Source organism: Cytobacillus mangrovibacter (genome assembly GCF_042865275.1).
GTDB classification, from domain to species: Bacteria; Bacillota; Bacilli; order Bacillales; family Cytobacillaceae; genus Cytobacillus; species Cytobacillus mangrovibacter.
Window position 1 is genome coordinate 115344 of record NZ_JBIACJ010000004.1, and the last position, 57671, is coordinate 173014.

The following is a 57671-nucleotide window of genomic DNA, read 5'->3' on the forward strand; positions in this document are numbered from 1 at the left end:
CAAAAGGGGACCATGCTGAAGCAGGGAAAATTGTTAGTGAAGTTAAAATACTAGTGGACAAGTTGATATTCAAGCCAACTGAGCAAAAAATGATGCATTTCGTTAACAAGGAAAGTATGGCCTTGGAAAATCGCTCCCCTTCACAGCAAATGCTATCGCAATTTGGAGACACCGCACGCGGCTTTGCTAACCAGGAGCCATCAGCAAGGCAGATGTTCGAAATGGTTCGTTCCCTTGGACTTAACCATGACAGTGATGTAGCTAACTCACTTGTCTTCCAGAAAAACGAACAATCGCTGCAAGAACAGCAGCAACAGCAAAATTTAAAAGCGGCACTTTTGAAATTAACACAAGGTGAGGAAACAAATTCGAAAGTGGTCCAGCAGGCAGAACAAGCTCTAACAAACCTCACTGGCCAACAATTATTAAGCAAATCTGATGCAAATGGTACGCTGCAAAGCATGTTTTTCAACCTTCCTATGATGCTTGGCGAAAAGCCTGAAAACCTTCAAGTCTTTATCAATTCGAAAAATGAAGGGCAGCAGGTCGATTGGGAAAACTGTAATCTATACTTTTTATTAGAAACAAAAAAATTAGGCGATGTTGGAATTCTGCTTAATACAACTGACCGAAATTTATCGATTACGATCAAAAATGATCTCCCAGGCTTTAAAGAAAGGATGGAGCCATTAGCATCATTTACGAAAGAAAAGCTTAAAGAAGTCGGATATAACGTAGGCAGCATTCAGTTTACGAGAATGAGTTCAGGTACTGGAAAGTCCACTCTGCAAGAAGAGTCAGAAACACAAACAAGTAGAGTAAAGAAATCTAGACCAGTCTTCACTGAGAAGGGAATGGACTTCAAAATATGATGGTTACCAACAATTACTACAATCAAAAAAGACGCAAAGAAATCAACGGCCCTTCAGCCGCTGTTATTAAATACGATGAAGAAACTGGAAAATCACCAACCATTGTCGCACAAGGAAAAGGCCAGTTAGCCCAACAAATCATCGAACTTGCTCAAAAAAATAATGTCCATATGCAAGAAGACTCCTCACTTGTTGCAAACTTATTAGATATGGACTTAGGAGACAATATTCCTCCTCAGCTTTACTCTGTTATGGCAGAGATTCTTGTGTTGATTGAGGAAATGGAAAGGAACTACTAAAAAACTATTTACAAAACTATTAAAAGTTAGGAAAGTTCAACCGATAAAAGGAACAGTAGAGAATTTTGGAGGTGCGCACACTGTGTCCGACTTCTTAACAAAAGAAATGATTTATCAAAAGTCATCACAAGAAATTACGGCATTATTATATGAATCTTGTATAACTAGTTTGGAAGAAGCAATCGAGTATATTAATGGCAAGGACTTCATTATCGCTAATCAAAAATTGCAAAAGGCAAATGATATTTTACATAGGCTTGGAGCGGGACTGAACTATGAGGCAGGCATCGTTTCTGACCAGCTGGATGCAATCTATAACTATTCAGCGGATAAGCTGTTCGAAGCAAATCTCACAAAGGATCCTTCGATAATAAAAGAAGTGATTGCTATTCTTGAAGACATATCGAAAGCATGGAATGAAGCATTGAAAAAACCAAAGCAGCCAATAAATGCAAATAGACAAAAAGCAATGGCATACGAGAAAAACGTTTTAATTGATCAATAGGTGAAAAAGGGGATATAGAGAATGAAAATCAACCATAATATTCAAGCATTGAATGCATACCGTAACCTATACCAAAACCAATTTAACACATCAAAAAACTTAGAAAAACTATCATCAGGTCTTCGCATAAATCGTGCAGCAGATGATGCGGCAGGTCTAGCTATTTCTGAAAAAATGCGTTCACAGATCCGTGGCTTAAAGCAAGCAGAACGTAATTCTTTAGACGGTGTTTCTTTAATGCAAACAGCAGAAGGAGCAATGACAGAAGTTCATTCTATGCTACAAAGAATGCGTGAATTAGCAATTCAAGCAGCTAATGACACAAATACTACATCTGACCGCCAAGCGATTCAATTAGAAATTGACCAATTAACGAAAGAGATTGACAGCATCGCTGCAAAAACAGAATTCAACACAAGAAAGCTGTTAGACGGTTCAAGTGCAGCTGATACACAATACATCGTTGGCGAAATGGAAAAAACGAATATTAAACAGGTACCAAGAGTAGTTGATGCATCACTCGCAACTGGTCGTTATGAAATTGGTGTTATCAACAATCCTGAACTAACTTATAAATTAAATCAGCCTGGAGCAGGTGTGAGCTCAGCTTCTGTTATTGCGATTGAGGAAAGTACATTTATAAATGATGGAGCTGGAATCGGAACATCTCCAAAGGTAATTGATTCTTCAATAAAAGATGGATCATATGAAATTATTGTGAACAATGATACTGCACTGAGTACAAGGGAAATTATAGTTGAAGGTATGGATCCTGACACTGGTATTTGGGGACAAATTGATAGTATTACATACGATCCTAGTGTATGGTCACCTTCTAAATTAGATGTTGGAGGGTTTGAGATAGATCTATCAACGATTTCAAGTACTAATGGTTCTCATCAGAGCACATTCAATGTTAAAACCAACGATCTCGCCCTCGGTGAATACACAATCGTTGCTTCCGACTACCAAGTAGATAAAGATGGAAACAAGAGTGCAACAATCGAAGTATTCGATCCAAATGGCTTCTCAATTGGCAAAAAAGCTGCAGTCATTGGTAAAGATAGACCGGATGCGATCGAAACAATTGGCACAGCTGACGGCAAACAAGTAAAAATTGATACGAGCTTAATTACACAAGCGGGTACAGCAAAGGTGCAAATTGAGAATAAATTAACGATTGCTGTTTCAAAAGTACAGACAGATGAAAATGGGGACCCAATTCCTGGTTCTCAATCAACACCAATCACTTTCCAAAAGGAATTAACAACAAATAACGGAATCTTACAGCATGGTGGAATTGAATTAACATTTGGAGCAAATGCTCGAAAAGGTGAATCACAGTTTGATCTTACAAATAAAGCACTAAGCTTCCAAATCGGTGCGAATACGGATCAAAGCCTCTTTATCGACGTTCCAGAGCTTAGCACAGTTAAGTTGGGCATCGATGGACTAAGTGTACTGACACATCAAGATGCAAATGATGCGATCTTCCGAATTGAACAAGCTGTAACCAAAATTTCAGCTACTCGTTCAAAACTTGGAGCAACACAAAACCGTCTAGAGCATACGATTAGCAACTTGCAAACAACTCATGAAAACCTAACATCTTCTGAATCACGTATTAGAGATGCAGATATGGCGCTAGAAATGACTGAGTTCACAAAGAATAATATTCTAAACCAATCAGCTCAAGCGATGCTTGCTCAAGCAAACCAATTGCCACAAGGGATTTTACAATTACTTCAACGTTAATCTAATATAGAGAGGCGTGCCCGATACGTACGGTGCACCCTCTCTTTTCTGTATCAAGTATGTTAAAATAACAATAATATTTGATGGAATACGATGAGAAAGGTGGGAAAAGCATGGATGTTCAGAAGGTTGGGAAAACGGGTCTTGAAGGAATCAAGAGTAAACAGAGTGTGCCAACAGAAAGCATTTCTTTCCAAGAGGTAATGGCAAAAGGGCGTACAAATGTCGTCTACGAAAGACTAACAAAAATGGTCTCAGAAATTGAAGACCAAGGGAAAGTGCTTGCAGAAAAGCGAACAGTTGACCATCTTCGTAAATACAAAAAAATGGTGAAGGAATTCATGGAAGAAGCTGTTCAGCACGGACTCCAGCTTGAAGAGCAGCGGGGCTTTAATCGCCGTGGCCGAACGAAAATCTATAAAATTGTCAAAGAAGTAGACAGCAAACTCATTGATTTAACGAATACAGTCCTCGATAAAGAGAAGAATAGCTTAGATATCCTAAACAAAATAGGCGAAATAAAAGGATTGCTCATCAATATCTACACGTAACGTACCGCTTTTTTGATAAAGGGGTACTTTTTTTGCATTCTTTCTAAAAAAATTCACAATCATGCCGATATAAGAAATAGAAAATATAATCGGAATAGGCGAGGTAGGCAATAATAGGAAATAACGATGAAAGAGGTGAGGATCGTGAAAATCAACAATATTAGACCAATGAACATGAATCCATATAACAAGCAAATTGATAAATTAGATAAAATGCAGGCACCAAAGCGTAAAGACCAGCTTGAAATCTCAACAGAGGCTATGCAATTGCAGCAGGGCGGAAATCAAATAGAAATTGAAAGACAGCAAAAGGTGAATGAACTAAAAAGCAAGGTGGAATCCGGCGAATATAAAGTAAATCCAGAAGAAGTTGCACGAAAGATCTATTCATTCTGGAATAATGAATAATCGAGGTGGACGTTTTGTCAGTGGAAAACATCATTACATCTTTAGAAAACCTACTGTCTCTGCATATTGAACTGATCGATAAGTCCCGTTCAAAAACGGAGGTTATTAAAAGCGGGGATGTAGAGGCTTTGAAAATGATCACTAGTGAGGAACGGAATTTCATAAAGTCAATCAATCATGAACAAAAGGATTTATTAAACCATACGATCCTATTCCTCGCTGCTAATGAGCAAACAATGGAAAACCCAACTCTAAGGGATTGTTTAGCCTATATGGAGAAAGAGGATCGTGAGAAGCTAACGAATCTGCAAACACTGCTCACCAAACAAGTGGTAGCTTTAAAGAAACAGAATGACTTGAATCAGCAGCTATTAGAACAGTCATTGGCATTTGTACAAATGTCGCTAGATTTATTAAAACCTGATATGGATACATTTAATTATGAGCGGCCAGATCAGCAGCGTTCTTATGAGCAAGAGGGCCGCTCCATTTTTGATTCAAATGCATAACGGAGGTTGTGAACAATGCGTTCAACTTTTCAGGGCTTAGAGATTGCCCGTCGAGGGATAAATACACAGCAGGCTGCTTTATATACGACTGGGCATAATATTGCCAATGCAAATACACCAGGCTATACAAGACAAAGAGTGAACTTTTTACAAACTGAGGCATTCCCTTCAGTTGGTTTCAATCGACCACAGATTCCTGGACAAATGGGTACAGGTGTTCAAGTTGGTGATGTTCAAAGAATAAGAGATTCATTTGTTGATATGCAGTTTCGTAACGAAACTAGTAAGCTAGGATACTGGCAGGCGAAAGCGGAACAGACATCACAAATGGAGAATATTATGAATGAGCCTTCAGATACTGGACTAGCTAGTACACTTGATCAATTCTGGAATTCATTACAGGATCTCGCCGTTCAGCCACAAAATAACGGGGCAAGACGTGTGGTGCGTCAGCGCGGAATCTCTGTTGCAGATACATTTAATTATATGCACAATGCGATGAAAGCCATCCAAAAGGATTATAGAAATGAAATTAATGTGACTGAACAAAGAATGAATTCACTGCTCCGTCAAATTAATCAAGTAAATAAACAAATTGGCTCGATTGAACCACATGGATACTTGCCAAATGATTTATATGATCAGAGAGATCGTCTCGTCGATGAATTATCATCAATGGTTAATGTGAAAATTGAACCGAAGCATAGTGGAGGTGTGGCTTCTGCTAATGCGGAAGGCCTCTACGATATTTACTTGGCGACACCACAGGGGGAAATCCTGCGTGATTCAGGAAACAGACCAATTAAGCTGATTGATTCATCGTCAGGGACAGCAACGGGAATCCATATTCAATATGATAATCGTGTGGAACAGGATAGTCCTGTTGCAGAGATAAAGTTCTTTGAGTTGAAAGACAATGAACCAGGGTTTAAAGGTTTATCACAAATTGATGCAGATAATAGTCAATCCTCTGTGTATAAATTAAGCTCATTTTCTCAGTTGAACACAAATGGGAATTTAAAAGGATTAATTGAAGGTTATGGTTATAAAAGCAATGTGAATGGTGTGGAATCTGTAGAAGGATTATATAATAACATGCTTGCAGATTTAGATGTCATGGCCTTTACATATGCTAATCAATTTAATATCGTGCATCAATCAGGCTGGAGTCCGAATGAAATCCGAAATGGTGCAGATGTCCAACAAGATTTCTTTTCATTTGGTGTACTCCAGCTTTCGGCAGATAACCCAAAAGGAGCTGCTGCCAATATTCGAGTATCCCAGGCTATTTTGGATGATGTTGATAATATCGCTGCAGCAGCTGAAGGAAATGTGTTATCAGGGGTAATGGTTCGTAAACCGACTGTAAATAGTGGAACGATTGGTAATCCCATCATCTCAGGAATATATGATAAAACTGTCGCGGAAGCAGCTGTACCTGGTTTCAATAACGCAGAAAAGGTAAACATTTCATTGAAGTATGAATCGGGTGCATGGTCGTATAAACTGACAGCTGCAGATTCAAACGGAACGCCGCTCAATCCTGAATTATCCCATACTGGACAAATCGATTCAACAGAAAAAAGCATCAGTATTTTTGGTGTAAATATCGACCTCTCTAGTATGAGTGCACAACAGAATGGAGACGAGTGGTCATTCGAATTTAATGCTGACGGTGTGAAATCTGCGGATGAAGCATTTATCGGAAATGGATCCAATGCTTTAAAGCTTGCTGAAGTAAAGGATGCGATCCTTAATTATGGAGGTAGCCTGACAAATGTCCAAACCTTTTACCAAGGGATGATTGGAACATTAGGAGATATTGCTTCAGAAGCAAACCGCATGGTGGAAGTATCTGCCACGCTCAGCGAGTCAGTTGACAAAAATCGAATGTCCATTAGTAGTGTATCTCTCGATGAAGAGATGACAGATATGATTAAATTTCAGCATGCATACAATGCAGCAGCAAGAAATATTACGATGATTGATGAGATGCTTGATAAGATTATTAATGGTATGGGTGTAGTAGGAAGATAAGGTAGGTGAGCGATGATGCGCGTTACACAAGGGATGTTAATTAATAACAATATGAAGTATTTGAGTCAAAACTATAATCGGTTAACGAGTTTGAATGACCAATTGATGTCAGGGAAGAAGATCTCTAAACCATCTGATGACCCTGTTATTGCTATGAAGGGCATGCATTACCGAAGTCAAGTAACAGAAATTGCCCAATTTAAGCGAAACTTAAATGAAGGCTTTAACTGGATGGATAGTGCAGATTCAACCCTTAATGAAGCGGGACAAGTCCTTCAGCGAATTCGTGAACTAACTGTTCAAGGGTCTAATGACAGCTATGACGCAACAGCCCGCGGCAATATTGCGAAGGAAATTGAACGTTTACAAGAGCATCTCGTTGCATTAGGAAATGCAAAAGTCGGTGATAATTTCATTTTTAATGGAACAGACTCAGATAAGAAACCGATTAACGAAAATCAATTAAATGTTGATTTTGGTAAATTTGTTGGTGAAGCCGATAAGCAAGGATATGTTATCAGTTACCAAGGCCAAACATTTAAATATACTTCTGATAATACGTTCGTATCAGCAAGTGGTGAAAAAATGATCGTTGACCCAGACACTCAACGTGTAACGTATCAATACAAAGAAGCGATTGAGCATCGTGACGGGGAAATGACAGATGTTGAAAAGACGCTTTCTGCAGAGAAACTAGTCATTTCGAAAGAAAGTGCTGTCTCCAAGAACACCGAAGATGTTGCCATCGAAGTTATGAAGGGAATTAAAATCCCAATCAATATTCAGCCACAAGGAGCGTTCTCCGTTGAATTATTTAGTGGCCTAGAATCATTGAAAAAAATGTTGAATGACCCTTCGACTGAAGGAAAAGACGTGAATAAAACCCTCGATCACCTTGATCGAATGATGAATGACGTTGTTTCAACGAGAGCTGAACTTGGTGCGAGGACCAATCGAGCGGAAATGGTACAAAACCGCCTTCTTGAGCAGGAAGTCATCGCCAAGAAAACCGTTTCGGAAAATGAAGATGTTGATTTTGAACAAGTCATCATAGACTTGAGCATCCAAGAAAATCTTCATAAAGCGTCTTTGGCTGTCGGTGCAAGACTAATCCAGCCAACATTGATGGATTATTTGAGGTAGATTAGGAAAGCCCTGTGAATTGAACTCACAGGGTTTTTTAGATAGAAGATGTGCTCCATCGCATTAGGAAATAAGGATGCAGGATGTTACAATACTGAAAAAAAGGACATGATGAAATGAAAATACAAACAAAATACCATGGTGAAATGTCATTTACCCCTGAAGACATTTTCTATTTTGAAAAAGGCATTCCCGGCTTTCCAGAAGAAACACAATTTATTTTAATCCCATTGTCAGAGGACAATTTATTTCAGGTTCTACAATCAATCAGCAATCAAGCTATTGCGTTTATCGTAACAGATCCGTTCTTTTTCAAGAAAGACTATGATTTTACACTTGAGGATGCAATGGTCGAAAGTCTTCAGCTCGAAAAAGAAACAGATGTCCAAGTGCTGGTAATCCTAACACCAAAAGATCCATTCAGCCAATCAACAGCCAATCTTCAAGCACCTGTCATCATTAATCAGAAAAACCGTAAAGCAAGGCAAGTAATCCTGAATAACACAAACTATCAAACAAAGCATCCTCTCTTTGCAGAGGAACCAATCGCTGCAAAGGAGTGATCAGCCATGCTCGTACTATCCCGAAAAAAAGGCGAAACCATCAAAATCGGCGATGACATCGAAATCACCATCGTTGCCCTAGCCAACGACCAAGTCAAAATCGGTATCCAAGCACCGAGAAATATCGAAATCCTTCGTAAAGAACTATACGAAGAAACCCAACACGAAAACAAAGCAGCCACCGCTTCCGTAGCCAATTTACTATCAAACATAAAAAATCTGTCGAACTTCAAAAAATAATTTCGAAAAACAGTAAACACTCCTGAATTTCCTCCGATATTACTAATGTAAGAGGGAACCAAGGCGGCCGACTTGCTTCCCTCCGAAAAATCAGATGGTTCACAAGGACGTGAACCCGACATTCAAGGAGGAAATTTAAAATGAGAATTAATCATAATATTGCGGCGTTGAATACTTATCGTCAGTTGAATACTGCATCGACTGCACAATCAAAATCTATGGAGAAATTAGCTTCCGGTCTTCGAATTAACAAAGCTGGGGATGATGCAGCGGGTCTAGCAATCTCTGAAAAAATGCGTGGGCAGATTCGTGGATTAGAGATGGGTTCAAAAAATGCTCAAGATGGCATTTCTTTAATTCAAACGGCTGAAGGTGCATTAAATGAGACTCATGATATTCTTCAACGTATGCGTGAACTAGCTGTTCAATCATCAAATGATACAAATACTAACGATGATAGAACTGAAATTCAAAAAGAAGTTACACAGCTTGCTGAGGAAATAACACGTATTGCAAAGAACACAGAATTCAATACACAAGGCTTATTAGATGGGTCTTTTACAGGTAAATTCCATATTGGTTCTAATGCTGGACAAAGCCTTGAAATCTCAATTGATGCTATGGATGCCTCTACGTTATTAGTAGGTACTGGTGGTACGACTACATATACGGGAGGTACACCAAGCGCTGTTACTGGAACAGCTTCTAACGTTAGTATTTCTGCAACAGGCACTTACGCTGGAGCAGATGCTACAGGTGTGACGGTAAATACTGCTAATTTAACAGTAACCCCAAGTACAGTTTACGGTTCTACTGATTCAAATGTATCTAGTGCAACTGGCTTTACAGGGAATGTAAGTAACATTGAATTAACATGGACTGACAGTTATGAAGTTACATCTGCACCAAGCACTGGTACAATTTCCAATATTTCTGGATTTACTGGAAGCCTAGCAGATATGACTATTAGCTACACTGAAGCAGGTGGAGCTGCAGGAATTGATGACGCCGCAGACATATCAATAGATGTAAATGGTGGAGGAGCAGGAGCGTGGTCTGCGACTGCATTTAATGGTACTAAAGTAACTATTTCAGATGGAACGCAATCATTTGATATTGATATGGCTGGAATTACATCTGGTAATGATACAGGAGCTTTCTCAATTGGGAAAAGTGGAGATATTTCAATTGGAGAAATTGGAATAGATGTAAATAGTGGAGGAGCAGGAGCATGGGCTGCAACTGCGGTTAATGGTAGTGTTGTAACCATTTCAGATGGAACGCAATCATTTGATTACGATATGAGTGGAGAAGCCGATGGAGTAGCAACTAGTCAATTCAGTATTACTGGTACAGCTGGAAATACTTATGGTGGAACAATTGACATTGGTGGAACAACATTTTCTGTAGCTGGAAATGGCGCTGCGACTGCAACAACTGGCACGTATGCTGGTCTAACTGTTGATGTAACAGGAGCTGCGGCTAATCAAACAGGAACTTTTGATATCTCCGGAAGAACAGCAGGAGCTACAGCACCTGTTGCGGGTATCGACGTATCATCTCAAGCTGCAGCTGATTCAGCGATAACTGTTATTAATGATGCTATTAAGACTGTTTCAGGTCAACGTTCTGCATTAGGTGCTTACCAAAACCGTTTAGAGCATACTATAAACAACTTGAACACATCTTCTGAAAACTTAACAGCTGCGGAATCACGTGTACGTGACGTAGATATGGCGAAAGAAATGATGGCACAAACTAAGAACTCTATTCTTTCTCAAGCAGCACAAGCAATGTTGGCTCAAGCGAACCAACAACCGCAAGGAGTTTTACAACTTCTTCGTTAATTTTAGATTATTTGGAAGGGACTCTAGTTTTGCTAGGGTCTCTTTTCTACTTTTAATTGAAAGGAGGCGAACTAATGAATCCTAATCAGTTAATTCAAGAAGGAAATATATTTAGGGAAACTGATAAGACTTCAGTGCGAGAAGAATATGTGGCTTGGGCAACTAAGGTTGCTCTTTATTTGGAAGAAAAATATCCGCAAACTAGTATTGCGGAAAAGACAAAGCTAATTAGCCAACATCTTTTCATGGCTTACAGGGTTGACTCTAATTACTTAGAATTAATGGGAATATTAAAAGGAATTTGTGAATATGAGCAATAACGGGAAACACGGGACGTTTTTCTTGTTTCATAAGTAATAGTGGGCAAGTCATAAGCCATCAACACCTGTCACCAAAAGCATAAATTTGAGTATCGTGCAATCTATGAAATACGGGTAGATGAAACAACTAGAATAACAAGCATATATCATAATATTGAACATACATGTACATGATGTTCGTCAAAATAGGGCTTCTCTCTTCGGAGGGAAGTCCTTTTCTATTTTGGAGGAGGAATCGTAATCATGAAAAATCAATCTGCAAAACGTGTGAACATTGTTAGCCTAAAGCTGGTAAAGGAATCGAGTATGCTTTACAAGAATCGCTGTGTTCGTAGTCCTGAAGATGGCTACCAATTGTTGAAGCAATTCCTTGGTGATGTTGACAGGGAATACTTTGTTGTTGTTTGCTTGGACACAAAAAATCAGCCAACAGCAATCAATATTTGTCACATAGGAAGCCTAAACGCAAGCATAGTACATCCAAGAGAATGCTTCAAGCCTGCCATTTTGAGTAATGCTGCTTCAATTCTAGTTGGGCACAATCATCCCAGCGGGAAAAGCATTGAAAGCAGGGAAGATGTGGAAGTCACCAAAAGATTAGTAGAAGCAGGCAAAATCATTGGTATTGATGTCATTGACCATATTGTGCTGGGTGATGGGGAATACGTTTCGCTTAAAGAAAAGGGATACATTTGAAAGGAGAGAGGAAGATGATGTATTTAGACTGTTTTGTTGGAACAATGAAAAGTACATTCGGTATTGATGTAAAAAAAGATGATATAGGTTATGAAGCCTATGATTTCTTTCATGAAGAAGTAGATGATTTACTCATTCCAGCGGAACACTTAGAAAAGCTACCTGACCCATTGCTCATAGAAGCACTTTCGTATGTGGATGATGTAGGGTATGAGTGGATTGCTTGTTATGTACTGGACAAGAAAACGAAAAAGAAACTTTATGAAGTTTGGATAAGGAACGGGGAACAAATTTCCTGTGAGATGTATGTCGATTAGCTAAACCTCAAAGCGAGATTCACGACATTTCTTTCTGCAATCTTACGGCAAAACTAAAAGGAATAGAATCATGATTTGTAGGACGTATGAGCGGCAAAGAACTGCAATGATTTTCGTATGAAAAAACTACCGCCATTATTATATAACTGTCGTGAGCTGGCTAGGAAAGGAATAGGGAAATGAATACAAGAAAAACGTAAAAGGCTATTGGTGTATAACTGCATACATCAATAGCCTTTTTTCATTATTGGAGGTGAAACAATCTTGGAGATAGCTGAGTTTAGTCAATGGCTCTTTACAGAGGGCAAAGCAGACAAAACAATCGAGTCCTATGTGAACGATGTCAAAGGATTCCAATCATATTTGCATGAGAAATTGAATGATGTTCCAATCCTATCCCGCTTCTCATTTGTGAGATACAAGGAACATCTGATGAAGGAGGGCTATGCTGTTTCAACGATTAACAAAAAGATTAATAGCCTAAAGGTTTACAACGATTTTCTAAGAACCAAAGGAGTCATAGGCGAATCATTCGTTCAGTTGAAACGAGATAGAATTAAAATCGCTGCTGGAAGTGAGGACGATGTAGAAGCTCTTTCGGAGGAACAGGTGGAACAATTGCTATTTTACGTTGAAAACAGAAGCAAAGTTAGCACTCGTAACAAGCTGATTGTGTATTTACTGCTCTATACGGGTGTAAGGGTTAGCGAATTAGTTGGAATCAAGATAGGAGACATTGACTTCCTGACGAATCAATTGACGGTGATTGGAAAAGGCGGAAAGAGACGTGAAATCGGCCTTAGACAGGATGTGCTTCAATTAGTAAGGGAGTATGTGAAGGAAGAGCGTTCTGGGTCTAATTTCAGCCATAGCGACTATTTGTTAGTGAGCCAACGGGCAGAAAAAATGCATCGTGATGCAGTGAGGGATTGGTTAGCAAAGGTTTCAAAAGAACTAGGATTCAAATTACATCCGCATTTGTTTCGTCATACGTTCTGTACAAGGCTTTTGAAAAAAGGTGTAGACCTTACAACTGTAAGCAAGCTGGCAGGACATTCCACTGTGAATATGACAGCAAGGTTTTACATCCAAACGACTAAGCAAGAGAAGATGGATGCGGTCAATCTATTATAAGGGCGGTGGGAAAATGTTTGAAAGGGACAAACCAAGATATGCAACGCAAAAAATAGCATCAAACGTAAGTGATGAAATACAGATACTTCTTTGGAGAATAATGGACAGCCGAAGGAACAATCAGGAACTATTGGACTACTTACAAGTGTTTCATCTTCAAAGAAGCGGTGACATGCAAAGGATTACAAACAAGCAGGAACAGCCACCAATGGAAATGGTTGTACGATTAGAACTGGAAGCAAGTCAACCTATTGATATAACTATTTGGATTATGGATGCTGGTTCCCATTGTATCATGCTGTTTCCAAGTGACTACTGATTGGAGGGGAAAGGGATGGATACTAAGCATATTCTTATCATCAAAAAAGTGGTATGTGCTATTTTAGTGATCGCTTTAGAAGAATTGTCCAAGAAGAATAGATGGTAAATTGCGAAGCAATTTGTTTCTATAATGAACAAGAATCCATTGCAGGTTCTTGTTTTTTTTGAAACCCTCTTGACCTCCTAATGAAGAGTCAGAAGTGAAAGTAGGGACGCTTTGATGCTACTGACGCTACGATAGGTTCTTTAGTGGTTGCCTAGTGCTTTGAATTATTTTTGAATATAAAATGTGTCTAAATTGTGACATGCGGTATCGGTTAGTCACTAAGCCTAAACGTTTGAAAGATAAATTGATAGCTAGAAAAAAGAAAAAAAGTAAAAAATCATGATTTGGAATTTGAAAATTTCAAACGGGGAGACTTAACGACTAAGTATAAACGTCTGGAAAAATATTTTTTTGAAGTGGCTTGAAGTCTTGATAAATAAGGATTTTGTCGATTTGTGTTATTTTTTTGGATGTTTTAGTATGTCTCTTGTAAGAAAGATAACTAAAACTTATTTCAAAAAATAAATCTCAATAGGAGGGATATTAAGTGAATAAAAGTCAATCATTATTAATTCGAAAATCAGACAGAAACAAGTATTACTTATCAGAAGGGATGCATAATGGAAGAATTTTTTCGGTAGAAGTTAAAGAGTTTGATAGTATCTATCACGATTCGGGAAAACGGAATGCTCTTAATATCAAAGTAGAATTTATTAAACCGAATGGTGAATTTGTCTATTTGTATTACGCTCCAACCATCACATGGTCTGAAAAAGGAAAATTTATGAAAATGCTTCATGACTTAGATGTTGTTCCAGCGGAAGGTGTTGAGCTAGACGTTAATGCACTAATAGGTATGAAGGTAACAGCTACGATTGAAAATGTGGAACGTGACGATGTTGTTTATAGCAATATTGTAAGAATCCAAAAGAGAGGTAATGGTACTCAAGCTAAGGTATCGAATGATGAAGAAAGTGAGATGCTGAAGCAACTGTTTAATGTTGATGATATTGACTTTGGTGACATGTAATACCCTAACGAAGCAACAGTACCGACTATAGCGGCGATGGTTGCTATAGTCCTTACTGACGCTATACGAGACAAAATAAAAAGGAGTCTAACGAAAAATGACACATACAGAAGCAAAAACAACAGAAGAAATGATTATTGAATCTCTTTCTATTTTAAAACGTGAAGTCGATGTAACAGAATTACGTATCCTGAAAACAACAAAAGGTACAGTTAGTGGCTACTTTAACGATTCCCAACGATTTGCTGAAGATGCTGAGGAATACGATGGAAATGTTCCAGCGATTTATTTTACGCTAAATCCAGTGAAGCCCGACTTATTTTCAAGAGCGGCAAATCGTAGTGTACAAAGGGCTAAACAGACAACAACTGATGCGGACATTGAATGCAGACGTTGGTTTCCTATTGATTTTGACCCCGAACGTCCAAAGGGTATTTCATCAACAGATGAAGAACACCAAGCTGCCCATGCAATGGCAAAAGAAGTACAACATTTTTTGGCAGAAAAAGGCTGGAGCGAACCTGTTGTAGCAGATAGCGGCAACGGTGCTCATCTATTATATCCTATTGACCTTCCAAACGATGATGAGAGTACCATGGTTATCAAATCCGCATTAGAAGCATTAGATTTTCTGTTTAGTAATGAAACAGTCAATGTCGATAAGGGTGTCTACAATGCCGCTCGAATTTGGAAGCTCTATGGCACGATGGCTTGTAAAGGTGACCATACAGATGAACGACCACATCGGTTATCTCAAATACTGTCTTATCCAAAAGAACAGAAAGTGGTATCAATAGAACAATTACAGGCTTTAGCTTCCATGTGTCCATCCATTGCTCACAAAGGAAAATCAACTTCTAAAAAGAGCAATACAGAAGTAGGGTTCAATCTCGAAGAATTTATTGAAAAACATGGGTTGGATGTTGCTTTTTCCGCTCCATGGCAAAAGACAGCAACAAAGTATGTGCTATCAACTTGTCCTTGGAATGAAAGTCATACGAATAGAAGTGCGGTTATTATCCAGTTTGAAAATGGGGCTATTGCGGCTAAATGCCATCATAATAGCTGTTCAGAAGAAAATTGGCAAACCCTACGGAAGAAGTTTGAACCTAATTGGAACCCATCACCAAATGAAGAAGAATCAAAAAAGGAATCACAAGCAGATATTTTGATTCGGGAAAGTGATGAAGCTGAATTTTTCCAAAATGATTTGGGAGAAGCCTTTGCAGCGGTAACCATTAAGGGTCATAGGGAAGTATTAAAAGTGAAGAGTAAGAAATTCAAAATGTGGCTAACGAAGCAATATTATGATGCTACGAAAAAAGCTCCAACGAGTGATGCAATGAATCAAGCACTTGGTGTCATAGAAATGAAAGCTGCTTTTGAAGGAGATGACCATCATTTACATTTACGAGTAGCTGAAAAAAATGGTGCTTTTTATTATGACCTAGCAAATGAGGATTGGAGTGTTGTAAAAGTAGAGAATGGAACTTGTCATGTATTGCATGAACCCCCAATTCTCTTTACTCGCAATAAGAATATGAAAGCACAAGTATTGCCTGATTTTACAGGTGATTTTAGAAGAAATTTAAAAAAAATACTAAATCATGTACGAATAAAAAATGAAGATGACCAAATTCTTTATCTCATCTATCTCGTGACATGCCTTATTCCGAGTATTCCTCATGCTGTACTTGTATTCAGTGGGGAAAAAGGAGCGTCCAAGTCCACCTCTATGAGATTAACACGACAAGTCGTTGACCCAGCCGTACAAGATTTGTTAACGATGCCTAATAGTTTACAAGATTTGGCGATATCTTTAGCTAATAACTATATGCCATCTTTTGATAACTTGGATGGTCTGTCAGCTGAAAAAAGCGACCTTTTATGTATTACCTCTACAGGTGGTGCATTTAGTAAGAGAACATTATTCACAGACGATGATGAAACACTACTTGAACTTCGGCGTTGTGTTGTATTGACAGGTATCAATGTAGTGGTTACAAGGGCTGATTTGATAGACCGTTCCATCATTATTGAATTAGACCGTATTCCAGAAAATGAACGGAAGGAAGAACGAGAAGTGTGGGAAGCATTTGAAAAGGATAGAGCTTGTATTGTAGGTGGAGCACTGCAGGCTCTGGCAGATGCTATGAAAATTTTCCCTAATGTAAAATTAGACAAGCTTCCTAGAATGGCAGATTTTACTCACTGGGGCTATGCGATAGCGGAAGCCTTAGGTATTGGAGGAGAACGATTTTTACAAGCCTATCGTAAAAATCGTAATCAATCCAATGAAGAAGCCATTTCTTCACATCCTGTAGCAGCTACAATTGTTGCTCTTATGAGAAATAATCAAACTTGGTCAGGTTCCATTTCAAGTTTGTTAAGTGAACTAGAACGTATAGCCGAACATGAAAAAATTAATACCAAAGTCAAAAACTTCCCGAAAGCGGCTCACATATTAAGCAGAAGGCTAAAAGAAGTGAAGTCCAATTTAGAAGATGTAGGGATTACATTTGAAATCCGACACGCAGGGGATTTCAAAAAGATTTCTATTCAAAAGTCTGGTAGCAATGTTGTCCCAATTCGTCCTCAACAAGGGAAGTTGAAGCTTACAGGAACTGATTCAAATGGAATCACAGATATTGAACTTTCAGAAGGTTACGATGAATTTGATTGGTAATCATCTACTTGTACTAACAGTAGCGTCAGTAACGGAAATAGGGTTGCTACTGACGCTATGTGAGGCTACTTTTACCCGAATCAAAACAAGAATCCAAAATTATATTATTACCTTGATTAATCAGAAAGGGGATATTGATATGTTATTCATGGAATCGGTTGAACAGTTTGGAAAATATCAAGCAAACATTGAACGGAGTCCAGTTACTATTAAAGCCTATCATGAGGATTTGATGCTTTTGAACCGTTATCTTGAAGTGAAGTACAACAGTCCAGTTTATCTTGAGGATATTATACAAGAAGATGTGGAGGAGTATCTATATTATCTAAAAGAGGTCAAAGGTTACCAACCGATTAGTAGGAAACGTGTGTTAGGAAGCATGCGGTCATTCTTTGGCTATGCCTACAAAAGCGAATGGTGCGACAAGAATGTTACAGCAAGACTAGAGCCAATCAAATGCCAACAAAAAGAGCGGCAGTATCTTTCTGAAAAAGAGGTCAATCAGTTTGTGGATGCTATACAACACAAATTGATTCGTTTAGTGGCACAAACTCTTTATTATACTGGAATGCGTATTTCGGAATGTCTACACCTTCAAGTGGATGATGTCGATTTAGAAGGAAATCTAATTCACATTAGGCATGGAAAGGGAAACAAAGACCGCTTTGTTCCAATCAACTCAAAATTAAAGGAGTTGCTTGTGGATTATACAGAGAATTGGAGAGTGAACTCAGACTATTTCTTTGCCACAAGAAATACAGGTACACTTTCAAAAACTAGGGTAGCAAAGGTATTTAGGGATACGAATCAAGCATTAGGATGGAAAAAGAATGTAACTGCACACATTCTTCGTCATTCTTTTGCTTCTAAGCTTGTTCAAAACGATGTTCACTTAGTTAAGATTTCAAAGTTGCTTGGTCATAGCAGTTTAAAAACAACGAGTATTTATGTTCATAGCAACATGGATGATTTGAAAGATGCAGTTAACACGCTGTAAAGGAGGGATAACTAATGGCTAATGCAGAAGTATTACAACCGATTTATGAAGATAAGGTTAAAAAGATACTGCAATTATTAGGTGATGGTTTTTCTAGGGAAGAAGTAGCTGAACAGTTTCAGTATGCAACCTACCGCTCAATGGATAGCTATATGAGTCGTAAGAATTTTGTTTGGGACAAGAAAAAAGGAACGTATATACCAGCAGATGCTAGAAAAGCGTCAATTGAAACAATAGTGAATTTTCCATCCGATAGAGTTCGAAGAATTGTAATGGAATTGAATAAAGAAGGAGCGGATTTAAAGGAGGTTGCATTGAAGGTAGGATTCCAAAGTCATTTAGAAATGGCTTCTTATATGAAATCAAAAGGGTTTGAATGGTCACAGGAAGCAAGGAATTATCTCTCTGCTTCCTCAACAATGCCTAGTGATGAGGAGGGTATTTCTACTGGCAGTAATGACGCTTCATTAGAGGATTCTCATTCTATTGGCTTTGGAGGTGTTGAACAATTCCTGCCTTTACTTGAATGGTTAGCAATGAACAAGGAAGGCTTACAAAGCCTTTTAGGAGCGACAGTAGCGTCAGGACAAATCCCACGCTTTACATTATCAGGTACGTTCGTTACAAAATCCGTTCACATGACGAACACATTAGACTTAATGGTTCGAGATTTTAGCAAGGAAAAGAACATCAATCAGCGAGAGATTTTTGAGGTAGCATTGATTGAGTTCTTCCAGAAGTATGGTTATGAGCGAGAAGTTGAGACACTATTACAGCAAAATGCCTAGCCAATGGATTACAAATGGAGGAAATGAAGAACAGTTCTAATGGTTTCCTAATGAACTGCTGTTTTTCATTCTTCCATTTTTTTATGATTTCCTAATGTTTTGGAACTGGTTCTTTCCATTAAATATGGTTTTCCTAATGATGTACCTTCACTTTCTGTAATTTCCTTGAGTCACATAGGTTTCTTGAATAGGGAGATTTTTGATTTTGGAGGTTGCTTTTCGTCAGTTGAACAGTGCGGCAGGTGCACAATCAAAATCTATGGAGAAATTATCTTCTGGGCTTCGTATTAACAAAGCTGGAGATGATGCAGCAGGTCTAGCAATCTCTGAGAAAATGCGTGCACAGGTTCGTGGTTTGGACCAGGCTTCTAAAAATGCACAAGATGGTATTTCTTTAGTACAAACTGCTGAAGGTGCCTTAAACGAAACACAAAATATTCTTCAACGTATGCGTGAATTAGCTGTACAAGCTGCTAACGACACTAACAATAGTGATGACCGTAATGCAATTCAATCTGAAATTAAACAGTTAACTTCAGAAGTCAACCGTATCGGTAATACGACACAATTTAACACTAAGAATTTATTAGATGGTTCTGTTTCTGTTTCAGATAAATATAGTGCATTTGCACAAGGTTCAAATCAATTATCAGCAACAGTTGAAATCATTGCTACTGATAAAAAAGCTGAGGTTTTAACAGCAACTTTACCAGCTTCTTTATCATTTACTGCGGACACTAATGCAAATGTAACTGCAAAAAGTGCTACTGCAGCTGATTTATCTAATGGTTTAGCAGGAACTATTACAATGTCTCAGGATATAGAGACTGGGTTTAACGAATTGGTTCTTAAAGTTGATGGAACAACTTATCAATTAAGCGGTGCTAATGCACTAGCTGATACAACATCAGGGACAACAACAGGTACTGCTTTGATAAGTGATATCAATGCCAAATTATCTGCTGCTGGAGCAAATGCAACAGCTGAAATAAAAGATGGTAAAATCTCAATTAAATCAAATAATGCTGGTTCTGATGGTTCTGTAGAGATTATAGGTGGTGGAGCTGCTACAGCATTGTTTGGAGCTGACTGGAGTACTACAGCTGAAAAAGTAGCTGGCCTTGATGACAATCGAACACTAACATTTGATGTTGGTGGAGTATCGAAGTCAATTACGTTATCAGCTGGAACGAAAAGTATTGATGATCTAGTAACTGAGTTAAATACTGCACTCGATACACAAGTAGGTGGGGCGGGTGTATCTATAACAAAAGAAGGTAATAGATTAAAAGTTGTAAATGAAAATGCCGGATCTACTGGAACATTCAGTAACTTTGGTGGTACAGCTGCACAGGCTTTAGGTTTTACAAATGCAACAATTACTAATGGTAAAGATACGAATAATACTATGCGTTTTGTTGTAGAAGGTAATAATGTTGATGTAACACTTGGTGCAGGTACTTATAGTAAAGATCAAATTGCAAGTTTAATTGAATCCGAAATTAACACTCAATATTCTGGAAAAGATGTTAATGTAGAATTAACTAGTGGTAATGCACTTAAAATTAGTAGTGGAGAAGAAGGAACTGCTGGATCAGTGACTATAGATACTTCAGGTCAGTATGCTGCAGGTGCTTCAGCTTTAGGATTTGATGGTACAGATGTTACAGATGCAGGTAGCAATGGCAATTCTGATGACTTAAAAATGCAAATTGGTGCAAATAATGCACAAACAATGAGTATTTCAATTAGCGATATGAGAGCAAAATCACTAGGAATTTCTGGTTCTGCAGATGCAGCACAAGGTGTAGTAGCTAATTCAAAATTCGCAGGAGCTAATAATGTTACTAACGGTACTAATAATAGTAATGTGGAAGCTTCACTTGATGTATCATCTGTTGAAACTGCAACTGCTGCAATTGAGGTACTAGATAAAGCCATTAACAAAGTTTCTGAAGAACGTTCTAAATTAGGTTCTTATACAAATCGCTTAGACCATACAATTAACAACTTAGGTACATCTTCTGAAAACCTAACTGCTGCGGAATCTCGTATTCGTGACGTAGACATGGCGAAAGAAATGATGAACCAAACTAAGAATTCTATTCTTTCGCAAGCAGCACAAGCAATGTTGGCTCAAGCGAACCAGCAACCACAAGGAGTATTACAACTTCTTCGTTAATTTGATAAATTTATTAAAAGCCCTTGGCATTTTGCCAAGGGTTTTAGTATAGGAGGGGTGAAATGGAGTTCAATGATTCATTAATTAAAAAATACTTAAGTAGAGACTTGGAAAAAGAAATAGAAGAAGAAAATCAAATGAAAGAATTATTCCAAATCGTTATGCTTGATTTAGGCTTCCCTCCCTCAGATACATTGTTTCCAAAAGAAATGAAGTACATTTTAGATTTGTACTCTTCATACAATGGAAATAATAACGAGTTACTGAAAGAGGAAATTACTAACTTTTTAATAGGCTGCTACAATGAAAAAGAACTAAATATTCTGTTGCAATACTGGGAGAAACAAATCATTTGTCAAAACAGAATTCACATTTTACGTGAAGCAATACAAGGACACATCATGGGGTTATATAATCTAACAGTTCCGACTATGCTAAGTCAAATTGAAGGCATAATAGCTGAAGGATATAATCACGTGGGACATATGACAGTAAAGATTCAAAAGCAATATATTTCGGATTTATTAAGTTGTACAGATACTGGCTCTTTTGATAGCACAATAAATGAGTATTTCCTTAATACAATTTTAGTGGGTTTTGAACATGGTAAAGAAATTAAATCAGATTTAAGTAGACATGCAATTTTACATGGTGCTGATACAAGTTTTGGAACCCAAATTAATTCCTTAAAATGTATATTGGTATTTGATTATCTTCTTTATAATCTCAAAGAGGTGTAAATTAAGTCACGGTCACAGCGACGCCTCGAATAATCTTGTTTCACAGAGTTGTTCCGCAAATTGTAATTAGAAAAGTAGATAGTGTCCCGAAATTCCTCCTAATCACAGCCAGTGGCCGTGGCTTCTCTTTTCTTCCTATTAATTATAATTATTATACAGAACGTATGTTTCTGTTTAGGCGTAGTTGGTGTATAATCTATATAAAGGATGTGATAAACTAATGGTAATGAACGTGGTTTACGAAAAGCCACCTGAATATTTTGCTGTTGATTATGATGGTCTATGGAAGAAGCTGATTTTTGAGTTATTTGAAGAGTTTGTCTTGTTTTTTGCTTCTGATTTGTATGAGGTGGTTGATTTTACGAAGGAACCCGAATTTTTGCAGCAAGAGCTATTTCAGGAAATTATTGATGAAAAGAAAGGCAAACTAGTTGCCGATCAAATTGTGAAGGTTTTTCTAAAGAGCGGTGAGGAAAAGTGGTTGCTAATTCATGTAGAAGTACAGGGAAATCACGATATGGATTTTGCCAAAAGAATGTTTCGTTATTATTATCGCATATTTGATAAATATGACCACGATATTGTCGCTATTGCTTTATTGACCGATGACTCTAAACACTCTCATCCTAACATGTATAAACATTCGTCTTTCGGAACAACGTTAACTTATGAATTCAATCAATATCAATTTGCTACTCAAAATGAGGAAGAGCTTATTCGTTCTAGCAATCCATTCGCTATAGCCGTATTAGCAGCGAATTATGCCAATGTAACAAAAAATGATAATGAAAAACGCCTGCGCTTTAAACGAAGATTAATTAAGTTAATTTTACAAAGGATTGACTTTTCCCCAGAAGAACACCGCATATATGTATCTGCACTAATTTACTTTATAGACTACCTATTGCAAATTCCAAATGAATTAACACAAAAGTTACGAAACGAAATAAATCTCACAAAGGAGGAGATAGAAATGATGTATCTAGATCGGAAAAACCTGCCTCCAACGTTCGGTGAATTAATGAGGCAGGAGAGAAATGAAGGAAGAGAAAAAGGTAGACAAGAAGGGAAAAGTGAAGGGATAAGAGAGGCTAGGAAGAGTATGGCACTAAAGTTAATTCAAGAGGAGTTTACCGATTATCAAATTGCAAAGCTGACTGAATTGTCATTAGCCGAAATAAAAAAACTACGGATGAATTAATTACCTCAATTTCACGGATTAGTAAGCTGTTTGGAGGGGGGAAGAGAGATGAACAAAGACGAACTAGATCACAAAAAGTTCCTTGAAGAACAGCTTGAATGGTGTAAGAAACAAGACCGAATTTTTGGGGGAATTGACATGAAACTTTCTGAAATGAAAAAGATAGCGGAGTATGCCCTTCAACATGAACTTACTTCAGCAGAAATTGAAGATCTGAATGTGCAATTAAGCGAATTGAAAAATGAAGTAGATTCCTTAGAAAAGCAGTTGCATTCTAGTGTTGTTCATTAATAAGTGGCAAGGCGCTAATTGTAATAAGAGAATTTGATAGGAGGTTTTCAATATGGACGTTGCTCTTATGTCGATGGCATTAAGCCAAGGCCAAGTTCAGCAGCAAGCATCGATTTCAGTAATGAAAAAGGCAATGGATCAAGCAGAAGGAAATGTTGAGTTTATTAATAAGATGATGGGAGAAGCAAACCTGCAAGCTCTTCAGCACGCTGCACAGCCGCATCTTGGAGGGAATATTGACCTAAAAGGATAGAAAAGCAGATGAGTAGCCATTATGGTTACTCTTTTTCTTTTGTATTCTGATATTAACCATTTAGTTCCGCTAAATAATCTATAGTTTGTACCGATATAACCAATAAGAGATTTGTTTGAGGAGGCAATGCAATGATTGAGAATGTAGCAAGTCATCGTTTTTCTTCACAACAACAGACAGAACTTCAAAAGTTAATAAGAGGAGATCAAGTTAATGAGGTAATGAAGCAACCGCTTGATTCTCCATCAGAACAGCAAAAGCCAATTAATCCAAAAGAAATTGAGAATATTGTCAATGGGATAAATGAGTTTCTTCAACCGTCACATACATCATTAAAGTTCGAATTTCATGATGAACTGAAAGAATATTATGTGGCAGTTGTTGATGATCAGACAAAAGAAGTTGTGAAAGAAATTCCACCGAAGAAGCTATTAGACTTCTATGCAGCCATGACTGAATTTGTGGGTTTAATGATAGATAAAAAGATATAAAGAGGTGTAATGCATGCGTATTGGTGGGTTAGCAAGTGGAATGGATATTGATACGATTGTTAAAGACTTAATGAAGGCAGAACGGATGCCATTAGATAAGCTGAAACAGAACAAACAAGTGCTGGAATGGCAACGTGATGATTATCGGTCAATCAATACATTGCTATTAAACTTTCGTTCAGAATTAACGAATATGCGTTTATCGTCTACGTATCGTGTGAGGACAACAACGTCGACTGATGATGCAAAGATAACGGCAACAGCAACAAGTGCAGCTGGGCAGGGTACATATAGTATATCGAAAGTAACTCAGCTTGCGACGGCAGCTTCAAAAGTGAATGCTGGAAAAATATCGGGTGATAAAAAAATTGATGCTGGTAAGAGTTTATTTGATAGTAAAGAGGGGTTTGCCTCTACTGAATTCGGCTGGAAAATAGGTAGCGTTGAAAGCCAGACGATTAATGTTAAGGAAGCAGGGAAAAAAGCAAAGGTAAGTCTAAATGAAGGGGCTGAAATTAAACTTTCTGAAATTACAGCTGATCCACCTGTACCTATATCTGAAATTATTAGTATTAAGGTGAATGGAAAATCATATGAAGTCATTCCAAGTACTACAGCATTTGACTCATCGAAGACAAATCAAGTACAGGTTGATTCGGACGGAAATCTTAATTTTCAAGAATCAATTCCAGCAAACAGCACAATTAAAGCAGAATATATTGCTGATAAAAAACTAGAAACGTTTAAGTTTTCAGAAGACCAAGCTGGTTTTCAACTAATGAAGGGTTCAATAACAGAAGTCTCTATTGAAGTTAATGGAAAAACGTATACAAACATTACTAAAGATGGAAAGAGTTCCCTAACTCTATATGACGGAGAAAAGGAGATCGGTTCAATTGAACTTGCAACAGGAAAAGTAACGTTTAATAATCCTAAAGAGTTAAATATCCAGAAAGATACTGAAGTAACCGTAAAATATCAGCAGAACTACTTCACATTCGGTTTACAAACGGATACATCAAAAGGAAAAATAAATGAAACTTTCTTTGTCCAAGGTTCAGAATCATTGAACCAAGTCATTACGAAAGTCAATAGTTCTAGTGCTGGTGTCACAATGTTTTACGATTCATTTTCGGATCAAGTGACATTAACTCGTTCAGAACAAGGGAATTTTGGGAATGGTGATCAGATTGTCACGACTGGAGACTTTTTGAATAGTGTACTAAGGTTTGATAACCCTAAAGCAGTAGATAGCGGCCAAAACGCCAAGTTCACAATAAATGGTCTGGAGACAGAACGAAACTCCAACACCTTTACAATGAACGGTGTTACTTTTACCTTAAAACAAACATTTAATTCTGGAGCTGTCGACATATCCATTAATAATGACTCTGCTAAAGTATTCGACAATATTAAAGGATTTGTTGAGAAATACAATACATTAATTGGCGAGATGAATAAGAAGCTATCGGAAGATCGCTATCGTGCCTATACTCCATTAACGGATGAGCAACGTGAGAGCTTATCTGATAAGCAGCAGGAACAGTGGGAAGAGAAAGCCAAGAGCGGTTTATTAAAGAGAGACCCGATTTTATCACAGGCCCTATCAAGTATGAGGATGAACTTCTATGCCCCTGTCCAAAATGATGGAATTAATCCACTGTATAAACAATTAGCGAGTATTGGGATCACGACAACATCCAACTATTTAGATGGCGGAAGGCTGGAGATTAACGAGGCAGAATTGAAAAAGGCGATTGAGGCAGATCCAGATGCAGTAGAGAAGCTGTTCAATGCAACAGGTACGACGGAAAGTCAAAAAGGGATTGCCCAGCGGCTAACGGATTCTGTTAATGGAGTGATGGATAAGCTGAAAGAAAAAGCAGGGAATGCGTTTTCTACAAACCAGCAGTTTGCGCTTGGCAGAAATTTGGATAATGTGAATAGTCGAATTGATCGATTTGAAGATCGTTTGAAGCAAGTTGAGGATCGCTATTGGCGTCAGTTCACTGCAATGGAAAAAGCCATTCAAAGAGCGAATCAGCAGTCAGCGCAACTGATGCAGCAATTTAGTAGTGGTTCTTGATTTATCTAGCAATTAAGGAGTGTTTATCCATGTCAATGAATAACCCTTATCAATCATATCAGCAAAATGCCGTGAATACGGCCTCAGTGGGTGATCTTACACTCATGCTTTATAACGGATGTATTAAATTTATTCATTTGGCGAAGAAAGCAATAAACGACGGCAATGTCGAAGTGAAAAATGTTAATATCCAAAAGGCACAAAATATTATCAAGGAATTAATGGTCACCTTAAATATGGATATTGAGGTTTCGAAAAATTTAATGTCTCTTTACGACTATATCAATCGCCGCTTAATCGAAGCGAATGTAAAGAATGATGCAGCTATTTTAGAAGAGGTTGAGAATTTTGTTTTAGACTTTCGGGACACTTGGAAGCAAGTCATTCAAATTAACCGTCAAAAGCAATATGCAGAAAGTGGGCAGGCTTAATGTCTGCTCTTCTCAACTATTATCAGAAAACCAAGCAGTTAATTGAGACCTTTTCGAATATGAAAGATGATGAATGGGAGCTGAAAATGGAACAGAGTGAAGCGGTTTTTTTAGAAAGAGACAAGCTTCTTCAACAAATAGCCCCTCCCTTTTCAGATGAAGACCAAGTGCTTTTCGAAAAGATTCAACAGCTTGAGAAAGCATTAGAATCGCATATGAAAAATGAAAAGCTATCGATTCATAAAAATATCAAACGTTTAACAGAAACAAAAGAAAGCTCGAATAAGTATAACAATCCGTATGAGCATATGAATACAGATGGTATGTTCTATGATAAGAGAAATTAGGCAGCTTATTGATAAAAAAGCAGGTAAAGGAAAATCATTCATTTTCTTTACCTGTTTTTTCATGTTTTTAGGAGAGTTTGGGCTAATGTGTGTTTTCTAAGCAAAACTATACTTCTCCACATCTTCTTCTACCTCATTCACAAAACCTTCTATCCTCAACGACGACTCCCTTCGCAAATCAACGAACCCATTCCGCATTCTCACCAATGGCTGATAAGGCTCATTCTCATGAATAAACACGATTTGCGCTTGCTCCCCATTACTTAATACAACTTTTTGAAATAGATTTTGCTGCATCATGTATTTAACAAAGGGGATAACGATTGCTGGGTTTAATCGATTATTATGCGCCTCTTCTATAAGGCTATAAATGGTGGTGAAGTTTGCTTTATTCTCATCATGTTGATGGTTCATATATATTGTGTTGAAATGGTCAGCTGTTGAAATAATTTGAACAAAGAAGGGGATGCTTCCCTCTTTTCGTTGGTTTGGGTAGCCACTTCCATTAATACGCTCGTGATGTAGAAGAGCAGCTAGCGGGATGAGCCGATTTAATCCTGGGATTGTTTTCAATTGCTTGTATCCTATTTCAGTATGCTTCTGTACTTGTTGGCGTTCATCGGGGGTGAGTGTCCCTTTTTTTTCGGTAAGGCTCTTGTTAATTCCTAGCATTCCGATTTCGTGAAATAGCCCCATGTTGGCAAGCAATAAGCAATCGCTTTTCTTATATCCTAGTAGTTTCCCGATGATTGCGGAGAGAATTCCAACATTGATGCTATGCTGGTATAATTGTTCTTCCTTTTTTCCTACGGTATGAATAACCTTTAATATGGAAAAGTCGCAAAGGGACAATTCAATAAGCGAATGATAGCGCTTGCATATTTCAGGTAAATTTATTTCATTTTTTTTATAAAAGCTTTGGAAGCTGTCTTTTATGTAGGAGTGAATGGATTGATAAGGCTTTGCACTCGGAAGATGTTTATCAACATCTTCATTAAGATCAACGGATACGGTTGTGCCAAAACGATATTTTTGTAGCAGAAGAATATGAATCTCCTTTAGTAAAGTTCCTTTTTTTAATAACAAGATGCCCTCTTCAGAGAATATATCCTCTCTGAGTGCACTTCCTACCAAGTCAAATGATATTTGTGCGTGCTCCATGTCGGATCCCCCTAACACAATATTCTAAATTTATCTATATTTGTCCTAAATTTAGCACTTTACTAGTTGGAAATATACTAAAATTATCCTCTAATGGAAAAAGGGGTAAAACGTCCTGTTCACTTGGTCCTATTGTTTTATTGACATTTTTAACAAAGGTGGTATATTAGCCACTGGATGGAATTTTTACAAAAGTTTTAATACTATTCTTTAAAGGTGATGGAATGAATTTTTCTGGAGACGATTGGCGTGTGAAAGGTAATGCTGTTTTGACGAGGTATGATTATCATAAAAATGTGTTGAAGCGTGAAGTGAATACAATTAAGACGATCACCATTCCAACTCAAGGCTATTCAATTAATCATACCGATTTAGCGGAGTGGTTTATTGAAGAGTTTTCCCCTAAGGAGCTTGAGCAGCTTCTTAATGACATCAAGCTTGTGAAAAAAAGAACAAATAATATAAAGCCATTCCTTGCAACAATTGCGGTTGGAATGTTAAGTAAGGCCGAGTGACTATAGAATACAAATTAAAACAGTGAAATGATATGAGGGAGGAGAGAACAAGACACTCCTCAATGAATATTTGCAACTCGATCCCCCTCATTAATGTGTTTTACCATTCTATTTATTATTCCTTATCAAACACTAACAATCGTTTAAAAACAGGCTCAAGATCAATTTTTATACAGTCAAACAACTCAGACTGGAGCGTGTCTGTTTTTCCATATGTTTTAGCCAATATATATTGACCGTCTTTATGAATAAATTGATCCACATAAAGATGGGTTGGATCAACAATCCAGTATTCTTTTACACCGTATCGTTCGTAAACAGCCTTTTTTCGTATTTTGTCATTGTCGCTTGTGGAAGGGGACAGAATTTCAACGATGATATCAGGAGCACCAATAATTTTTTTCTCAGTAACAATATGCAGATTTTCATTTGAAATATAAACAATATCGGGCTGAAACTCATTTTTATCATCAAATTTCACATCAATGGGCGAAGTCAGTACGAGGCCGTCTGGTGCACAAGTATCTTCTATGCATTTACATAAATAAGTGACTAATTGCTGATGCCTCACTGATGGGGCTGCCAACATTTCATAGCGAACATCCTCAATCAGCTCATAACGTTCCTCTTTCAAGTTATAAATGTCCTGCTTTTCAGCTATTTTTCCTTTTTTAGTCGACATTTTCTTCCCTCTTTTCCTTTGTTTGTTGTCTAGTTTCGATTTTTTCAGAAATGGATTTTACCTGAGGAAATCTAGAAGTTTAAATTTAGAAGTGTTTTCTAATTTCGGAATCATTCACCGCCTTGCCTACTTCAAATATAGCAATAAGATTATGCCCTGTCACTTAAAACATATAAGCCTCATCCTCGGTGTGTTAACTATACTACTCTTCACATATCCGCATTGCAAAATGATATTCACCCACTTGATTAATTGGAAATTTTGGTTGCTCTAAATACCAATAATTTATACTTATTGAAGTAAAAAAGAGAACCTTGTATACTTAACATTAGATAAAATAGGGAGGTGACAAAATGGAACAAGAGACAATGCTAAAGGAGATTCTCAATGCGTTAAAGGTTCATTCAGAGTCTATGGATCAAAAGTTTAAAAAAGTAGATGAAAGATTAGATCGCATAGAAAGTCGATTAGATCGAATGGAAAATCGAATGGATCAATTGGAAAATCGAATGGATCAAATGGATACACGATTAGATCGAATTGAGAAGAAAATGGATGGTTTTCGAATTGAATTAACAGAGGCACAGGAAACGGTAGAATTTGTTGCTGTGAAAACGATTCAGCATGAAAAAAAGATACGTGAACTGCATCAGCAATAATAAGATACCCCTCAAGTTACCCGCTTCTCCAACACACTGAATTCCTTTATTTACAGTAAAAGATCAACAAATTACAGGCTCACTCCACATCTAAATTAAAATGTCCTTCTCATTTCCCCTATTCGATGGATTAAGGAATATTTTCCTTTTGGTAAAATATTAGAAAGAACTATGTGTGTATAGTCTTTCTTAAGAATCCTTCATCATTCCGACAAATTTCTCAAACTTTTTTCATGTACTAGCAGGAGATTTATGGGGTAAAATAGAAATGTAATACATAGCCTTTTTTAAAAGGGCTGAGCAGCTTTTTAATGAGAGGTTAAAGATAGCTAATCATTAAGGGGCATGCAGTGTTTGTATAATGAAAAGGAGGAGTTCGCTTATGAATTTTAACATTCGTGGTGAAAACATTGAGGTAACTCCAGCAATTAGAGAATACGTAGAGAAGAAAATTGCTAAATTGGAGCGGTATTTTACAGAATCTCCAGATGCAACTGTTCATGTGAATCTAAAAACGTATCAAGACAAAACCTCTAAAGTAGAAGTGACAATTCCGATGCCGAATTTAGTACTCCGTGCGGAGGAAGTTCATGATGATATGTATGCCGCAATTGATTTAATTACAGATAAATTAGAACGACAAATTCGCAAGCACAAAACGAAGGTAAACCGTAAATTCCGTGAAAAAGGTAATTTACCAGAAATGTTTGTGACTCTAGATGAATCTGAAAGAACACCTATTGAAGATGATCATGATCTTGAATTAGTTCGTCAAAAGAGCTTTGATCTGAAGCCGATGGACAGTGAAGAAGCAATCCTTCAGATGAATATGCTGGGACATAACTTCTATGTGTTCACAAATGCTGATACAAGTCTAACAAATGTTGTTTACAAGCGAAAAGATGGCCGTTACGGTCTGATTGAAGCGCAATAATATGAAAATGGAAATCCCGCTGCTAAAAGTGAAGCAGCGGGATTTTTTATGTTATTATATACGTTTCATTGAATCAGATTGGGAAATATGATAGGAAGCAGTTTTATTTTTTGATATAAGTGTTAAAACTAATAAATAAACAGTGAGAAGCAAGAATGATAGAATTAGATAAACAAAACGGAAGAGGAGAATGGGGATGACGACTGTAAAAGTAAGCCGGAATGAGCCATGTCCATGCGGAAGCGGTAAAAAATATAAAAAATGCTGCGGGAGTAAGGATACGGTTTCTATTACTGATGTGATTGATAAGGAAATATTGGAGCTTCAAAAGGAAGCACGGATGTTTGCTAATCAGCGCTATGAATTTGAGATGCGAAACGATTTTGAAGATTTACTTGATGTGCTGGAAGATGTAGATGATGATGACGAGGATTTCTATGAATTTATGCACCCATTTTGGTTTCTCGTATTTGAGCCGTTGGAGGATGGAGAAACCATTATGCAGAAGTTTATTGAACAGAAGCTTCGTAAGATTTCACGTACAAGAGTGAAAAATATTCTGGAATCATGGAAGAAAGGTTATGCTGTTGCAGGTGTGGTGAAGGCGGATCATGGAAGCAGTCTAATTATTGAAGATACGTTAACTGGAAGAATATATCCCGTTGTGCTGTTTGAACATTCGCGAGGTTATGAGGAAGGTGTGTTTGCTTTTGCGATCTTGCATCGCTATGAGGATAAATTTACTGTTTTTCCTAGCCTCTTTGAACTTTCGATTGAGCATACGGCTGATTATGAAGCTTTTATTCAAAATGAGTTTATGCATTCGGGATACGACAGTCCTGAGGAGTTTCTTGAGGATAACTTCCTAGAATTGATGAATGAGACTCCTGATGCTGCATTATCGCTTGATCTCCAAGGTTTCGAATGGCCAAGCAATGGGGCAAAGATGGTGGCTGATCTTTTTGAAAAGGATATGAAAGCTGCTGGAGAGATTGGCTGGATTATCAATATGGGCGTCATGCTCTGGATGGAATATTGCAAGCAGACAAATAAGAAGATTCAAAAGCCTGAAAACTATGTTTCTGCACTTCGCTATCTTGTTTCCTCGCTGGCTCCGACGAAAGAACAGTTAACACAGAAGCGGTTAGGCGAGATTTATGGCTTAACGGCGAGCCGAGTGTCCAGCTATTATAGTGAAATTTATGATGTGGTAGAGGATCTAATTGGGGATTTTCTGGAACCAGAGCCGAAGCCGAATCAAATGAAAGGCAGTCCTGCACTTGAGGCAGAGCTACAAGCGGTATTAAAGGAAATAGAGGAAAATCAATTTAACAGTATGGATGAAATAAATGAATTCCTGCAGTCTAAATTAGATGGTCCTGCTAAACCGAGAAAGAAGCAAGTACAAAGTATAGAGGACCGAGCACAAGAGCTAATCTATGCAGCTTTTGAATCGAATGGGAAAGAGAGATACAGGCTTGCACAGGAAGCCTTGGAATTAAATCCTGCTCACGCAGATGGATATAATATACTAGCTGAACGGGCAGATTCTCTGAAATTAGCTATCCAGCTTTATGAAAAGGGCATGCGCCTTGGTCGTGATGGGCTTGGTGCAGCATTTTTTCAGGAAAACAAAGGGCATTTCTGGGGGATACTTGAAACAAGGCCATTTATGCGTGCAGCAATGAATTATGCGGTTGCTTTAAAAGGGCTTGGTGAAACAGCAGCTGCAATTACTCAGTATGAAGAGCTGCTTGAATTAAATCCGGGGGACAATCAGGGTGCCCGCTATATGCTGTTTACAGCTTATTGTGAGGATGGACAGGTTCAAAAAGCGGAGGAACTTCTTGAGAGTTATCCTGAAGAAAGCGCATGGGGTACTTACAATCAAGTGTTGGCCGAAGTCTTATCGAATGGGCTAACCAGTAAGGCTGATCAACTGATTCGTGAAGCGAAAAAGGCAAATAAATATGTAATTGATCTATTAACAGGCAAAAAGAAACTTCCGGCTAATATTCCCGACTACTACAGCTTCGGTGATAAAAATGAAGCCGACATATATGTTAGTGAGCATCAACATCTCTGGAAAAAGGTACCAAATTTGAATGAATGGCTTAGTAATTAATCGGAGAGCATGCTGTGCTCTTCGTTTTTATTATGCAAAAATGCTGAGTGGCCCGTAAAATGAAGAAAGTGGCCTGTAAATGAGCCGAAGTGGCCCGTAAATTATTGAAGGTAGCCGATAAAATGAGAATCTGGCCCGTAACTGAAAGATTTAACCGATTTGTTGAAAAAACTCATCATTTAAGCAGGATTATCTCTATGTAAAAACGAATAGTTTGCTAAACTTTAAAAGGGAGAGATAAAATTGATAGTAAATGAACGTACAATTCCTATCAAGATTCAAAAAAGTGAAGTACTTTTAAGAAGAATTCCAGAAAATCATTGGAAAAGAGCAGAAATTGTATCAGATCTGGCCAAACGTTGGGCTGGCTTCAGAGGGGAACAAGCTGTAGATTTTCCTTTAAGTAAACTTCCTGAAAAAGACTATCTAATTTTCCATGGCATACGCCTCTCAAACGGTAAATATTCCTTCCAAATCGATACTTTAATCCTCACCGCCTTTTTCGCACTTATTCTTGAAGTGAAAAACTACGCTGGTACACTTTATTTCGATCCAATACTTGATCAGCTCATTCAAACGAATCCAAACGGGGAGGTAAAGGGATATGCCAACCCAATTGAACAAGCTCGCCAACAACAGATTGAGCTGGAAAAATGGCTGAAAAAACGCAATATCTTCATCCCGATTGAATTCCTAATTATTATCAGCAAGCCCTCGACTATCATCCAAACAGCCCCTGGATACATGAAAATGCTGCAAAAGGTCCTTCATGTTCAATTTCTCCTAAGTAGAATTGAAAAAATAAGCTCGTCCTATAAAAAAGAAATCATCTCATCAAAGGAACTTAAGAAAGTTTGCCGAGCACTTTTAAAAGAGCATACACCAGAAACCTTTGATCCACTGCAATTTTATAAAATCCTAAGTAATGAAATTCTCACGGGTGCCCTATGCGACAAGTGCCAATCTACTTTGCCTCTAGAAAGGCACTACGGAACTTGGTTCTGCCCCAAATGTCAAACAAAAGATAAAAATGCACATATACGTGCGATAAATGATTACTTTCTTCTAAACAATGATCCCTCTATCTCCAATCAGCAATTTCGAGAGTTTCTTCATCTTTCCTCAGCAAGTATTGCGAAAAAATTACTAATTTCAATGAATTTACCATTTAAAGGACATTATAAGGATCGAGTCTATCTGCCACACAACCTTAACCAAGGTAAAACCTAAAACCGCCCCCACACCCCCATAAGTTGTCACCCCCTAGTGAAAGTGGTAATATTAATAGGTATAAATCGATCTTACATGGGAGGATTCTACTAGAAAAAGGCGAATCTTTTCTTAAATAAATACTTATCCATCCTCTCATATCCAATATAAAGGAGCGTTTTAAATGCTTGGGATTTTAAATAAGGTGTTTGATCAAAATAAACGCGAACTAAAACGTCTCACGAGAATAGCTGAACAAGTTGAAGCACTTGCTTCTGATACGGAAAAGTTAACCGATGATGAACTTCGCGGCAAAACAGAGGAGTTTAAAGCACGCTATCAAAAAGGCGAAACGTTAGATGATTTGCTTGTTGAAGCATTTGCCGTTGTTAGAGAAGGGGCAAAACGTGTTCTTGGATTGTATCCATATCCTGTTCAGTTAATGGGGGGAGCTTCCCTTCACGAAGGTAATATTTCCGAAATGAAAACCGGTGAAGGTAAAACACTTACAGCAACGATGCCTGTTTATTTAAATGCATTGTCAGGCAAAGGCGTCCATGTTGTTACAGTCAATGAATACCTTGCTAGCCGTGATGCGAACGAAATGGGAGAGCTGTATGAATTTCTAGGTCTGACTGTCGGCTTGAACTTAAACGGCCTTTCAAAGGAAGAAAAGCAGGCAGCCTATGCAGCTGATATTACGTATAGCACAAACAATGAATTAGGCTTTGATTATCTGCGCGATAATATGGTTCTTTATAAAGAGCAAAAAGTACAGCGTCCGCTATTCTATGCGGTCATTGATGAAGTTGACTCCATTTTAATTGATGAAGCACGTACACCGCTCATTATCTCTGGTACAGCGCAAAAGTCAACGGCACTTTATATTCAGGCTAATGCCTTTGTTCGTACGTTGAAAAAAGAAGAAGATTACACATATGATGAAAAAACAAAAGGGGTTCAGCTGACAGAAGAAGGAATGACAAAAGCTGAGCGTGCCTTTGGCATTGAGAACCTTTTTGACATCACACATGTCACACTGAATCATCATATTACTCAAGCTCTAAAGGCTCATTCAAGCATGCATCTTGATGTGGATTACGTCGTTCAAGAAGGCGAAATTGTGATCGTTGACCAATTTACGGGCCGTTTAATGAAGGGCCGCCGTTATAGTGACGGTCTGCACCAAGCAATTGAAGCAAAAGAAGGCCTTGATATTCAAAATGAAAGCATGACGCTTGCAACCATCACATTCCAGAACTACTTCCGTATGTATGAAAAGCTGGCTGGGATGACAGGTACAGCGAAAACTGAGGAAGAAGAATTCCGCAATATTTACAATATGTATGTCGTTGTGATTCCGACGAACCGTCCAATTGCCCGTGATGATCGTGCAGACTTAATTTATTCATCTACGGATGGGAAATTCCGTGCCGTTGTTGAGGATATTGCCGAGCGTCATAAAAATGGGCAGCCGGTTCTTGTTGGTACGGTTGCGATTGAAACGTCAGAAATCATTTCTAAATATCTAACCAAAAAAGGCGTGCAGCACAATGTCCTGAACGCAAAGAACCATGGACGTGAAGCAGAGATTATCCTGGATGCTGGTAAAAAGGGCAGTGTTACGATTGCGACAAACATGGCCGGTCGTGGTACGGATATCAAGCTTGGTGAAGGGGTCAAAGAATTAGGCGGACTAGCTGTCATTGGTACGGAACGACATGAGAGCAGACGGATCGATAATCAGCTGCGTGGACGTTCTGGTCGTCAAGGGGATCCAGGGATTACCCAATTCTATCTTTCAATGGAAGATGAATTAATGCGCCGTTTCGGTTCAGATAATATGAAATCGATGATGGAGCGTCTTGGTATGGACGATACTCAGCCGATTCAGAGTAAAATGGTCTCAAAAGCCGTTGAATCTGCCCAGAAACGAGTTGAGGGCAATAACTTTGATGCGCGTAAACAGCTTCTTTCCTATGACGATGTTCTACGCCAGCAGCGTGAAATTCTCTATGGACAGCGTAATGAGGTTTTAGAATCAGAAAACCTTCGTGAAATTGTTGAGAAAATGCTCATGACTTCGATTGAACGTAATGTATATGCTTTTGCACCAGCAAATGGGGATGAGGAAGATTGGAATCTCCCTGGCCTGATCGATTATGTGAACGGAAACCTTTTACACGAGGGAGATATCACTGTGGATATGCTCAAGGGTAAGGATACTGATGAAATCGTTGAAGCCATTTTTGCTAAGGTAAAAGAACGCTACGATGAAAAAGAAGAGTATCTGCAGCCTGAGCAAATGCGTGAATTTGAAAAGGTAATCGTTCTTCGTGCGGTTGATATGAAATGGATTGACCATATCGATGCAATGGATCAGCTTCGTCAAGGCATCCATCTTCGTGCATATGGCCAGATTAACCCACTTCAAGAGTATCAGCAGGAAGGCTTCGCAATGTTTGAAAATATGATTGCGGCAGTCGAAGAAGATGTTGCGAAATACATCATGAAGGCAGAAATCCGCAATAATCTTGAACGTCAAGAAGTTGCAAAAGGACAAGCGGTCAATCCAAAGGAAGACGGGGAAAAGGTCAAGAAAAAACCTGTCACTAAGCAGCTTGACGTTGGTCGCAACGATCCGTGTATTTGCGGAAGCGGCAAAAAGTATAAAAACTGCTGTGGGATTTGATTTCTAAGTGATATTTCCAAAAGAATGCCGGCAAGCCGTATTAGACAGCTTGCCGGAGTTCTTTTTTCTTTTCATATGTGATTTTATTGAATAGAGCAGTATAATAATCATACGGCAAAAACATAACACAAAATAATCTAAGAGGTGACAGAATGGAATTAGCAGATATTCGCAATGAACTAGAAAAGATGGCCAAAAGATTAGAAGACTTTAGGGGGTCTCTTTGACTTAGAGAACAAAGAGGCACGGATCGCTGAACTTGATGATACTATGCTTCAGCCAGGCTTTTGGGATGACCAGCAGCAAGCACAAGTTGTTATTGGTGAGCTTAATGGACTGAAAGACCAAGTTCATGAATTATATGATTTAAATGAAACGTTTGAAAACCTTGAATTAACGTATGAGCTTGTGAAGGAAGAAGAGGATCAAGAGCTTCAAGCCGAACTTGAGAGCGAATTAAAGGATCTGGCTAAGCGTCTAAACGACTTTGAACTTCAGCTTCTATTAAGTGAGCCTTATGATAAAAATAATGCGATTCTTGAGCTTCATCCGGGTGCGGGCGGAACGGAATCACAGGACTGGGGTTCCTTGCTTCTTCGTATGTATACACGCTGGGCAGAGAAAAAAGGCTTCAAAGTAGAAACACTTGATTATCTTCCAGGGGACGAAGCGGGAATAAAAAGTGTCACGCTCGGAATAAAGGGACATAATGCATATGGCTATTTGAAAGCGGAAAAAGGTGTACACCGCCTTGTGCGAATTTCTCCATTTGATTCTTCAGGCCGCCGTCATACTTCATTCGTGTCATGTGATGTCATGCCTGAATTTAATGACGAGATCGCCATCGATATTCGAACAGAAGATCTGAAAGTAGATACGTATCGTGCGAGTGGTGCAGGTGGGCAGCATATTAATACAACAGATTCTGCTGTCAGGATCACCCATACTCCAACAGGGGTTGTTGTAACTTGCCAAACAGAGCGTTCCCAAATCAAGAACCGTGATCGTGCAATGAAAATGCTCCAAGCAAAGCTTTATCAACGGAAAATTGAAGAGCAGGAGCAGCAATTAGCAGAAATCCGCGGCGAACAAAAGGAAATCGGCTGGGGCAGTCAAATTCGTTCTTACGTTTTCCATCCTTATTCCATGGTGAAGGATCACCGGACAAATACAGAAAGTGGAAACACGCAAGCTGTGATGGACGGGGAGATTGATCTATTTATTGATGCATACCTTCGTTCGAAGTTGAGCGAGTAGTGGAAGACGATTTTATTTAACAAAGCCTTTGCCCGTTTTAGATGGGGCAAAGGCTTTTTAAAATTGGAATAATTGGAATTTGTCTAAAGATGTGGTGGAGTATTATCTAGACGAGGATTCTTTTCTTTAGTTGGTTGATTTCAGTATCGTGAACTCCGCTTTTTTCACTGAGGTGTTTAATATCAATTTTCGTCCCTGTTAACTCATTTGATATTACACGGAAGGTTTCCTCATGCTGGTCTAACTTTGATTCAATCTGCTTAAAATGGCTTCTAAACTCTGTAGCATTATTATTAACTGTTTCTTCAAGCCTATGAAGACCCTCTTCCACATTGCCAAGTCGCTCTTTAACATTGCTTAACTCAGTTTCCACATTGCCAAGTCGCCCTTTAACATTGCCTAACTCAGTTTCCACATTTCCTAACCGACCTTCAATACTATCTAACCTTGAATCAATTGCATCAAAACGCTTCGAATGTCCTTGTACTTGCTCCAAAATTTCATACAGAATCTTTTCCATTCTCCTCACCTCCTTTTTCGACATTATACCACAGAAAGATATTCCTCATTCTAGAATTCATCTATTTGTAAATAGTTCATGGCAAAATTCCACAACCTACAGATATATTATATGAATCGAAACTTTTACCCCTTTAACACAGCACATGATTGGCATTTACACATGAAAAACTCCGTGATATACTCACTGTCGGTATCTGTCGAAAAAATATTCGAAACATTATAGAAACACATAAATGACTAGTAAAAGGTTATGGATAAATATCCAGCATAAAGGAGAAGGGCTATGCAAAAGAAGAAACGGAATGCTGCGGGTCAGACAAAGACTGGAATAGTGAAGGAGTATATCTATGTTCTGATTGGTGCGGCGATTGTGGCAATTACTTTTAATGTGTTTTTGCTCCCTAACCGGATTGCCTCCGGTGGAGTAAGCGGAATTAGTACGATTTTGGATGCGGTTGTAGGCTGGGAGCCTGCGTATGTGCAATGGGCTTTTAATATTCCGCTCTTTATTGCAGGCGTTGTTTTGCTTGGTAAGCATTTTGGGGCAAAAACGCTCGCGGGCACGATTTTTTTGCCACTTGTCGTATTTATCACAAAGGATCTTGAACCATGGACCAATGATCCGTTGCTTGCCTCGTTATTTGGTGGGATTGGAGTAGGGCTTGGCCTAGGAGTCGTTTTCAGAGGAAATGCTTCAACTGGTGGGACAGATCTTGCAGCACAGATTATTAATAAGTACACAGGCTTGTCTTTAGGTACTTGTGTGGCAATCATAGATGGGCTAATTGTTCTCTCTGCAGCAATTGTGTTTGATATCGAAAAAGGGCTTTACGCTTTGCTTGCATTGTATGTTACAAGCAAAACGATTGATCTTGTTCAGGTTGGATTGGGTCGAACGAAAATGACGATGATCATTACGGAAAAACAAAGTGAAGTTCGTGAAGGAATTTTGAATAAAATTGATAGAGGTGTGACAAAACTAACAGCATACGGTGGTTATACTGATAATGAGCGCCCAGTTCTCATGTGTGTCGTTGATCAAACGGAGTTCACAAAATTGAAACAATTGGTCAAAAGCATTGATCCGACTGCATTTATCATTGTTACCGATGCATCTGAGGTACTTGGAGAGGGTTTCAATCGCGTTTAATATTGGTATAATATAGCTGTAGTATGTAATATTACCAGAGGGGGATTTTTAAGTGAAAAAGAAGCTTCTAGCATTACTTTTAGGATCTTCTCTTGTACTAGCTCTAGCTGCTTGTGGCGGCGGAGATGATGCAAAAGAGACGGATTCAGGTACAACAGGCGGAGAAACAACAGCAAGTGCTGGCGATGCCGAAAAGTTATTCAACCAAAAGTGTTCAAGCTGCCACGGCGGTAATCTTGAAGGAGGCGTAGGCCCAGCACTTGATAAAGCTGGTGCGACTCATTCTAAAGAAGATATCGAAACAATCATTGCTAATGGACAAGGTGCAATGCCTGCAGGCCTACTTAGTGGTGACGAAGCATCACAAGTTGCTGAATGGTTAGCAGCTAAAAAATAATAAATTACAAAGTATATACTACATGAAACGTTCTGTTTAGGCAGAGCGTTTTTTTTTGTAAAGGCAGATGCTCATGAATGCTATTTTTAGACAACTTTCCCCATTGAAAAGAAACTGTAATATTTTTTCAGGGTATTTTGACGAATGTTGATGGTATAATGGAAAATGGATAAAAGAAAAAGCACGATATTCAAAGGAATTTGCTAACTTTTATATATTTTTGTCTGGAAATTGTCGGTTTATGGCGAAATAAATACTTTTGAATGATAGATAATGCTAATTCGTGGGATGAGGCTACGAATTTAATATATATAAACACAATAGATATTGGGTGATAGAAATGATAGAAATGCAGGACGTATATAAGAAGTATCCAAATGGTGTCGTTGCTGCGAATGGAATCGATGTGCGGATCAAACCTGGAGAGTTTGTGTACGTTGTAGGTCCGAGTGGTGCTGGAAAGTCGACATTTATTAAAATGATGTATCGAGAAGAAAAGCCTTCAAGTGGGACAATCCTTATCAATGGAGTGAATCTTGCTAAATTAAAATCAAGCAAGGTGCCTCTGCTTAGACGTAATATCGGAGTTGTCTTTCAGGACTTCAAGCTGCTTCCAACATTAACAGTCTATGAGAATGTGGCCTTTGCACTTGAGGTAACAGAAGAACAGCCGAAATATATTAAAAAGCAGGTAATGGAAACACTGGATCTTGTTAATTTGAAACATAAAGCACGGATGCTGCCAACGGAGCTATCTGGAGGAGAGCAGCAGCGTGTTTCTATTGCCAGATCCATCGTGAATGCGCCGAAAGTTGTTATTGCAGATGAACCAACAGGAAACCTTGATCCTGATACATCTTGGGAAATCATGAACATCTTTGATGAAATTAATACTAGAGGTACAACTGTTGTTATGGCAACGCATAATAAAGATATCGTTAATAAAATTAAGCACCGCGTCATCGCAATTGAAGGTGGCAAAATAGTCCGTGACGAGCAAAGGGGTGATTATGGCTATGAAAGCTAGAACCTTACGCCGTCATTTTAAGGAAAGTTTAAAAAGTCTTGCAAGAAATGGCTGGATGACCTTTGCTTCAGCCAGTGCCGTTACTGTGACACTTATTTTAGTGGGTGTATTTTTCGTCATTATGATGAATCTCAATAAAGTGGCAACCACTATTGAACAGGAAGTTGAAATCCGTGTTCATATTGATGTTGCTGCGAATGAGCAGGATCAGAAGGTCCTGGAACAAAAGATTAAAAGCCTTCCTGAGGTCAAAACGGTCCGCTATTCACCAAAGGATGAGGAGCTTGATAACCTCATTGACAGTTTTGGCGAAGAAGGGGAAGCCTATAAATTATTTGAGCAGGATAATCCTTTAAATGATGTATTAGTCGTAAAAACGAAAGATCCAGAAGATGTAATGAAGGTAGCTGAAAAGCTTGAAAAGATGGAGTATGCTGCCAAAGTTAAATACGGTCAGGGAGAAGTGGAAAAGCTGTTCTCCTTTATTAATGGCGCCAGGAATGTGGGGCTAGTCTTGATCGTAGGTCTATTGTTTACGGCTATGTTCTTAATCTCAAATACAATTAAAATAACGATTGTTTCCAGAAGAAGAGAAATTGAAATTATGAGATTAGTAGGCGCAACGAATGGATTTATCAGATGGCCATTCTTCCTTGAAGGTCTATGGCTTGGGATCCTTGGAGCAGTCCTCCCAATTGTGCTAATTGCTGTGTCTTATCACTATGTATATGACTTCATAGCACCGAGGCTTCAAGGCAACTTTATGGAGATTCTAGCATTTAATCCATTTGTCTACCAAGTCTCCGGCTTGCTACTCCTCATGGGTGCATTAATTGGAATTTGGGGAAGTATGATGTCTGTACGTAAATTTCTTAAAGTATAAATCTGTAAGAGACTGTCCCATAAGTCGACTTTTAGACTAGGGGACAGTCTCTTTTCTATGTGAAAAATAAATGGCCGGTCTGATTGTGAGCAGATAAAAAGTAGAATGCTCGATAAATTTCTCTTTCACTATCATATGTACGTAAAAATAAGCTACTCAAGCTTACCCCAACTAAAAATCCCTCATAACTCGTCCATTTTTATCATATAGTGAATTAGCATCCCTAAAAAGGTTAATTAAATCAAGTGTAGAACTATAAAAAGATGAATAGCACGTAGGAAAGGGAGATGGGGATGAGAAGAAAATGGGTTGCGCTGTTAATGACAGGATCTCTCCTGACTGGAGCGGGCGGGACATATGCGGGTATGCAATGGGTCAATACAAATGCCCCTAAAGTAAGCATCGAAAACCAACCTGCCTACACAGAAGATGAAACGCCGATTTCGCCAAGCAGCGAAGATTTGGAAAAGGTAGAAAAGGCTTATCGTTTAATATTAAATAGCTATGTCAAAAAGGTTGGAGAAGAACAGCTTGTAGAGGGGGCTATTCAAGGCATGCTTTCTACTCTTTCAGATCCATATTCCGTTTATATGAATAAGGAAACGGCTCAACAATTCAATGAAGCATTGGAGTCCTCTTTCGAAGGGATCGGTGCTGAAGTGAGCATGGAGGATGGAAAGATCATCATTGTTTCTCCGTTTAAAGACTCTCCAGCTGAAAAGGCAGGCTTAAAATCTAGGGATCAAATTACTAAGATTGATGGTGAAACGGTTGAAGGACTAGACTTGGTTGAAGCCACATTAAAAATAAGAGGAGAGAAGGGCACAAAGGTACAATTAGAAATTGCTCGTCAAGGAATGACTAAACCTCTTACTGTTGATGTGAAACGGGATGAAATCCCCCAAATTACTGTAAATTCTGATTTGAAAAGACAAGATGGGAAAGCGATTGGCTATCTTGAAATTACCTCTTTTTCAGAAGATACTGCTGATGAATTCGAAGAAAATCTAAAAGCTTTAGAGAAAAAAGGAATAGAAGGATTAGTAATTGATGTTCGTGGAAACCCAGGAGGATATCTTGACGCCGTTCAAGATATTTTAAAGGGGCTTGTGACTAACGAAAAACCATTTGTTCAAATTGAAAAACGAGATGGAAAAAAGAAAAGACTATTCTCTAGTCTAACAGAGACAAAAAAATACCCAATCGCTGTACTTGTCGATAAAGGCAGCGCTTCTGCATCAGAAATTTTGGCAGGTGCGTTAAAGGAAGCGGAAGGGTATACGCTTATCGGGGAAACCACTTTTGGAAAAGGAACGGTTCAACAGCCTGTTCCAATGGGTGATGGAAGCAATATTAAGCTGACGTTATTTAAATGGCTGACTCCAGACGGGAATTGGATTCATGATAAAGGGATTGAGCCGACACTTGAAGTAAAGCAGCCTGCGATTTTCAACACACATCCACTGCAATTGAAAGAGGCTCTAGAGAAGGATATGAATAATGAACAGGTAAAAAATGCGCAGGAGATGCTTGAGGGTCTTGGATATTCACCAGGCCGGAAAGACGGTTATTTCAGTGATTTAACGATGATCGCTGTAAGGGCCTTCCAGCAGCAAAATGATTTAGAGGCAAGCGGGATCATCGACCAAACGACAGCCTCTGCATTAGAGCAAGCAGTTCGAGAAGAATTGAAAAAGGAAGAAAATGATATTCAACTGCAAACCGCATTAAGGTTTTTAGCACGCTAACCCAACTATAACTGCATTATCAGTAGCAAGGAGAGCCTATTCTCCTTGCTATTTTGAGTGTAAAAAATAAATGGTCGGTCTGATTCATTGAACAAGCCTTTATGTACGAAGTAAAACCCGTGCAGTTGAAATGAGGCAGACCGACATTTACATATTTGGTTGTGAGCAGTTGCTCATGAATACTTTTAATTTCAAAAATATTGCAATAGGTTTTGTGTGGACATTTTGGTAGAATAAGAGTAATAGATAATCGAAATGGCACATTCTTTCTTACAGGAAATTATAATAGAGGTTGGTGGATAGGGTGGTTCAAGACTGGCTAATTGAATTATTAAAAGGAACGGGAAAATTATTTCTTCACCCTGTTTTTTATTATCTCTTCTTTATTGCTGCACTCTTGGGGGTTTCCCGTGTAAAAAGGGAACGAAGTGATTTTCATGTTCGAGCAGCGAATGCTTATTTTGAACTGCGGCAGCTTTTTCCACTTGGTTTATTGATTGGGCTTGGATTGTCCTTGGTTTCTATTGCAGCAGGGCTTGTTATTCCAATAGAAACCATTCTATTTACTGCTGTGTTAACCATTTTATTCAGTTTCACAACAAAGATACGCTGGATGGCTCCGGTGTATACATTAGGCTTTGCCTTTTTTGCGACCATTTTTGCAATGGAACAAAAATGGCCATTGCCAACATTCCTAAAAACAACTCACGAAATGGATACATCTATTTTTCCATCCATTGCCGTTCTGCTTGCGCTTCTGCTAATTGGGGAAGGGATACTTATTTTCAGAAACAGCTGGCAGGGCAGTTCTCCTAAGCTGATTAAGAGTAAGCGGGGACAAAGCGTTGGTGTACACGAAGTGAAGCGGCTTTGGATGGTGCCGATATTTCTAGTTATTCCAGGTGAGGCTTTGCAAAGCCCGTTTGAGTGGTGGCCTGTATTCTCAGTTGCGGGGCATACCTATTCAATTATTCTCGTTCCCTTTGCTATCGGCTTTTACCAGCAAATCCAAGGAAATCTACCAATAGAAGCAGCAAAGGCTGTTGGGAAAAGAGTCCTTTGGCTCGGTATCTTCGTGCTTCTCTTGTCTATTTCTGGTTATTGGTCTCCGCTAGCCTCCATTGCGGTTGTCACAATCGCCATTATTGGCAGGGAGCTGATCACATTAAGGCAAAGAATGACAGACGAGAATCTTCCCTTCTATTTTTCAAAAAGAAATCATGGCGTCATGATACTGGGCATTATTCCTGGATCACCAGCTAACCATATGTCATTAAAGGTTGGAGAGCTCATCACGAAAGTAAACGGGGTACATGTCCATGACAAAAAGGGCTTCTATGAGTCCCTTTTGAAAAATCGTGCCCATTGTAAACTGGAGGTTCTTGATACAAATGGACAAATCCGCTTTGCCCAAAGAGCTTTATACGAAGGGGATCATCATGAACTTGGCATCCTTTTTGTGCAGGATGAGCGAAGCAAAGGCAGTGAAGCGGTTTGATGTGAATTTTTCATAGATATGAGGAATCTGTTACTAATTCTATGGAATGGATATTTCATATATAAAATTTTCTTAAAGAGCATGTTTTAATCAATTTTTTTTCAAAACATGCTCTTTAGAGTGGTGAAATATAACTATTGTTATTACATTAAGGAGTAGGTGAGTTAATGGCCAAGTTTTATGCAGTAAAAAGGGGAAGAAAAGAAGGTATATACACTTCATGGAATGAATGCAAAGAACAAGTTAATGGTTTCCCCAATGCATTATATAAATCATTTCCTACATACGAAGAAGCTGAAAGTTTTATAGGTGGGAAGGGCACAGGTGGTTCTTTAGAAGAAACAGAAGAAGGACAAATATCGGAATTAACTGCATATATAGACGGTAGTTATGATGACAGAAAAAAACTGTATAGTTATGCAGGAATTGTATTTTTGAAGAATGGAGAAAGACTAGAGTTTTCACATGCTGATTCTAATTCTTCTCTTATAGCTTTAAGAAATGTTGCAGGTGAAATTAAAGCAGCAATGCACGTTATTGACTTGGCTTTAAAAAATGAAGCTAAATCTATTGATATCTATTATGATTATGTAGGAATTGAGAACTGGGCAAATAAAAGTTGGAAGGCAAAAAACCCCTTTACCCAAAATTATGTAGAATACATCGAATCTGTTAAATCAAATATTGATATCTATTTTAAAAAGGTAAAGTCACATTCTGGAAATAAATTTAATGATGAAGTAGATATATTAGCAAAAAGAGCGATAGAAGATTATGAAATAACAAGTAAAACTACAATATCTTTAAATAAAGAATATAACGAAATGCTTGATGGTTTAAATGCTACTAAAAAATCAGTGAATTTGAATCTTATGATTAATAATGAAATATATGATAGTGATAGAATCTATAGGATTTTTAAGGAGAAGTGGAAATCTAAAGGCAGTAAGTTGAAAGATATTATAGAATTTAAGACTCTTTTGGATATAGAAGAGAGACAAGTTCTTTTTAAAGTCAATACAGGTAGTAATGAAGAAGTTATTAAGTTCGATTTAAAGGAGTTTAGAGAGAATGGCTAAGGGTTTATATATAGATAGGGAGCAATTAGAGGGAGTAATAAAAGCTAATAGTAATTTAAAGCAAATAGAATTAAAAAATCAAGCACAAGGATTTAATAGGTATTATGTAGAAAAAGAGGGTAAAGAATTTTACTTGGACGTATTCTATACGAAAAAAGGAAGAACTACAGTTTTAGCTAATTGTGAAAATGGTAAAGAACTAGAACAAGCTATTATTAATAGTATTGAGTATAAAGAAGTTAAAAGTGGTAGTTTTTCTGCTAAAATGTCTGAGGTTTTTTTTGAATACTTGATTAAGTTTTTGAAAGAGTTACCTAGTGTTTCTGTTTCAGATCCTGAAGACAAAGGGGTTAATGGTACTATATATAGGGTTACAACAAACTTTGGGGATTCTGTTACTTTGACATATTTTAAAACAACTAGTAGAATGTTATATCAAGGACTTTTAATGAAGCTCTATTCAATAATTAAAACATATTTATTAACATTAAATAATACAATTACAGAAACAGAACTTGGAGAGCAAGCGCTTGAAGATAAAGTTCAGCAACATATAAAAATGTATTTCCCAAGAGGTTGGAGCTATTTAGAGCCTACTATTCAAGGGTTTATTAAGGATAGTTTTAACTTAGTTGAGGTCAACACAAAACTTAGTGATTATGCTGCATGGGTTATGCCTGTTATGAGGGTCCTAGAGTATAGAATTAAGAAGATTTGTTTAGACTATAATGTAATAATTGATGATACAAAAGGATTTAGATATTTCACAAATAATATAAATCAAAATGCTACAGATTGGATTTTTTCTATAGATTTCACAAATGATACGGTAACTGGAGTTAATTCGAATATCAGCAGTATGTCACAAGATGCCAAGGATACGATTGTAGAATGTTATGACTTTTTACGTAAAAACCGTCATGAAATGTTTCATGCTACTCAGATTTTGTCCGGTATGAAATTGGTTGAGAAAAGGGAAGATGCTTTACAATTAATTATTGAGGCAAGTGAAAAAATAGAGAAGTCATTAGTATACAATCTGCAAATAAATTAAGGGGTGACTGACGTATGAAAAGATATCACATTTTAGATTTAAAGAGTGACGCGCGTAAAGTGGTAGTAGCTACTTCATACGTCAGTCCTCTTCCTCAAATATATGCTATTGCAAATGAATTAAAGTCTATTGGTTATAAAGGCGAAGTTATATTTGATCTAGTATTATCGAATGGTTTTTCAAGCAATAGGTTATTAAAAACAAATTTTGATGGTGAACAACTCAATATTGGAAAAATAGAAGTTCTAGCCACTTTGAAAAGCAGCATACTTGATGAGCTATATGTATTCTTTTATCAAAACCCTCAGTATGTGCGAGCTAGTAGTTTGTCTGAACCCCAGAAATATGTTTTATTAAATAAGACTTTAGTCGGGGAAATAACAGGAATCACTTGTTGCTAAGGAGTCGAGGAAATTCACGACTTTTTTTCTAATTTAACAAGTATCTCAAAAGATTTGGTAATTATGGAGAGAAATAAAGTGAAAAATATCAAGTAATAATCCATTACATGGTTTTTTTGAAATATAACATGTGATATTTCCTACCCCTAAAATTTTAAAAAGTTGTTGACTTTCTAATTTTTAGAATGTAAAGTAAACATCAAGTTAAACAAATCGAATATGTAAGATACTTCTTATCAAGAGAGGTCGAGGGACTGGCCCTATGACACCTCGGCAACGGACTATATAGTACCGTGCCAAATCCAGCAAGCATGTCTTGATAGATAAGGAGAGGACTAGTGTTGAATAATTATGCCCTCTTCTTTTTCAAGAAGAGGGTTTTTGTTTTTCCAGCATATAAAAAGGCTGGAAAAGTAAATATTTTTACCCCTTAAGCATAGTTTTCATATAGGAATAATAAAAATAAAACTAAATCAATCATTCTTATCGAGAGAGGCAGAGGGACTGGCCCGATGAAGCCTCGGCAGCGGATTCCACAAGGAATCTGTGCCAAATCCAGCAAGCGGATAGCTTGAGAGATAAGAAGAGAATCATTGCTTATAAAAGCATGCCCTCTTCTTGTTTTCAGGAAGAGGGCTTTTTATTTTACCGAAAGGAGAGAGTAAAATGATTGAATTTCAAAACATAAAAAAAGTATATAAAAGCGGGGGACAGGAGGTTGCCGCGCTAAATGGAATTGATTTGACCATTAACGAAGGAGAGATCTTTGGAGTTATCGGGTTTAGTGGAGCAGGGAAAAGTTCATTAATACGCTGTGTTAATTGGCTGGAGCAGCCAACATCAGGCCGCGTCATTGTGGATGGATACGATCTTACTACCTTATCAGCAAAGGAAATTCGTAAGGTAAAAAGAAATATAGGGATGGTTTTTCAGCATTTCAATCTACTAAATTCGAAAACTGTGTTTGCTAACGTGGCCATGCCGCTCGTTTTAGCGAAGGTACCGAAGGAAGAGGTGAAGAAACGGGTTAATGAGCTATTAGAATTTGTCGGTCTGTCAGATAAGGCGAATAATTATCCTGACCAGTTATCCGGGGGGCAAAAGCAGCGGATCGGCATTGCACGAGCACTTGCAACACAGCCATCCATACTCTTATGTGATGAGGCAACTTCAGCTCTTGATCCGCAGACAACAAGTTCGATCTTAGCTCTTTTGCGAAAAATCAATCAGGAATACAATATAACGATTCTCATCATTACCCATGAAATGGCAGTCATTAGAGAAATTTGTGATCGGGTGGCAGTCATTGAAGCAGGAAAAATTATTGAGGAAGGTACGGTTTTCAATGTGTTCTCTTCACCGAAAACAGAGACAGCGAGGAATTTCGTCAGCTCTGTTATGAATGACCAGATTCCAGATTCAATTAAAGAAATTGTCGAGAAAAACGAGGGGCTGCAAAAAGTATTCCGCATCAACTTTATCGGCAAATCAGCCGGACAGCCGCTGCTCTCGCAATTGGCAAAGAAATTCGATATTCATATCAATGTTCTTTTTGGAAATATTACAGAGCTTCAAGGAACGCCTTTCGGGAACTTAATTGTTGAGTTTCAAGGAACGGATAGTGAGATCAGCCGGGCCTTAATGTATATCAGCCAAGAAAAAGTAACGATAAAGGAAGTGAAAGCACATGCTAGTTAATTCAGACAAAATCATCGAGGCACTCGTAGAAACGATTCAAATGGTTGCCTTCTCTCTTTTATTCTCAGCCGTTCTGGGGCTGCCCCTTGGGATTCTGCTTGTCGTCACAAGAAAGGGACATTTACTAGAAAATCTGCCAGTTTTCAATGTGATCAACGGAATTATTAATATATTTCGCTCGGTCCCATTCATTATCTTAATGGTCGCGATCATCCCGGTTACAAGGCTAATCGTAGGCACATCAATTGGTACAGCCGCTGCAGTCGTCCCGCTTGTATTTTATGCAGGGCCTTATATTGCCAGATTAATAGAGAATTCTCTGCTTGAAGTCGAACCGGGCGTTCTTGAAGCAGCACAAGCGATGGGCGCAACACCAGCACAAATCATTTTCAAATTTCTCATTCCAGAAGCGCTAAGCTCATTAGTATTAGCCTTCACGATTGCCACAATCGGTTTGGTTGGTGCCTCTGCTATGGCGGGTGCTGTTGGAGGCGGTGGGCTAGGTGATCTGGCCATTACATATGGCTATCAGCGTTTTGACACCATGGTCATGTTAATTACAGTAGGAATCTTAGTTGTAATGGTTCAAGGTCTACAAACTTTTGGAAATATCTTATCAAAACAAATTAGAAGACGATAATCAGGAGGAAAACACACATGAAAAAATTAGTATTAACGCTCATTATTCTTACATTGGCTATTTTTAGTGTTGCATGCTCAAGTGAAACAAGTGGAAGTGAAAAAGTGAAGGTAAAGGTTGGGGTAAGCGGATCAGATAATCGCATTTGGGACTTCGTTGCGGAAAAGGCAGCGAAAGAAGGCATTGAAGTAGAAATTATAAGTTTCTCAGATTATGTTCAGCCGAATATTGCCCTAGCAGAAGGCGAATTAGATGCCAATGCCTTTCAAACAGTTGCTTACTTTGACTCTTTTATTAAAGAACATAATTTAGATTTAGTGCCAATTGCTACAACTGTTCTTGCCCCTATGGGATTGTACTCAGATAAATATAAGTCTGTTGACGAAATCCCAGAGGGTGGAAAAATTGCGGTGCCGAATGATGCATCAAATATGGGGAGAGCCCTATTGCTCCTAGAAGAAGCGGGTCTGATTACTTTAACAGAAGACTATGATGGCAATGGATCTTTAGATAAAATCGTCGAAAACCCAAAAAATCTTGAAATAATCGAAATGGTTGCGGCTCAAACACCGCGTGTTCTTCCAGATGTAGCCGCTTCGATTATCAATAACGGAATTGCGGTTGATGCTGGTTTCACACCAACGAAGGATTCGATTTACCATGAGAGTGCAACAGCTACTCCATATGTCAATATTATTGCCACACGAACAGAAGACAAGGATAACAAAAACTTAAAGAGACTTGCAGAGCTTTATCAAGAGGATGATGTAGCCGAATTTATTGAAAAAGAATACAAAGGAAACTCTATTCCAACATTTATTCCGTTAAGTGATATTGGCTGGTAATCTTTTCTGCAAAATCTCATGAATGAAAAATACTTGCAAAGTAGGTTGATTGGAGCGGAAAGCGAGTGCCTGCAGCGGAAATCAACCTCTACCCATACTAAGTTTAAATTAGCAATAATATTTGCGAAAACAGCTTAATAAAAAAACCATTCTAGGAGGAAATAAACAATGACTACCCCATTAAAAACAATTGATGAGTTAAAAGAAGCAATTATTCAGAATGTAGAAAGCAATAGAGACCGTTATCTTTCAACGAGCCATCAAATTCATTCAAATCCGGAAATAGGTAATGAAGAGTTTTTCGCCTCTGGCCTGCTGATTGATACTCTAGAGAAAGAAGGATTTGAAGTTGAAAGGGAAGTGGCTGGTCATCTTACATCGTTCCTTGCTCGTAAAAAATCCTTCTTAGAAGGGCCAACCATCGCCTTCTTGGCTGAATATGATGCACTGCCAGGAATTGGTCATGCATGCGGCCATAATATTATCGGAACAACGAGTGTTGGAGCGGCGATTGCTTTAAGCAAAGCTTTAGATGAAACAGGCGGTGAGGTTGTCGTATTAGGGACTCCTGCTGAAGAGGGTGGACCGAATGGAAGTGCAAAAGGAAGTTTCGTCAAGCATGGGCTTTTAGAAGGAATAGATGCAGCGCTTATGGTGCACCCATCTAATCAAACAAGACTGACTAGCACATCTTTAGCTGTTGATCCGCTTGATTTTGAGTTCATTGGGAAGCCGGCACATGCCGCAGCTGCTCCACATGAAGGAATCAATGCACTAGATGCGGTTATCCAGCTTTTTAATGGAATCAATGCTTTAAGACAGCAGTTAAAGGATGACGTCCGTATCCATGGCATTATTACACACGGTGGAGATGCCCCGAACATTATTCCAGAATATGCGAAAGCAAGATTCTTCATCCGTGCTGCAACAAGAGCACATTTAGATGAAGTAACTCGAAAGGTAAAGGCGGTAGCAGAAGGAGCCGCATTAGCAACAGGTGCTAAGCTAAATATCATTGCCTTCCAAAATGAAGTCGATAATCTTCTATTAAATAGGAAGTTTGATGAAGTATTTCATACCATTATCGAAGAACTAGGAGAAACCGTTGTTTTAGACGATAAGGATGGCATTGGTTCGACTGATGCCGGAAATATCAGCCAGGTAGTACCGACCATTCATCCATATATTAAAATTGGCTCTGATGATCTCGTTGGCCATACGGTTCCTTTTAGAGAAGCAGCTGCATCTGCAAAGGGAGATGAAGCCTTAATTACTGGAGCGAAGGCATTAGCATTAACTGGTCTAGAGTTAATTATAAACTCCGAGCGATTGGCAGCAATTAAAGAAGAATTCCAAGAGAGAAAAGCTGCGGAAAGTAAATAGAGACATTTGAGCAGTCTCATAGCACAGGTCTATGGGACAGAATCACTGAAAAAGAGAATGAAGTTGTCTCATAGCTGATGCTTATGAGAAAGAATCCCCGAGAAAGCTAGAGGAACAGTCTCATAGAAAGGTTCTATGAGACAAATCTTCGAAAAAGCCGAAGGAGAAGTCCCATAGAAATGCTCTATGAGACAAATCTTCGAAAAAGCTGAAGGAGAAGTCCCATAGAAATGCTCTATGAGACAATCTTTGAAAAAGCTGAAGGAGAAAGTCCCATAAAAGAGTTCAATGAGACAAAATCTCCAAAAAAGCTTAAAGGCTGTCACATAGAAGAAATCTATATGATAAAATCTCCAAATATAAGCTCAAATGTGAGGCTGACTCAAAAAGCTCGTTTTTTTAACGGTTCTTGAGTCAGCCTCGTTTTTAGAATAGTTACTTTCGCATCTGTTCTTGTGCCATACGTACAAGCTCTTTCACCATATTGCCGCCAATCTCGCCGCCGACTTTTCCTGCTTCTTCTGAGGTTAAGCTGCCATTATAACCTTTATGGAGAGGAACACCGACTTCATTTGCCACCTCATATTTCACATCATCAGGATTTTCTTGATCGATCTCGTATCCTTTATTTTTCATGACTTGATTTTTCAACTGATCCAATGCTCCTCGTGATTCTGGAACGAGCGGGCGTCGTTTTCTTCTAGCCATCTTTAAGCCTCCCTAAAATGGTTATATGATTATCATGTGGGGACAAGCATGGAATCATTCGCTTAAAGCGGGTGGTGTATGTTACCAAAATACGCTATTCTATTGATAGGTGAAATTAGTAAAAGAAGGTGTAATAAGTGGGATTGAAATTTTTATCGGCCTTGCTGATTCCAGGTTTGCTTGTGGTGCTGTTTACAAGAGTGGCTTATAATCATGTGATTGGTCTTGTCCTGACAGTAGCATTAATTGCAGCTTCTGTTTATAAAGGTTACACAGATTCTTTCTGGTTGATCGTAGTGGATGCCTTTTCGTTAACTGTGGGATTTTGGTATGCGCAAAAAATGAGAATGAGATTTCGTAAAAAATCATAATAAAGCCCTGTCGTCCAGTTTCGACAGGTTTTTTTATGGATTTTTCCAGGCGATAGCCATCATAAAAATTCAATCAAACGTTTGATTAACGATACTTTGACCAGATTCCTCTTAATAATGGATCATGCGATATAATTCGCGAGAAAAGAAAGGAGAATTTCTCGGGAAATTGTCGAGTGGAAATGATTGCAAAATGACGACTAACCCCAATGAAAAAATCTAATCAAACGTTTGATTAACAAAACTTCGACAATATTCTCCCTTCTTTGATAATAGCCAATCTAACATCACAACAAACAGAAAAATAAAACGAATATCCGTTCGTATATTGCTGGTTTGTTTTAACCGCTTTGTGGTAGAATGATTATATAGAATTGAAGTTAAATAATGACAAATCAGCCAGTATATCAATAGACAATTTCAAACATTTTCATAAACCGAGCTAGAGCTAATAGAGAATAGAATAATCGAACTGGAGGCATGTAAGTGAAGGATCAATTTAAACTCGTTTCAAAGTATTCGCCACAGGGTGATCAGCCAGAGGCAATTAGGCAAATTGTCGAGGGCATTCAATCTGGAAAACGCCATCAGACACTGTTAGGAGCAACTGGAACAGGAAAAACCTTTACCATTTCCAATGTAATAAAAGAAGTGAATCGTCCTACATTAATCATTGCTCATAATAAAACCCTTGCTGGTCAGCTATACAGTGAATTTAAAGAGTTCTTTCCAGATAATGCCGTTGAGTATTTTGTTAGCTATTATGATTACTTTCAGCCGGAAGCCTATGTTCCATCGACAGATACTTTCATAGAAAAGGATTCAAGTATTAATGATGAGATAGATAAGCTTCGCCACTCGGCAACATCTTCACTGTTTGAACGTAAGGATGTTGTTATTATTGCAAGTGTGTCATGTATTTATGGCTTGGGTTCTCCCGAGGAATACAGAGAACTTGTCTTATCTCTTCGCACAGGAATGGAAATTGAAAGAAATCAATTGCTGCGCAAACTAGTAGACATTCAATATGAACGCAATGATATGAACTTCCAGCGTGGGACTTTTCGTGTTCGTGGGGATGTCGTTGAAATTTTCCCAGCTTCTAAAGATGAACATTGTTTGCGGGTCGAATTTTTCGGAGATGAAATTGATCGTATCCGAGAAGTAGATGCATTGACTGGCGAAATTATTGGTGAACGTGATCATGTCGCTATTTTCCCAGCATCCCACTTCGTTACCCGTGAAGAAAAGATGCTTGTAGCTATTCAAAATATTGAGAAGGAATTAGAAGAACGATTAGCGGATTTGCGTGAAAATAACAAGCTGCTTGAAGCACAGCGCTTAGAACAGCGAACTCGTTATGATCTGGAAATGATGAGGGAAATGGGCTTTTGTTCAGGGATTGAGAACTATTCCAGACATTTGACATTAAGGCCCGCAGGCTCAACACCTTATACGCTGTTGGATTACTTCCCTAAGGATTTATTGATCGTCATTGATGAGTCCCATGTTACGCTTCCGCAAATACGCGGGATGTACAATGGGGACCAAGCACGGAAGTCCGTTCTTGTTGAACATGGGTTCCGTCTGCCTTCAGCATTGGATAATCGGCCACTGATGTTTCCAGAGTTTGAAAAGCATGTTAATCAAATTGTCTATGTATCTGCAACACCTGGTCCATATGAGCTTGAACATACACCAGTGATGATTGAGCAAATTATTCGACCGACTGGATTGCTTGACCCAACAATAGATGTCCGCCCAATTGAGGGACAAATTGATGATATGATTGGTGAAATCCAAGATCGAATTAAGCGGAATGAACGGGTATTAATTACCACGTTAACAAAGAAAATGTCCGAGGATCTAACCGATTATTTAAAGGAAATTGGCATTAAGGTGCAATATCTCCATTCTGAGGTAAAAACACTAGAGCGGATTGAAATTATCCGTGAACTCCGAATGGGGACCTATGATGTATTAGTTGGGATTAATCTTTTAAGAGAAGGGCTGGATATTCCTGAGGTCTCACTCGTTACCATACTAGATGCTGATAAGGAAGGTTTCCTTCGATCTGAACGTTCTTTGATTCAAACGATCGGTCGTGCGGCTCGGAATGCGAACGGGCAAGTTATTATGTATGCAAACCGAATAACTAATTCAATGGAATTAGCTATTAGCGAAACAAATCGGCGCCGAAAATTGCAGGAGGAGCATAACCGAAAGCATGGGATTACGCCACAAACGATTCAAAAGGAAATCCGAGATGTTATTCGTGCGACACATGCGGCTGAAGAGCAAGAAGAGTACAAGGCTTCCTCACAAATTGGCAAGCTGAATAAGAAAGAACGTGAAAAGCTGATTACGAGTATGGAAAAAGAAATGAAGGAAGCAGCAAAAGCACTCAATTTCGAACGGGCTGCTGAGCTGCGTGATTTACTATTAGAGTTGAAAGCGGAAGGATGACGTACGAATGGCGATGGATAAATTAATAGTTAAAGGCGCCAGAGCCCATAATTTAAAAAATATTGATGTCACAATTCCAAGGGATAAGCTTGTTGTGTTAACAGGGCTTTCTGGTTCAGGAAAGTCCTCGCTTGCCTTTGATACAATTTATGCAGAAGGACAGCGCAGATATGTGGAATCACTATCTGCTTATGCACGTCAGTTCCTCGGACAAATGGATAAACCTGATGTCGATGCAATCGAAGGTTTATCGCCAGCCATATCCATTGATCAAAAAACGACTAGCAGAAACCCTCGCTCCACAGTGGGGACGGTAACAGAAATTTACGATTACCTACGGTTACTGTATGCAAGAGTGGGCCGACCAACATGTCCGATTCATCATATTGAAATCTCATCGCAAACAATCGAGCAAATGGTTGACCGAATTCTTGAATACCCTGAACGAACAAAGCTTCAAATACTTTCACCGCTTGTATCTGGCAGAAAAGGGACCCATGTAAAGGTTCTAGAAGATGTCAAAAAGCAAGGGTTTGTTCGTGTGCGTATCGATGGAGAAATGTATGACCTTGGAGAAGAAGTAGCTCTTGAGAAAAATAAAAAGCACTCGATTGAAGTAGTCATTGACCGAATTGTTGTCAAGGAGGGAGTAGCTGCACGTCTTGCTGATTCCATTGAAACGGCATTAAAGCTTGGTGACGGAAAGGTGCTTATTGATGTGATCGGGCAGGAAGAGCTATTATTCAGCGAAAATCATGCTTGTCCACATTGTGATTTTTCTATTGGTGAACTTGAGCCACGGATGTTTTCCTTTAATAGCCCTTTCGGTGCTTGCCCTGGATGTGATGGACTGGGGTCTAAGCTTGAAGTGGATGTGGATCTAGTTGTGCCAGATCGGGATCTTTCATTAAAACAAAATGCAATCGCACCATGGGAGTCGATAAGTTCACAATATTATCCACAGCTTCTTGAGGCTGTCTGCACCCATTATGGAATTGACATGGATATCCCAGTTAAGGATATACCTGAACACCTTTTGGAGAAAATTCTATATGGTTCGAATGGTGAAAAGATATTCTTCCATTATGAAAATGACTTTGGTCAGGTAAGAGAAACAACAATTGAATTTGAGGGTGTCATTCGAAATGTAGAGCGCCGTTTCAAGGAAACAAGCTCGGATTATATTCGTGAGCAAATGGAAAAATATATGGCTCAGCAGGATTGCCCAACTTGTAAAGGGTATCGTTTGAAAAAGGAAACCCTGTCCGTTCTTATTTCAGGCCAGCATATTGGGAAAGTAACTGAATTGTCTATTGAAGAAGCACATCAATTTATTGAAAATCTTTCTTTAACGGAAAAAGAAATGAAAATAGCCAATTTAATTTTCCGTGAAATCAAAGAGAGGCTTGGCTTCTTAGTCAATGTTGGTCTTGATTATTTAACACTTAGCCGTGCAGCAGGAACACTTTCTGGAGGAGAAG

The 57671-nt window shown here is 38.4% G+C and carries 57 protein-coding genes and 2 riboswitches (2 of these 59 cut by a window edge); of the genes, 53 read left to right on the forward strand and 4 right to left on the reverse strand.

The window, feature by feature from the left end:
* The 30 genes from ACFYKT_RS09090 to ACFYKT_RS09235 form a co-directional block, all read left to right on the forward strand.
* Positions 1 to 872 carry the end of a hypothetical protein gene (locus ACFYKT_RS09090; RefSeq protein WP_389218568.1) on the forward strand. 2011 nt of this gene lie to the left of the window's left edge, so only the last 872 of its 2883 coding nucleotides appear in the window; its start codon lies off the left edge, out of view; it ends in the stop codon at positions 870 to 872.
* Positions 872 to 1171 carry an EscU/YscU/HrcU family type III secretion system export apparatus switch protein gene (locus tag ACFYKT_RS09095; RefSeq protein ID WP_389219177.1) on the forward strand — a complete coding sequence of 100 codons (300 nt, stop codon included), beginning with the start codon at positions 872 to 874 and terminating at the stop codon, positions 1169 to 1171. The genes ACFYKT_RS09090 and ACFYKT_RS09095 overlap by 1 nt, the downstream gene beginning before the upstream one ends.
* 82 nt (positions 1172 to 1253) lie before the next feature.
* Positions 1254 to 1676, forward strand: a complete 423-nt coding sequence (gene fliS / locus ACFYKT_RS09100; RefSeq protein ID WP_389218571.1) for a flagellar export chaperone FliS — start codon at positions 1254 to 1256, stop codon at positions 1674 to 1676.
* Between the two features lie 21 nt (positions 1677 to 1697).
* A complete protein-coding gene (locus ACFYKT_RS09105) occupies positions 1698 to 3431 on the forward strand; it encodes a flagellin N-terminal helical domain-containing protein (RefSeq protein ID WP_389218574.1) in 1734 nt (577 codons plus the stop codon).
* Between the two features lie 113 nt (positions 3432 to 3544).
* Positions 3545 to 3982 carry a YaaR family protein gene (locus ACFYKT_RS09110; RefSeq protein ID WP_389218577.1) on the forward strand — a complete coding sequence of 146 codons (438 nt, stop codon included), beginning with the start codon at positions 3545 to 3547 and terminating at the stop codon, positions 3980 to 3982.
* A gap of 144 nt (positions 3983 to 4126) precedes the next feature.
* Positions 4127 to 4390 (forward strand): flagellar biosynthesis anti-sigma factor FlgM, encoded by a 264-nt coding sequence (gene flgM / locus ACFYKT_RS09115; RefSeq protein ID WP_389218579.1) that lies wholly within the window; start codon positions 4127 to 4129, stop codon positions 4388 to 4390.
* 20 nt (positions 4391 to 4410) lie between these two features.
* On the forward strand, positions 4411 to 4899 hold the full coding sequence (locus ACFYKT_RS09120; protein WP_389218582.1) for a flagellar protein FlgN: 489 nt from the start codon (positions 4411 to 4413) through the stop codon (positions 4897 to 4899).
* Between the two features lie 15 nt (positions 4900 to 4914).
* Positions 4915 to 6936, forward strand: coding sequence for a flagellar hook-associated protein FlgK (gene flgK / locus ACFYKT_RS09125; RefSeq protein ID WP_389218585.1), 2022 nt, complete (start codon positions 4915 to 4917; stop codon positions 6934 to 6936).
* A 12-nt stretch (positions 6937 to 6948) separates the two neighbouring features.
* Positions 6949 to 8079, forward strand: coding sequence for a flagellar hook-associated protein FlgL (gene flgL / locus ACFYKT_RS09130; protein WP_389218588.1), 1131 nt, complete (start codon positions 6949 to 6951; stop codon positions 8077 to 8079).
* A 116-nt stretch (positions 8080 to 8195) separates the two neighbouring features.
* Positions 8196 to 8642, forward strand: coding sequence for a flagellar assembly protein FliW (gene fliW, locus ACFYKT_RS09135; protein WP_389218591.1), 447 nt, complete (start codon positions 8196 to 8198; stop codon positions 8640 to 8642).
* 6 nt (positions 8643 to 8648) lie between these two features.
* Positions 8649 to 8882: a carbon storage regulator CsrA gene (gene csrA, locus ACFYKT_RS09140; protein ID WP_389218594.1), complete on the forward strand. Its 234-nt coding sequence runs from the start codon at positions 8649 to 8651 to the stop codon at positions 8880 to 8882.
* A 140-nt stretch (positions 8883 to 9022) separates the two neighbouring features.
* Entirely contained in the window at positions 9023 to 10729 is a 1707-nt protein-coding gene (locus ACFYKT_RS09145) for a flagellin N-terminal helical domain-containing protein (RefSeq protein WP_389218597.1), read from the forward strand.
* Between the two features lie 74 nt (positions 10730 to 10803).
* Positions 10804 to 11049, forward strand: a complete 246-nt coding sequence (locus ACFYKT_RS09150; RefSeq protein ID WP_389218599.1) for a hypothetical protein — start codon at positions 10804 to 10806, stop codon at positions 11047 to 11049.
* A gap of 243 nt (positions 11050 to 11292) precedes the next feature.
* Positions 11293 to 11745 (forward strand): JAB domain-containing protein, encoded by a 453-nt coding sequence (locus ACFYKT_RS09155; RefSeq protein ID WP_389218602.1) that lies wholly within the window; start codon positions 11293 to 11295, stop codon positions 11743 to 11745.
* Between the two features lie 14 nt (positions 11746 to 11759).
* Positions 11760 to 12062: a hypothetical protein gene (locus ACFYKT_RS09160; protein ID WP_389218604.1), complete on the forward strand. Its 303-nt coding sequence runs from the start codon at positions 11760 to 11762 to the stop codon at positions 12060 to 12062.
* 261 nt (positions 12063 to 12323) lie between these two features.
* Positions 12324 to 13196, forward strand: coding sequence for a tyrosine-type recombinase/integrase (locus tag ACFYKT_RS09165; RefSeq protein WP_389219179.1), 873 nt, complete (start codon positions 12324 to 12326; stop codon positions 13194 to 13196).
* A gap of 13 nt (positions 13197 to 13209) precedes the next feature.
* Complete coding sequence (locus tag ACFYKT_RS09170) at positions 13210 to 13515, forward strand: DUF960 family protein (protein WP_389218606.1); 306 nt, start codon at positions 13210 to 13212, stop codon at positions 13513 to 13515.
* A gap of 595 nt (positions 13516 to 14110) precedes the next feature.
* Positions 14111 to 14593, forward strand: a complete 483-nt coding sequence (locus ACFYKT_RS09175) for a hypothetical protein (protein WP_389218609.1) — start codon at positions 14111 to 14113, stop codon at positions 14591 to 14593.
* A gap of 97 nt (positions 14594 to 14690) precedes the next feature.
* Entirely contained in the window at positions 14691 to 17279 is a 2589-nt protein-coding gene (locus ACFYKT_RS09180) for a hypothetical protein (protein WP_389218612.1), read from the forward strand.
* 139 nt (positions 17280 to 17418) lie between these two features.
* A complete protein-coding gene (locus ACFYKT_RS09185; protein WP_389219181.1) occupies positions 17419 to 18276 on the forward strand; it encodes a tyrosine-type recombinase/integrase in 858 nt (285 codons plus the stop codon).
* A gap of 14 nt (positions 18277 to 18290) precedes the next feature.
* Positions 18291 to 19064 carry a hypothetical protein gene (locus tag ACFYKT_RS09190; protein WP_389218614.1) on the forward strand — a complete coding sequence of 258 codons (774 nt, stop codon included), beginning with the start codon at positions 18291 to 18293 and terminating at the stop codon, positions 19062 to 19064.
* Between the two features lie 259 nt (positions 19065 to 19323).
* Positions 19324 to 21246 carry a flagellin N-terminal helical domain-containing protein gene (locus tag ACFYKT_RS09195; protein ID WP_389219183.1) on the forward strand — a complete coding sequence of 641 codons (1923 nt, stop codon included), beginning with the start codon at positions 19324 to 19326 and terminating at the stop codon, positions 21244 to 21246.
* A 62-nt stretch (positions 21247 to 21308) separates the two neighbouring features.
* A complete protein-coding gene (locus ACFYKT_RS09200) occupies positions 21309 to 21986 on the forward strand; it encodes a hypothetical protein (RefSeq protein ID WP_389218617.1) in 678 nt (225 codons plus the stop codon).
* Positions 21987 to 22206: 220 nt separating this feature from the next.
* Positions 22207 to 23187, forward strand: a complete 981-nt coding sequence (locus tag ACFYKT_RS09205) for a hypothetical protein (RefSeq protein ID WP_389218620.1) — start codon at positions 22207 to 22209, stop codon at positions 23185 to 23187.
* 48 nt (positions 23188 to 23235) lie between these two features.
* Entirely contained in the window at positions 23236 to 23478 is a 243-nt protein-coding gene (locus ACFYKT_RS09210) for a hypothetical protein (RefSeq protein WP_389218623.1), read from the forward strand.
* Between the two features lie 52 nt (positions 23479 to 23530).
* Positions 23531 to 23731, forward strand: a complete 201-nt coding sequence (locus ACFYKT_RS09215) for a YjfB family protein (RefSeq protein ID WP_389218626.1) — start codon at positions 23531 to 23533, stop codon at positions 23729 to 23731.
* Between the two features lie 131 nt (positions 23732 to 23862).
* Positions 23863 to 24222 carry a flagellar protein FlaG gene (flaG, locus tag ACFYKT_RS09220; protein WP_389218628.1) on the forward strand — a complete coding sequence of 120 codons (360 nt, stop codon included), beginning with the start codon at positions 23863 to 23865 and terminating at the stop codon, positions 24220 to 24222.
* Positions 24223 to 24235: 13 nt separating this feature from the next.
* Complete coding sequence (gene fliD, locus ACFYKT_RS09225; RefSeq protein WP_389218632.1) at positions 24236 to 26308, forward strand: flagellar filament capping protein FliD; 2073 nt, start codon at positions 24236 to 24238, stop codon at positions 26306 to 26308.
* Positions 26309 to 26337: 29 nt separating this feature from the next.
* Positions 26338 to 26739 carry a flagellar export chaperone FliS gene (fliS, locus tag ACFYKT_RS09230; RefSeq protein WP_389218635.1) on the forward strand — a complete coding sequence of 134 codons (402 nt, stop codon included), beginning with the start codon at positions 26338 to 26340 and terminating at the stop codon, positions 26737 to 26739.
* Positions 26739 to 27086, forward strand: coding sequence for a flagellar protein FliT (locus tag ACFYKT_RS09235; protein ID WP_389218638.1), 348 nt, complete (start codon positions 26739 to 26741; stop codon positions 27084 to 27086). Before fliS (ACFYKT_RS09230) ends, ACFYKT_RS09235 begins: the two co-directional genes overlap by 1 nt.
* A gap of 96 nt (positions 27087 to 27182) precedes the next feature.
* On the opposite strand, the gene ACFYKT_RS09240 is transcribed toward ACFYKT_RS09235, so the two are convergent.
* The gene (locus ACFYKT_RS09240) at positions 27183 to 28247 is read right to left on the reverse strand and encodes an HD-GYP domain-containing protein (protein WP_389218641.1); all 1065 of its coding nucleotides are present in this window, start codon (positions 28245 to 28247) and stop codon (positions 27183 to 27185) included.
* Positions 28248 to 28471: 224 nt separating this feature from the next.
* Here ACFYKT_RS09240 and ACFYKT_RS09245 point away from each other — a divergent pair, with 224 nt between their 5' ends.
* Positions 28472 to 28762: a hypothetical protein gene (locus ACFYKT_RS09245; protein ID WP_389218644.1), complete on the forward strand. Its 291-nt coding sequence runs from the start codon at positions 28472 to 28474 to the stop codon at positions 28760 to 28762.
* A 115-nt stretch (positions 28763 to 28877) separates the two neighbouring features.
* On the opposite strand, the gene ACFYKT_RS09250 is transcribed toward ACFYKT_RS09245, so the two are convergent.
* Positions 28878 to 29444 (reverse strand): Uma2 family endonuclease, encoded by a 567-nt coding sequence (locus ACFYKT_RS09250; protein WP_389218647.1) that lies wholly within the window; start codon positions 29442 to 29444, stop codon positions 28878 to 28880.
* Positions 29445 to 29797: 353 nt separating this feature from the next.
* Here ACFYKT_RS09250 and ACFYKT_RS09255 point away from each other — a divergent pair, with 353 nt between their 5' ends.
* The 6 genes from ACFYKT_RS09255 to prfB all read left to right on the forward strand — a co-directional run bounded on the left by ACFYKT_RS09255 (position 29798) and on the right by prfB (position 38320).
* Positions 29798 to 30103, forward strand: coding sequence for a hypothetical protein (locus ACFYKT_RS09255; RefSeq protein ID WP_389218650.1), 306 nt, complete (start codon positions 29798 to 29800; stop codon positions 30101 to 30103).
* A gap of 382 nt (positions 30104 to 30485) precedes the next feature.
* Positions 30486 to 31037 carry a ribosome hibernation-promoting factor, HPF/YfiA family gene (gene hpf / locus ACFYKT_RS09260; protein ID WP_389218653.1) on the forward strand — a complete coding sequence of 184 codons (552 nt, stop codon included), beginning with the start codon at positions 30486 to 30488 and terminating at the stop codon, positions 31035 to 31037.
* Positions 31038 to 31233: 196 nt separating this feature from the next.
* Positions 31234 to 33162: an SEC-C metal-binding domain-containing protein gene (locus tag ACFYKT_RS09265; protein WP_389218655.1), complete on the forward strand. Its 1929-nt coding sequence runs from the start codon at positions 31234 to 31236 to the stop codon at positions 33160 to 33162.
* Positions 33163 to 33405: 243 nt separating this feature from the next.
* A complete protein-coding gene (locus ACFYKT_RS09270) occupies positions 33406 to 34392 on the forward strand; it encodes a nuclease-related domain-containing protein (protein WP_389218658.1) in 987 nt (328 codons plus the stop codon).
* A 163-nt stretch (positions 34393 to 34555) separates the two neighbouring features.
* Entirely contained in the window at positions 34556 to 37063 is a 2508-nt protein-coding gene (gene secA, locus ACFYKT_RS09275) for a preprotein translocase subunit SecA (RefSeq protein ID WP_389218661.1), read from the forward strand.
* A gap of 152 nt (positions 37064 to 37215) precedes the next feature.
* Positions 37216 to 38320, forward strand: a protein-coding gene (gene prfB, locus ACFYKT_RS09280) for a peptide chain release factor 2 (protein WP_389218664.1) whose coding sequence is annotated in 2 segments (ribosomal slippage) — positions 37216 to 37287 and positions 37289 to 38320 — 1104 coding nt in all. Because the reading frame shifts where the segments join, the coding sequence is not laid out codon by codon here.
* 106 nt (positions 38321 to 38426) lie between these two features.
* On the opposite strand, the gene ACFYKT_RS09285 is transcribed toward prfB, so the two are convergent.
* On the reverse strand, positions 38427 to 38840 hold the full coding sequence (locus ACFYKT_RS09285; protein ID WP_389218667.1) for a hypothetical protein: 414 nt from the start codon (positions 38838 to 38840) through the stop codon (positions 38427 to 38429).
* Between the two features lie 285 nt (positions 38841 to 39125).
* Between ACFYKT_RS09285 and ACFYKT_RS09290 the strand changes: the two genes are divergently transcribed.
* The 13 genes from ACFYKT_RS09290 (at position 39126) to ACFYKT_RS09350 (ending at position 52645) form a co-directional block, all read left to right on the forward strand.
* Positions 39126 to 39992: a YitT family protein gene (locus ACFYKT_RS09290; RefSeq protein WP_389218670.1), complete on the forward strand. Its 867-nt coding sequence runs from the start codon at positions 39126 to 39128 to the stop codon at positions 39990 to 39992.
* A 52-nt stretch (positions 39993 to 40044) separates the two neighbouring features.
* The gene (gene cccB, locus ACFYKT_RS09295) at positions 40045 to 40389 is read left to right on the forward strand and encodes a cytochrome c551 (RefSeq protein WP_389218673.1); all 345 of its coding nucleotides are present in this window, start codon (positions 40045 to 40047) and stop codon (positions 40387 to 40389) included.
* A gap of 340 nt (positions 40390 to 40729) precedes the next feature.
* Entirely contained in the window at positions 40730 to 41416 is a 687-nt protein-coding gene (gene ftsE / locus ACFYKT_RS09300; RefSeq protein WP_389218677.1) for a cell division ATP-binding protein FtsE, read from the forward strand.
* Positions 41406 to 42299 (forward strand): permease-like cell division protein FtsX, encoded by an 894-nt coding sequence (gene ftsX, locus ACFYKT_RS09305; RefSeq protein ID WP_389218680.1) that lies wholly within the window; start codon positions 41406 to 41408, stop codon positions 42297 to 42299. Before ftsE ends, ftsX begins: the two co-directional genes overlap by 11 nt.
* A gap of 293 nt (positions 42300 to 42592) precedes the next feature.
* Complete coding sequence (locus ACFYKT_RS09310) at positions 42593 to 44047, forward strand: S41 family peptidase (protein ID WP_389218683.1); 1455 nt, start codon at positions 42593 to 42595, stop codon at positions 44045 to 44047.
* Between the two features lie 304 nt (positions 44048 to 44351).
* A complete protein-coding gene (locus ACFYKT_RS09315; RefSeq protein WP_389218686.1) occupies positions 44352 to 45545 on the forward strand; it encodes a PDZ domain-containing protein in 1194 nt (397 codons plus the stop codon).
* Positions 45546 to 45712: 167 nt separating this feature from the next.
* Positions 45713 to 46624, forward strand: a complete 912-nt coding sequence (locus tag ACFYKT_RS09320; RefSeq protein WP_389218689.1) for a ribonuclease H1 domain-containing protein — start codon at positions 45713 to 45715, stop codon at positions 46622 to 46624.
* Positions 46617 to 47678, forward strand: a complete 1062-nt coding sequence (locus ACFYKT_RS09325) for a type II toxin-antitoxin system RnlA family toxin (RefSeq protein WP_389218692.1) — start codon at positions 46617 to 46619, stop codon at positions 47676 to 47678. Before ACFYKT_RS09320 ends, ACFYKT_RS09325 begins: the two co-directional genes overlap by 8 nt.
* 14 nt (positions 47679 to 47692) lie before the next feature.
* Complete coding sequence (locus ACFYKT_RS09330) at positions 47693 to 48079, forward strand: type II toxin-antitoxin system RnlB family antitoxin (RefSeq protein ID WP_389218695.1); 387 nt, start codon at positions 47693 to 47695, stop codon at positions 48077 to 48079.
* A gap of 230 nt (positions 48080 to 48309) precedes the next feature.
* Positions 48310 to 48409: riboswitch (SAM riboswitch) on the forward strand.
* Between the two features lie 150 nt (positions 48410 to 48559).
* Positions 48560 to 48664, forward strand: a riboswitch (SAM riboswitch).
* Between the two features lie 81 nt (positions 48665 to 48745).
* Positions 48746 to 49777 carry a methionine ABC transporter ATP-binding protein gene (locus ACFYKT_RS09335; RefSeq protein ID WP_389218698.1) on the forward strand — a complete coding sequence of 344 codons (1032 nt, stop codon included), beginning with the start codon at positions 48746 to 48748 and terminating at the stop codon, positions 49775 to 49777.
* Positions 49767 to 50417: a methionine ABC transporter permease gene (locus ACFYKT_RS09340; RefSeq protein WP_389218701.1), complete on the forward strand. Its 651-nt coding sequence runs from the start codon at positions 49767 to 49769 to the stop codon at positions 50415 to 50417. The genes ACFYKT_RS09335 and ACFYKT_RS09340 overlap by 11 nt, the downstream gene beginning before the upstream one ends.
* Before the next feature lie 17 nt (positions 50418 to 50434).
* Positions 50435 to 51262: a MetQ/NlpA family ABC transporter substrate-binding protein gene (locus ACFYKT_RS09345; RefSeq protein ID WP_389218704.1), complete on the forward strand. Its 828-nt coding sequence runs from the start codon at positions 50435 to 50437 to the stop codon at positions 51260 to 51262.
* Between the two features lie 168 nt (positions 51263 to 51430).
* Entirely contained in the window at positions 51431 to 52645 is a 1215-nt protein-coding gene (locus ACFYKT_RS09350; RefSeq protein ID WP_389218707.1) for a M20 family metallopeptidase, read from the forward strand.
* A gap of 435 nt (positions 52646 to 53080) precedes the next feature.
* Here ACFYKT_RS09350 and ACFYKT_RS09355 read toward each other — a convergent pair whose 3' ends face one another.
* Positions 53081 to 53353, reverse strand: a complete 273-nt coding sequence (locus ACFYKT_RS09355) for an alpha/beta-type small acid-soluble spore protein (RefSeq protein ID WP_389218709.1) — start codon at positions 53351 to 53353, stop codon at positions 53081 to 53083.
* A gap of 137 nt (positions 53354 to 53490) precedes the next feature.
* Here ACFYKT_RS09355 and ACFYKT_RS09360 point away from each other — a divergent pair, with 137 nt between their 5' ends.
* The 3 genes from ACFYKT_RS09360 to uvrA all read left to right on the forward strand — a co-directional run.
* Complete coding sequence (locus ACFYKT_RS09360) at positions 53491 to 53724, forward strand: CsbA family protein (RefSeq protein WP_389218711.1); 234 nt, start codon at positions 53491 to 53493, stop codon at positions 53722 to 53724.
* Positions 53725 to 54210: 486 nt separating this feature from the next.
* Entirely contained in the window at positions 54211 to 56190 is a 1980-nt protein-coding gene (gene uvrB, locus ACFYKT_RS09365; protein WP_389218713.1) for an excinuclease ABC subunit UvrB, read from the forward strand.
* A gap of 7 nt (positions 56191 to 56197) precedes the next feature.
* On the forward strand, positions 56198 to 57671 hold the 5' portion of the coding sequence (gene uvrA / locus ACFYKT_RS09370) for an excinuclease ABC subunit UvrA (RefSeq protein WP_389218716.1). 1406 nt of this gene lie beyond the right edge of the window; 1474 of the gene's 2880 nt are visible here — the first part of the coding sequence; the start codon lies at positions 56198 to 56200; its stop codon lies off the right edge, out of view.

Excerpts from the sequence above, each read along its gene's own strand:
- ACFYKT_RS09095 (WP_389219177.1), top strand. The coding sequence starts at position 872 with ATGGTTACCAACAATTACTACAATCAAAAAAGACGCAAAGAAATCAAC.
- ACFYKT_RS09105 (WP_389218574.1), top strand. The coding sequence starts at position 1,698 with ATGAAAATCAACCATAATATTCAAGCATTGAATGCATACCGTAACCTA.
- ACFYKT_RS09110 (WP_389218577.1), top strand. The coding sequence starts at position 3,545 with ATGGATGTTCAGAAGGTTGGGAAAACGGGTCTTGAAGGAATCAAGAGT.
- flgK (WP_389218585.1), top strand. The coding sequence starts at position 4,915 with ATGCGTTCAACTTTTCAGGGCTTAGAGATTGCCCGTCGAGGGATAAAT.
- flgL (WP_389218588.1), top strand. The coding sequence starts at position 6,949 with ATGATGCGCGTTACACAAGGGATGTTAATTAATAACAATATGAAGTAT.
- fliW (WP_389218591.1), top strand. The coding sequence starts at position 8,196 with ATGAAAATACAAACAAAATACCATGGTGAAATGTCATTTACCCCTGAA.
- csrA (WP_389218594.1), top strand. The coding sequence starts at position 8,649 with ATGCTCGTACTATCCCGAAAAAAAGGCGAAACCATCAAAATCGGCGAT.
- ACFYKT_RS09145 (WP_389218597.1), top strand. The coding sequence starts at position 9,023 with ATGAGAATTAATCATAATATTGCGGCGTTGAATACTTATCGTCAGTTG.
- ACFYKT_RS09150 (WP_389218599.1), top strand. The coding sequence starts at position 10,804 with ATGAATCCTAATCAGTTAATTCAAGAAGGAAATATATTTAGGGAAACT.
- ACFYKT_RS09155 (WP_389218602.1), top strand. The coding sequence starts at position 11,293 with ATGAAAAATCAATCTGCAAAACGTGTGAACATTGTTAGCCTAAAGCTG.
- ACFYKT_RS09160 (WP_389218604.1), top strand. The coding sequence starts at position 11,760 with ATGATGTATTTAGACTGTTTTGTTGGAACAATGAAAAGTACATTCGGT.
- ACFYKT_RS09170 (WP_389218606.1), top strand. The coding sequence starts at position 13,210 with ATGTTTGAAAGGGACAAACCAAGATATGCAACGCAAAAAATAGCATCA.
- ACFYKT_RS09180 (WP_389218612.1), top strand. The coding sequence starts at position 14,691 with ATGACACATACAGAAGCAAAAACAACAGAAGAAATGATTATTGAATCT.
- ACFYKT_RS09185 (WP_389219181.1), top strand. The coding sequence starts at position 17,419 with ATGTTATTCATGGAATCGGTTGAACAGTTTGGAAAATATCAAGCAAAC.
- ACFYKT_RS09190 (WP_389218614.1), top strand. The coding sequence starts at position 18,291 with ATGGCTAATGCAGAAGTATTACAACCGATTTATGAAGATAAGGTTAAA.
- ACFYKT_RS09195 (WP_389219183.1), top strand. The coding sequence starts at position 19,324 with ATGGAGAAATTATCTTCTGGGCTTCGTATTAACAAAGCTGGAGATGAT.
- ACFYKT_RS09200 (WP_389218617.1), top strand. The coding sequence starts at position 21,309 with ATGGAGTTCAATGATTCATTAATTAAAAAATACTTAAGTAGAGACTTG.
- ACFYKT_RS09205 (WP_389218620.1), top strand. The coding sequence starts at position 22,207 with ATGGTAATGAACGTGGTTTACGAAAAGCCACCTGAATATTTTGCTGTT.
- ACFYKT_RS09210 (WP_389218623.1), top strand. The coding sequence starts at position 23,236 with ATGAACAAAGACGAACTAGATCACAAAAAGTTCCTTGAAGAACAGCTT.
- ACFYKT_RS09215 (WP_389218626.1), top strand. The coding sequence starts at position 23,531 with ATGGACGTTGCTCTTATGTCGATGGCATTAAGCCAAGGCCAAGTTCAG.
- flaG (WP_389218628.1), top strand. The coding sequence starts at position 23,863 with ATGATTGAGAATGTAGCAAGTCATCGTTTTTCTTCACAACAACAGACA.
- fliD (WP_389218632.1), top strand. The coding sequence starts at position 24,236 with ATGCGTATTGGTGGGTTAGCAAGTGGAATGGATATTGATACGATTGTT.
- fliS (WP_389218635.1), top strand. The coding sequence starts at position 26,338 with ATGTCAATGAATAACCCTTATCAATCATATCAGCAAAATGCCGTGAAT.
- ACFYKT_RS09235 (WP_389218638.1), top strand. The coding sequence starts at position 26,739 with ATGTCTGCTCTTCTCAACTATTATCAGAAAACCAAGCAGTTAATTGAG.
- ACFYKT_RS09240 (WP_389218641.1), bottom strand. The coding sequence starts at position 28,247 with ATGGAGCACGCACAAATATCATTTGACTTGGTAGGAAGTGCACTCAGA.
- ACFYKT_RS09245 (WP_389218644.1), top strand. The coding sequence starts at position 28,472 with ATGAATTTTTCTGGAGACGATTGGCGTGTGAAAGGTAATGCTGTTTTG.
- ACFYKT_RS09250 (WP_389218647.1), bottom strand. The coding sequence starts at position 29,444 with ATGTCGACTAAAAAAGGAAAAATAGCTGAAAAGCAGGACATTTATAAC.
- ACFYKT_RS09255 (WP_389218650.1), top strand. The coding sequence starts at position 29,798 with ATGGAACAAGAGACAATGCTAAAGGAGATTCTCAATGCGTTAAAGGTT.
- hpf (WP_389218653.1), top strand. The coding sequence starts at position 30,486 with ATGAATTTTAACATTCGTGGTGAAAACATTGAGGTAACTCCAGCAATT.
- ACFYKT_RS09265 (WP_389218655.1), top strand. The coding sequence starts at position 31,234 with ATGACGACTGTAAAAGTAAGCCGGAATGAGCCATGTCCATGCGGAAGC.
- secA (WP_389218661.1), top strand. The coding sequence starts at position 34,556 with ATGCTTGGGATTTTAAATAAGGTGTTTGATCAAAATAAACGCGAACTA.
- ACFYKT_RS09285 (WP_389218667.1), bottom strand. The coding sequence starts at position 38,840 with ATGGAAAAGATTCTGTATGAAATTTTGGAGCAAGTACAAGGACATTCG.
- ACFYKT_RS09290 (WP_389218670.1), top strand. The coding sequence starts at position 39,126 with ATGCAAAAGAAGAAACGGAATGCTGCGGGTCAGACAAAGACTGGAATA.
- ftsE (WP_389218677.1), top strand. The coding sequence starts at position 40,730 with ATGATAGAAATGCAGGACGTATATAAGAAGTATCCAAATGGTGTCGTT.
- ftsX (WP_389218680.1), top strand. The coding sequence starts at position 41,406 with ATGAAAGCTAGAACCTTACGCCGTCATTTTAAGGAAAGTTTAAAAAGT.
- ACFYKT_RS09310 (WP_389218683.1), top strand. The coding sequence starts at position 42,593 with ATGAGAAGAAAATGGGTTGCGCTGTTAATGACAGGATCTCTCCTGACT.
- ACFYKT_RS09320 (WP_389218689.1), top strand. The coding sequence starts at position 45,713 with ATGGCCAAGTTTTATGCAGTAAAAAGGGGAAGAAAAGAAGGTATATAC.
- ACFYKT_RS09325 (WP_389218692.1), top strand. The coding sequence starts at position 46,617 with ATGGCTAAGGGTTTATATATAGATAGGGAGCAATTAGAGGGAGTAATA.
- ACFYKT_RS09330 (WP_389218695.1), top strand. The coding sequence starts at position 47,693 with ATGAAAAGATATCACATTTTAGATTTAAAGAGTGACGCGCGTAAAGTG.
- ACFYKT_RS09335 (WP_389218698.1), top strand. The coding sequence starts at position 48,746 with ATGATTGAATTTCAAAACATAAAAAAAGTATATAAAAGCGGGGGACAG.
- ACFYKT_RS09340 (WP_389218701.1), top strand. The coding sequence starts at position 49,767 with ATGCTAGTTAATTCAGACAAAATCATCGAGGCACTCGTAGAAACGATT.
- ACFYKT_RS09345 (WP_389218704.1), top strand. The coding sequence starts at position 50,435 with ATGAAAAAATTAGTATTAACGCTCATTATTCTTACATTGGCTATTTTT.
- ACFYKT_RS09350 (WP_389218707.1), top strand. The coding sequence starts at position 51,431 with ATGACTACCCCATTAAAAACAATTGATGAGTTAAAAGAAGCAATTATT.
- ACFYKT_RS09355 (WP_389218709.1), bottom strand. The coding sequence starts at position 53,353 with ATGGCTAGAAGAAAACGACGCCCGCTCGTTCCAGAATCACGAGGAGCA.